The sequence below is a fragment of the Bradyrhizobium sediminis genome, assembly GCF_018736105.1.
Lineage (GTDB): Bacteria > Pseudomonadota > Alphaproteobacteria > Rhizobiales > Xanthobacteraceae > Bradyrhizobium.
This window is the reverse complement of record NZ_CP076135.1, coordinates 843,888-899,606: the sequence shown is the minus strand read 5'-3', so window position 1 is coordinate 899,606 and position 55,719 is coordinate 843,888. Positions and strand designations below refer to the sequence as shown.

Genomic DNA, 55,719 nt, shown 5'->3' with positions numbered 1-55,719 from the left:
TTCTTCCGCCAGTTTCTTGGCCATCTTGGCCGGACCACGTTGAAACAGCCGCGCGGTTCGCGACGTTGCCGGATCGAGATCCTTGGCCGCGAGCACTGCCAGATAAAGCCTGCCGAGCGAATCACTCATCGTTCGAAACTAGTCGAATCCGATGGAAAGCGTGTTAACGGCAGGCCTTTCCGCACCCCCACGCCGAAAGAAATCCGCCGGCATCGTTAAGGCCGGCGAACCGAAGCCGGTTCGGGAAGGTAACGCTTACCAGCCGCCATAATAACTCTTGGCGCCGTCATAACCGTACCCGCCGTAGCCGTATGCGTCACGTCCACCATAGTAATAGGGGCTGCCGCCGTAATAAACCGGGCCTCCGCCGTAATAGACCGGCCCGCCGCCATAGTAATAATCGCGGCGGCTCTGGGCCGCGGCGATCGCAAGACCGGTGCCGACAATACCGGCGAAGGCAGCTGCCGCGGCAGCGCCGCCGCCCCGATAGTAACGGCGGCGGGCGCTGAAGTCGGTGGCGTCGCTGGTGGCGGTCGCGGCCTTCAGGCCCTCGCCTGCAGGCGCGGACCCGGCGCGCGCCATCGACGGCTCGACTGCCGTCAGCGCCACCGCGGCCACCGTCGCCATGACGGCGGTGCGACCAATCGATGAAAACGAACCTTTTCGCGCGAACATTTCAATGTCCTCCGTGGCAGCCTGGCCTGGCAGGCCTCGTCAAGCTAACCACTGGCCCCCATGTTAGGTTCCCCAATCCGAATGCAGGCTGAACGATCGGTGTCGAAATCATGGCACTCATCGACCGTTCAGATATGCTGCGGCAGAATGCCCGCCTCCGGCGCTTCAAAGCGCCATCAAACAAACAGAGCCGGCGCTGCAACTGGCGCCTGGCCCGCCTGAAGTAATCGCAATGCGTGCAGACCAGACCATTGCAGTCCGCTGCTTCCTGACTTCGCTGATCGGTCTGCTGGGTCTTGGCGGGTTCGACGCGGGAGCAAGCCGGGCTGCGGATGAAAAGCCCCCGGTTGCGGTCCAGTTTTCGCTCGATCGTCCGATCGATGCCAGCGCAGCTCCCTTCGTGCTGGCAGCCGCAAAGGGTTTGTTCGGTTCGGAGGGACTTTCGGTCAACACCAACATCGCCAGCGGATCGGCCGACGGCATTGCCCGCGTCGCCGCGGGGACCAGCGATTTCGCGCTGGTCGACATCAACGAACTGATCCGCTTTCGCGACAAGCCGGGCGCCCCGCCGATCAAGGCGGTGTTCGTGCTGTTCAACAAGGCGCCCTACGCCATCATTGCCCGCAAGAGCCGCGGCATTCATGCGCTCTCCGATATCGAGGGCAAGACGCTGGGCGTCGCCCAGGGCGACCTGTCGATCCGGCTGTGGCCGGCCCTGGCGCGGCAGAACGGGATCAAGGTCGCGGGCGTCAAGCAGCACAAGATCAGCGCCGCGGTGCGCGAGCCTATGCTGTCGGCGGGTCAGGTCGATGCCGTCACCGGATTTTCCTATCTGTCGGCCGTCAACTTGCGGGATCGCGGCGTTCCGGCCGACGACCTCGCGGTGCTTCGATTCGCCGACTATGGCTGCGAGGCCTACGGCTTCGCGCTCATCGTCAACCCGGCATTCGCCGCCAGTAAGCCCGAGGCGGTGAAGGGTTTCCTGCGCGCGGCGATTGCCGGCACCCATCTGGCGATCAAGGAGCCGGGGCATGCGGTGGATGAAGTCGTCAGCCGGATGGATGGCGGATCGCACGATCTCGAGCTGGAACGCCTGCGTGCCGTCATTCGCGACAACATCCTCACCGGCGAGGTGAAACGCAACGGCATCGGCAGCATCGATCCCGCCCGCTTCGACCGGTCGGTCGGCCAGATCGCCGAGGACTTCAAATTCCAGAAGCGGTCGGCGGTATCGGATATTTTCGACGATTCCTTCCTGCCGCCGATCGGCGGCCGCCTGATCAACTGAGCAAAACCTCGGCGGACGCCTGTATCTCCCCGGCGATCCCTGATTAGAATGCGGGCCTGACCGCCGTCCGCCCCGTGAGTCCCGCCCGCATGTCCATGCTTCGCCTTTATACCCGCGTCCTCGAACTGCTCGGCAAGGAAGCGCGGCTGGGCTGGATTCTCGCCGGCGCCAACCTGCTGCTGGCCGGCGCGCAATTCGCCGAACCGGTGCTGTTCGGCCGCATCGTCGACGTGCTCTCGGGCAAACCCGTCAGCGGTCCGCTGGCGTCTTCGTCGGCCTGGCCGCTGCTGGCGGCCTGGGCGGCGTTCGGCCTGTTCACCCTTCTGTGCAGTGCGGCGGTGGCGCTGCACGCCGACCGGCTGGCGCATCGCCAGCGCCAGGCGGTGCTGACGAATTATTTCGAGCACATCATGCAGCTGCCGCTGACCTTCCACACCGGCCACCATTCCGGCCGGCTGATGAAGGTGATGCTGAACGGCACCGACTCGCTGTGGCGGCTCTGGCTCGGATTTTTCCGCGAGCATTTCGCCGCGATCATGTCGCTGGTGGTGCTGCTGCCGCTGGCGCTCTACATCAACTGGCGGCTGGCGGTCCTGCTGTTCGTGCTGTGCGTGGTGTTCACGGTGCTGACCACGCTGGTGGTGCGCAAGACCTACGGCATGCAAAGCGAGGTCGAGGAGCACTACAGCGACCTGTCGGCGCGCGCCTCCGACGCGCTCGGCAACGTCGCGCTGGTGCAGAGCTTCGTGCGCGTCAGCGCCGAGGTCGAAGGCCTGCGCTACGTCGCCGACAAGCTGCTGGCGGTGCAGATGCCGGTCTTGTCGTGGTGGGCGCTGGTCACCGTCATCACGCGGGCATCGACCACCATCACCGTGCTCGCGATCTTCACCGTCGGCATCGCGCTGCACGAGCAGGGCCTCACCTCGGTCGGCGAGATCGTGATGTTCGTCAGCTTCGCCACCATGCTGATCCAGAAGCTCGAACAGGTGGTCTCCTTCATCAACAACGTGTTCATGGAGGCGCCGAGGCTGCAGGAATTCTTCAACGTGCTGGACGCCGTGCCCGCGGTGCGCGACCGGCCCGACGCGATCGATCCAGGCCGGCTCTCGGGCCTGGTCGAATTCAAGGACGTCTCGTTTTCGTATGACGGCAAGCGGCCCGCGGTCGAGGATCTTTCCTTCACCGCGCTGCCCGGCCAGACCATCGCGCTGGTCGGCCCCACCGGCGCCGGCAAATCGACGGCGATCGCGCTGTTGCATCGCGCATTCGATCCGCAGTCCGGCTTCATCAGGGTCGACGGCATGGATGTCCGCGGCCTGACGCTGACGGCGCTGCGGCGGAACATCGGCGTGGTGTTTCAGGAAGCGCTGCTGTTCAACCGTTCGATCGCCGACAACCTGCGCGTCGGCAAGCCGGACGCCACCGAGGAGGAAATGCGGATTGCGGCGGGCCGCGCCCAGGCGCTGGAATTCATCGAACGCAGCGAGCAGGGATTCGAGACCAGTGCCGGCGAGCGCGGGCGCATGCTGTCCGGCGGCGAGCGGCAGCGATTATCGATCGCACGCGCGCTGTTGAAGGATCCGCCAATCCTGATCCTCGATGAGGCCACCAGCGCGCTCGATGCCGTCACCGAGGCCAAGGTCAACGCGGCGCTGGACGAGGTGATGAAGGGACGCACCACGTTCGTGATCGCGCACCGGCTTTCGACCATCCGCAACGCCACGCGCATCCTGGTGTTCGACGGCGGCCGCGTGATCGAAAGCGGAACTTTCGACGAACTGGTGGCGCAAGGCGGCCGTTTTGCGGAACTCGCGCGAGCCCAGTTCATGGTGCAGGAAAATGCGCGGGCCAGCATCCAGGCGCCGCAACCGGACAGCGCGCCCGTCAAGAGTTAGACGGTGCCGAAAATTCGGCCTATTTCGTCCACGATTTAATCGCACAGCCTCTGTTCCGGGCCCCCAAGCCGGTATAGGTTTGCAGCCGCCGTAACCGACGGCGCCGGACACGCTTGAAACCCGAACGTCACACGCCAGACCTCCTCTTCGAAGGCGGGTCTCAAAGGACCGGAATCGGATAGTGCAGTTTCTTCGCCCTTCGCTTCGCAAGTCATCGTTGAACTGGATCGTTCTTGGCGCAGCGCTCGCCATTGTTGCGCCGCGCGTCGTGCATGCGGAAGCGTTGCTGGTGGTTGAAGCCGATACCGGCAAGGTGCTGCAGGCCGAGAACGCGACCTATCCCTGGTACCCCGCTTCCGTCACCAAGATGATGACGGCCTACGTCACGCTGAAGGCGGTCAAGGAAGGCCGGCTGTCGCTCGAGAGCACGCTGACGGTGTCGCCGGTCGCAGCCTCGCAGTCGCCTTCCAAGATGGGCTTTCGGCCGGGCACCCAGGTCACCGTCGAAAACGCGCTGCTGATGATGATGGTGAAATCGGCCAACGACATGGCCGTGGTGCTCGCCGAGGGCGTCGCCGGTTCGGTCGACGGTTTCTCCGCGCAGATGAATTCGACCGCGCAGCGGCTCGGCATGACGCAGACTAGCTACGTCAATCCGAACGGCCTGCCCGCCGAGGGCCAGATCACCTCGGCGCGCGATCTCGCGATCCTGGCGCGCGCGATCCTTCGCGACCTGCCGGAATACGAATATTTCATGCACACCCCCTCGATCCGGTTCGGCCGCCGGGTCACGCAGAATTTCAACAAGCTGATCGGGCGCTATCCGGGCGCCGACGGCTTCAAGACCGGCTTCATCTGCGCCTCCGGCTACAATCTGGTGGCATCGGCCACGCGCAACGGCAAGCGGCTGATCGCCGTCGTGCTCGGCGCGTCGTCGGGGCAGGCACGCGCAGTGAAAGCCGCGCAATTGCTCGAGCGCGGCTTTGCCAACAACACGCTGTCGTGGCTGCGGCCCTCGCTCGGCACCGTCGACAATCTGGTGCCGGTCGACGCCTCGCCGCCGAACCTGCGCGACGAGATGTGCAACGGCAAGCGCAAGCGGCCCGCCAGCGACGAGGACGAGGACCTCGTTGCCAGCGCCAGCGGCGGCGAAGCCGCCGTCACCTTCTTCACCGCCGGACTGCAGCCGCCGATGGCGAAGCCGTCCGAACTGCTGGCGGCGGCGCCCGCGGCGTCGCAACCCGTCGTGGTCTACACCGGCCCGAAGAAGACCGGCGACGCCCTGATCGCCGCCGTGGCCGTGGACGAGCAAAAGCAGACGACGCGGCATCGCGGAAAGAAGTCGCGGGTCGCAGCCGGGAAACCGGACGCTGCGGCCGAAGCGAGGACGGCGGGCAAGGATGCCAAATCCGACGCCAAGTCAGAGGCCAAGTCCGAAGCCAAATCCGATACCAAGTCCGGCAGCAAGCCTGCCGCGAAACCCGTCAGGCAGGCGCACGCCAAGCCGTCGGCCGCCCCCAAGGCTTCCGACAAGGCTTCCGACAAGCCGGCCGCCGCGACCGACAAGCCTGCCGCGAAGCCGGCCAAGCCCAAAGCTGCTGCTGAAAAGCCGGCTGCCAAGCCCGCGACCAAGCCCGCACCCAAGAGCAGCGAAGCCAAGCCTTCCGACCCAAAGACCGCCGCCGCGCCGCGCAGCTGAGCCTGATTTCGGCCGGCGGGGTTAACCACCGATGCGTCGATAACGCGCAGCCGCTTGCCATCGGCCGCCGCAATGCTCAATACTGACGGAAATAAGGCTTCCCGGCCTGACAACCGGGAACAAACCGGAGGGGAAATACCATGGAGCGCATCTGGCTCAAGCAATATCCGGCCGGCGTGCCCGCCGATATCGACGTGACCCAGTACTCTTCGCTCGTCGAATTGCTGGAAGAAAGCTTTGCGAAGTTCGCCGACCGCAAGGCCTTCATCTGCATGGACAAGTCGATCAGCTATCGCGATCTCGACGAGATGTCACAGGCGCTCGGGGCCTATCTGCAGAGCAAGGGCCTGCAGAAGGGCGCGCGCGTCGCGCTGATGATGCCGAACGTGCTGCAATATCCGGTATCGACCGCTGCCGTGCTGCGCGCCGGCTACGCGGTGGTCAACGTCAATCCGCTCTACACCCCGCGCGAACTCGAGCATCAGCTCAAGGATTCCGGCGCCGAGGCGATCGTGGTGCTGGAGAATTTCGCCCATACGGTGCAGCAGGTGATCGCGAAGACCGCGGTCAAGCATGTCATCGTCGGCAGCATGGGCGACCTGCTCGGCTTCAAGGGTGTGATCGTCAATCTGGTGGTGCGGCGCGTGAAGAAGATGGTGCCGGCCTGGTCGATTCCGGGCGCGGTCTCCTTCAACGACGCGATCGCGGCCGGCCGCGGCATGAGGCTCAACAAGCCGCAGCTCACGCGCGAGGACGTCGCCTTCCTGCAATATACCGGCGGCACCACCGGCGTCTCCAAGGGCGCGACACTGCTCCATCGCAACATCCTCGCCAACGTGCTGCAGAATGACGCCTGGCTGCAGCCGGCGCTGAAGAAGCCGCCGCATGTCGACGAACTGTTTATCGTCTGCGCGCTGCCGCTCTATCACATCTTCGCCCTGACGGCGTGTTTCCTGCTCGGCGTGCGGGCCGGCGGCGTCAACCTCCTGATCCCCAATCCGCGCGACATGCCCGGCTTCGTCAAGGAATTGATGAAGTACCAGGTCAACAGCTTCCCGGCGGTCAACACGCTCTACAACGGCCTCTTGAATACGCCCGGATTCGAAAAGGTCGACTTCTCCAAGCTGAAGACCTCGTTCGGCGGCGGCATGGCGACGCAGAAGGCGGTTGCCGAGAAATGGCTGAAGACCACCGGTTGCGCGCTGTCGGAGGGCTACGGCCTGTCGGAAACCTCGCCGACGCTGACCTGCAATCCCGCCGACACCGACAAGTTCTCCGGCTCGATCGGGATTCCCGTGCCCTCGACCTACCTCTCGATCCGCGACGACGACGGCAACGAAGTGCCGCTCGGCACCGCCGGCGAGATCTGCGCCAAGGGACCGCAGGTGATGGCCGGTTACTGGAACCGGCCCGATGAGACCGCCAAGGTGATGACCGCGGACGGTTTCTTCCGCACCGGCGACATCGGCGTGATGACGCCCGACGGCTACACCAAGATCGTCGATCGCAAGAAGGACATGATCCTGGTCTCGGGCTTCAACGTCTATCCCAACGAGATCGAGGAAGTGATCGCGAGCCATCCCGGCGTGCTGGAATGCGCCGTGATCGGCGTCGTGGACGCCAAGTCGGGCGAAGCCGTCAAGGCGTTCGTGGTCAAGAAGGATCCCAACCTCACCGCCGAGGACATCATCAAGTTCTGCCACGAGCAGCTGACCAACTACAAAATCCCCAAGCAGATCGAATTCAGGACCGACTTGCCGAAGACCAACGTCGGCAAAATCCTGCGCCGCGAACTGCGCGACGAGAAGAAGGCCGCGGCGGCCTGAGTATCGATCCAACCGCCGTCATTGCGAGCCGACGGGTCGCGCGAATGCGCGCCCGATGACGGGCTCCGCGAATCAATTCAGAGGCTGGCAAGGCCAGACTGGATTGCGTCGTCACTTGCGCTCCTCGCAACGCGGTCGGCCCCTGCCGCGATCAAACGATGGTGATGCGCTTTCCATCCCCCCGGAAAATGCTTTAAGAAGCATCCGCACCTTCAAGGAGAGTAGACGATGACCATCAAAGTTGGCGACAAGCTGCCCGAAGCGAAGTTTCGCGTGATGACGGCGGAGGGGCCGCAGGTCAAGACCACCGACGACATCTTCAAGGGCAAGAAGGTCGCGCTGTTCGCGGTGCCCGGCGCCTACACCGGCACCTGCCACAAGATGCACCTGCCCAGCATTTTCCTCAACGCCTACGCCATCAAGGACAAGGGCGTGAACACCATCGCGATCGTCTCGGTCAATGACGCCTTCGTCATGAACGCCTGGAAGCGCGACACCGACCAGCGCGACGAGGCCACCTTCCTCGCCGACGGCAATGCCGACTTCACCAAGGCGATCGGCATGGAGCTCGATGCTTCCGGCAACGGGCTCGGCATCCGCTCCAAGCGCTACTCGATGCTGGTCGACGACGGCGTGGTCAAGACGCTCAACCTCGAGCCGGCGCCCGGCAAGGTCGAGGTTTCCGGCGGCGATACGCTGCTCGGGCAGCTCTAGACGAGGCCTTTACTCTTCCCTTCTCCCCTTGTGGGAGAAGGCGGCCGTGGCGGCCCCCGGCCGCCTTTCTTCAAATACGGACGCCGATGCTTTGCATCGGCTATGTGAAATCCGCGCCGGATGAGGGGTCTTTCTCCGCGGAGAGAACCCCTCACCCGTCGCCTCACTTCGTGAGGCGCCACCCTCTCCCACAAGGGGAGAGGGAAGAGGCGCCCCAATCACTCCAGCCTCGTCTTCAGCCGCGCCATGGCGACGCCATCGCGGGCAAGTTGATCGGCGCGCTCGTTTTCGTCGTGGCCGGCGTGGCCCTTGACCCAGTGCCAGCGCACCTGGTGCTGGTGCAGCGCCGCGTCGAGCCGCTGCCAGAGGTCGACGTTCTTGACCGGCTTCTTGTCCGCGGTGCGCCAGCCGTTCCGCTTCCAGCCGTGGATCCAGCCGGTGATGCCCTGCCGCACATACTGGCTGTCGGTATAGAGATCGACCGTGCAGGGCTTCTTCAGCGCTTCCAGCGCCGAGATCGCGGCCATCAGCTCCATGCGGTTGTTGGTGGTATGGGCCTCGCCGCCCTTCAATTCCTTTTCGACGTCGCCGAATTTCAGGATCGCGCCCCAGCCGCCGGGGCCGGGATTGCCCGAGCATGCGCCATCGGTGTGAACGATGACCGAGGGGAGCGAACTCACGCCACCAGCCCCGAGGTTTCGACACCGTAATCGCGCATGCTGGCGACGCTTTGCTGGAACCGCAGCTTGCGGACATATTCCAGCGGATCCTTCGGGCGCACCAGCGCGCCCGGCGGCACGTTGAGAAAATCGACCAGCCGCGTCAGCAGGAAACGCAGCGCGGCGCCCCGCGCCAACAGCGGCAGCGCCGCCTGCTCGGCCTCGGACAAGGCGCGCTCGCGGCCATAGGCGTTAAGGAAGGCGCGCGCCTTGGTGACGTTGAACGAGCAATCGCTCTCGAAACACCAGGCGTTGAGGCAGATGGCGACGTCGTAGGCCAGCATGTCGTTGCAGGCGAAGGTGAAATCGATCAGGCCGGAGACCTTTTCACCGAGAAAGAACACGTTGTCCGGAAACAGATCGGCGTGGATCACGCCTTGCGGCAGGTTCTTCGGCCAGACGCCGCCTTCGAGATAATCGAGCTCGGCGCGGAGAAAATCAGCCAGGCCGTGCTGCAGCTCGTCGGCGCGCGAGGCGGCCTGATCGAACAGCGGACGCCAGCCCGATACCGACAGCGCGTTGGGGCGCGTCATCGCAAAATCGCGGCCCGCCAGATGCATCTTCGCCAGCGCCTGACCGACGCCGGCGCAGTGCGCGGCGTTGGGCTTGCGCGGCCAGATGCCTTCGAGAAAATTGATGATGACCGCGGGCCGGCCGGCCAGTTCGCTCAGCGCTTCGCCGCTCTTGTTCTTCAGGGGTTGCGGACAAATGATGCCGCGGCTGGCCAGATGCGCCATCAGGCCGAGAAAGAACGGCAGCTCGTTTCGGGCGACGCGCTTCTCGTACAGCGTCAGGATGAAATAGCCGGAGGAGGTGTGCAGCAGGAAGTTGGAATTCTCGACGCCCTCGGCGATGCCCTTGTAGGACAGGAGCTCACCGAGCTCGAAATGGCTCAAGAAGTCCGCAAGCTCGTCGGCGGCGACGTCGGTGTAGACCGCCATCGCGTTTACTCGGCTGCGTCGGGCCGCAGCGAACGCGGCAGCGGGAAGAACTCGTTCTCTTCCGCGGCCGAGACCGTCTCCACATGCAGTTCGTAACGCTCGGCGAAGGCGCCCATGATCTCCTCGACGATCACTTCCGGGGCCGAAGCGCCCGCGGTGATGCCGAGGCTCTTGATGCCCTCGAAGCGCGACCAGTCGAGATCGCCGGCACGCTGCGCCAGGACGGCAATCGGGCAGCCCTCGCGCTCGGCGACTTCGCGCAGGCGCTGCGAATTCGACGAGTTCGGCGCCCCGACCACGATCAGGGCATCGACGACAGGCGCCACCTTCTTGACCGCGAGCTGACGGTTGGTGGTGGCGTAGCAGATGTCTTCCTTGTGCGGGCCGGAGATGTTCGGGAACCGCTCCTTCAGCATCGCCACGATCTCGGCGGTGTCGTCGATCGACAGCGTCGTCTGGGTGACGAAAGCGAGGTTGTTGGGATCCTTCGGCGTGAAGGTCTTGGCGTCTTCCGCGGTCTCGATCAGGGTCACCGCGCCGGCCGGCAACTGCCCGAGCGTGCCGACCACTTCCGGGTGGTGGGAATGCCCGATCAGGAGGATTTCCCGGCCGCGCTTGAAATGGATCGCCGCCTCCCGGTGCACCTTGGTGACGAGGGGGCAGGTGGCGTCGAGCGAGAAGAAATTGCGGGCGCGGGCGTCGGCGGGAACCGATTTGGGCACCCCGTGGGCCGAAAACACCACCGGCGCATTGGTATTGTCGGGGATTTCGGCCAGTTCCTCGACGAAAATCGCGCCTTTGGTCTTCAGGCTGTCGACCACATAGCGGTTATGGACGATCTCGTGGCGGACATAGACCGGGGCGCCATAGATGGTCAGCGCCCGTTCCACGGTGTCGATGGCCCGCACCACGCCGGCGCAGAAGCCGCGGGGCGAGCAAAGCACGATTCTAAGGGGTGGTTTGGCCTGCATCGGAGCGATCTCGGACCGAATCACCCCTCGCCGCCGGGCAGGGAACGGTCAATTCGGATAAGGACTTGGGACTGCTTTCGGCCCCTGTCAAGGCCGTTCAGCAGGCCATTGCGCGCATACCCCCTGACGGCTTATATAGGGCGTAATTCCCGTCATCGCTGATGACCACTGGCTTCGCCTCCAAAAGAGGTGGGCGAAGCGCAAAGGAGATTTGCCATGAGCAATGCACCGCTGATGCCAAAGGCGACTGCCGTGTGGCTGGTCGACAACACCGCCCTGACCTTCGACCAGGTGGCCGATTTCACCAAAATGCACCCGCTCGAGGTCCGCGCCATCGCCGACGGCGACGCCGCCCAGGGCATCAAGGGCATGGACCCGATTTCCAACGGCCAGCTCACCCGCCAGGAGATCGAAAAGGGTGAAAAGGACCCGAACTACCGGCTCAAGCTCGAGGAGAGCAAGGTGACGCTGCCGCCAGCCGCCAAGAAGAAGGGCCCGCGCTATACCCCGGTTTCGCGCCGCCACGAGCGGCCGAGCGCGATCCTGTGGCTGGTGCGCAATCACCCGGAATTGAAGGACGCCCAGATCATGCGTCTGGTCGGCACCACCAAGACCACCATCGCCAGCGTGCGCGACCGCACCCACTGGAATGCCTCCACCTTGACCCCGATGGATCCGGTGACGCTCGGCCTGTGCTCGCAGATCGAGCTCGATTTCGAGGTGCAGCGCGCGGCCAAGGAAAAGCCGACCGACGTCGCCTATGGCGGCGCCACCCTGCTGCCGGCCTCCGAGACCACCCGCAAGGAAGCGGAATTCGAGCCGAGCGAAAAGCAGCGCGACGATCTCAATGTCGACGCCGTGTTCGCCAAGCTGAAGGGGATCGGCGGCAAGAAGCCGGACGACGAGGAGTAAGGGGCGGCCGCGATAGCGCACTGGACCCGCCCCGCCCACGGCTGTCATCCCCGCCACCGGGTCTCGCCTTCGGCGAGCCCGATGACAGGCTCCTGCGGGGATCCAGTACGCCGCGGCTTATCGGTTCAATCACTGACGTCTCTGGCATACTGGGTCACCCGCTTTCGCGGGTGATGACAGGTGAGGATGTGGCGTGCATTCGCACACAATCGGCTCAGGAAATCAGGCCGGGCGCGCCATTTCGGCACCGTAGAGAATGCGGCTGAATTGCCGGAATCACCCGCTGCCCGCAGCCGGCGGGACCTCGCGAGACCCCACCCTCACGCCTTCTTCAGAAACTCCGTGCGCAGCACCAGGCCCTTGACCTTGTCGGTGCGGCCCTCGATCTCGTCCGGATCGTCGGTGAGATGAATGCCCCTGATCACGGTGCCGCGCTTCAGTACGGTGGAGGAGCCCTTCAGCTTGAGATCCTTGATCAGCGTGACGTTGTCGCCCTCGGCGAGCAGCGCGCCGTTCGAATCCCTGACCTTGATGTCCATGACTTTTCCTCTTGCTTGCATATTGCTGCCACATGGTGAGGAGCGCATCTTTGCGCGTCTCGAACCATGAGGGGGACGAATATCATCCTTCGAGACGCGCGCAAGGGCGCGCTCCTCAGGATGAGGCCGATCGGCGGCTACCCCAGATCGATCTCGCCCGATATCTCGTGGGTGAAGCTGACGCCGCCGAGGGTGAGCACCATTTTGGCCGGCAGCTTTTCGCTGCCCTTGAGGCGGCCGCTGGCGACCGCGTCGCGCACCGCCTTCTCGATCTCGCGCTGCGAGGTGATGCCGACCTTCTTCAAAAATCCGCGCAGGCTGCTGTTGAAAACGTCTTCGTTCATGGTGGTCTCCTGATCTAGGGCCGCGAGGGATTGTTCAGCATGTATTCGCCGAGATTGCGCTGCCGCTTGTCGGCCCGGGCGTTGGCGCTGGCGCGCTGCACGTCGCGATCCTTGCGGCAGGCGACATATTCCGGCGAGCCGACGGCATGGCTGGCGCGGCAGAACGTATCATCATCGGGACCGCTGTCGACCATGGTCGGCTGTCCGCGCTCCAGGCAGCCCGCGAGCAGCGGGGCGAGAAGCAGGAATATTGCAGCAAATTTTATCTTCATGCGTTGCCTATCGAACCTCATGGTGAGGAGCCCGCTTGCGGGCGTCTCGAACCATGAGGCCCCGATCGCGCCACTCATCCTTCGCGACGCGGCTTACGCCGCTCCTCAGGATGAGGTCCAGAGAAATACGGCCTATTCAAGAAGGCCGTCTCACACCCTTCCCTTCAGCGCGCCCTGGATCTCGTCCAGCACCTTGGGGTCCTCGATGGTGGCGGGCATCGCCCACGCCTCGCCGTCGGCGATCTTCTTGATGGTGCCGCGCAGGATCTTTCCAGAGCGCGTCTTCGGCAGCCGCCCGACCGTGATCGCGAGCTTGAAGGCCGCGACGGGGCCGAGCTTGTCGCGCACCAGCGCCACGATCTCCTTTTCGATCTCGGCGGGCTTGCGGGTGACGCCGGCTTTCAGCACCAGGAAGCCGCAGGGCACCTCGCCCTTGATCGCATCCTTGATGCCGAGCACCGCGCATTCGGCGACGTCGGGATGGGCGGCGAGGATCTCCTCCATGCCGCCGGTGGAGAGCCGGTGGCCGGCGACATTGATGATGTCATCGGTGCGGCCCATCACCCAGACATAGCCGTCCTCGTCCTTGTAGCCGGCGTCGGAGGTTTTGTAGTAGCCGGGGAATTCGCTGAGATAGGATTCCTTGAAGCGCTCGTCCTGCTGCCACAGCGTCGGCAGGCAACCCGGCGGCATCGGCAGCCTGATCACGATCGAGCCCATGGTGCCCGCCGGCACCGGCTTCGTCGCCTCATCGACGACGTCGACCTGATAGCCCGGCATCGGCACCGTCGGCGAGCCGTGCTTCACCGGCAGCATGCCGAGGCCGACCGGATTGCCGGCGATGCACCAGCCGGTTTCGGTCTGCCACCAGTGGTCGATGACAGGCACCTTCAATTGCTGTTCCGCCCATTCCACCGTCGGCGGATCGGCGCGCTCGCCGGCGAGAAACAGGGTACGGAATTTCGACAGATCGTATTGCCGGATGAACTTGCCTTCCGGATCCTCTTTCCGGATGGCGCGGAACGCGGTCGGTGCGGTGAACATCGCCACCGCCTTGTGCTCCGCGATCACCCGCCAGAACGCGCCGGCGTCGGGCGTGCCGACCGGCTTGCCCTCATACATCACCGAGGTCGCGCCATGGATCAGCGGCCCGTAGACGATGTAGCTGTGGCCGACCACCCAGCCGATGTCGGAGCCGCACCACCAGACCTCGCCGGGCTTGACGCCGTAGAGGTTGAACATCGACCATTTCAGCGCGACCAGATGCCCGCCATTGTCGCGCACCACGCCCTTCGGGATGCCCGTGGTGCCGGAGGTATAGAGAATATAGAGCGGATCGGTCGCCAGTACCGGCACGCAGCCGGCGGATTTCCCTGCGGCGATCGCGTTGCCGCGCAACGTAGCCCAGTCATGGTCGCGGCCGGCAGTGAGTTCGCAGGCGTGGTGCGGCCGCTGCAGGACGATGCAGGTCTCGGGCTTGACGCTGGACAACCTGATGGCTTCGTCGAGCAGCGGCTTGTATTGCACGATGCGGCCGGGCTCGAGCCCGCAGCTTGCCGAAAAGATCAGCTTCGGCTTGGCGTCCTCGATCCGGGTGGCGAGTTCCTTGGCGGCAAATCCGCCGAACACCACGCTGTGCACCGCGCCGATCCGCGCGCAGGCCAGCATCGCAACCACCGCTTCCGGCACCATCGGCATATAGAGGATGACGCGTTCGCCCCTGGCGACGCCGAAATCCTGCATGATGGCGGCGAGCGTCTTCACCTCATGCAGCATCTCGGCATAGGTCAGTTTGGTGATGCGGCCGCCCGCCAGCGGCGAATCGTGGATCAGCGCCACCTGGTCGGCGCGCCCGCCTGCGACGTGGCGGTCGAGCGCATTGTAGCAGGTGTTGACCATGGCGCCGGCGAACCAGCGGCCATAGATTCCCATCGAAGGATCGAACACTTTTTTCGCCGGCTCGATCCAGTCGATCTCGCGCGCCGCCTCGGCCCAGAATCCTTCCGGGTCCTTGACCGAGCGGGCATGGACCTCGTGATACCGGCTGCTGCTCTGGATGTTCATGGCGTCGCTCCCGCTAGACTTAACCCGTCGTCCATAGAAGACGTGGATGGCCGGGACGAGCCCGGCCATGACCGAGATCAATTCCCGTCATTTTTCTTCGCGGCATTGTCACGCGATAACTCGACAATTCAAGGCTTAAACACTGCGACATTCGGCTAACGGCCGCGCCCGGCGGTTAGTTCGACTCGATCGCCAGCAGGCGGTCCAGCCGCTCCCTCATGGCCTTGCGCAGATCATATCCGGGCTGGCCGAATGCGGCGTTGCGGCGGGCGATGAACTCGTCCTGCTCGCGCTGCAGGGCCTTCCCGGCGCGCCGACTGTCGCTGCCGGCCTCGCGCACCACCTTGGTGTGCACGGCGTTGATCTCGCGGTCGAGATTGGCGAGCTCCGGGTTGGCGCAGATCGCCTTCTCGGCCGCATGCCGGGCGCCCGCGCAATTGAAGCTCGGCTTGTTATGGACCGCCATCAGCGCGCCCAGGCGCTCCAGCTCCTGCGCCAGCGACTTGTAGTTGCCCTTGGCCGTCAGGTGGTCCGGGTTCAGCTTGATGGCGGCGGCGAAATCGGCCAGCGCACGCCGGCGGTCGCCCTTCCGGCGCCAGAGTTCGCCCCTGATATTGAAGATATCCGCAAGCGCCGGGTCGAGCCGCAGCGCCGCGTCGTAATCGGAGATCGCGCTGTCGATCATGTCCTTGCGGTCATGGGCGCCGGCGCGCGCGATCAGCGCCTTGACGCGATCGGTCTTCGCCGTCTTGCTGTTGTCGATCAGCGGGCCGCAAATGGCGACGATCCTGTCGTCATCATTGGCCGCCGCCGCGGCGACGCAGGGCGCGGGGTCGGCCTGCAGATCGGCCGATGACCCGGTGCCGGTCGCGAGCGCGCCATGCAGCGGCGCTACCCACAGGACGAGAGCAACGGCCACATGGCGGATCAGGACTGCAGGACAAAATCGCATCGACCTACCTGGCGAACAACCCTCAATATTGGAGCGACCGCCGCCCGGCAATAGTGGCTGAGAACCGGATTGCGGCGGAATTGAGCGTTGATTGACATCCGGCGGGCTATGCCTGATGCCGCTTTTTTCTTGAACCATATGCCGGTCCCGGAGACTCAATACGCGCAAGGAGAATTCTGACGCATGACAACTTTGATCGACCATAATCCCGCGCGCGCCGCCACATCGTCGCCCGCGCAGTATTTCTACTTCTATATGGCGCTTTCGTGCACGGCCGTGGCGTTCCTCGGCTTCGCGCCAACCTACTTCCTTCCGCTGGCAACGGGATCGTTCCCGTCGATGCCGGTGATCCATTTTCACGGCCTGCTGTTTTTCGCCTGGTCGCTCTATTTTGCGTTCCAGACCTGGCTCGCCGCCTCCGGGCGGATCGCACGGCACCGCATGGTGGGGATGATCGGGGTGTCGCTGGCGACCGCGATGACGATCTTCGGTTTCCTGGCCGCGGTGAACGCGATGAAGCGGTCCGCCGCAATCGGACTCAGCAACGAAGGCATCGCGTTTGCGATCGTCCCGCTCAGCGGCATCCTGTTCTTCGCGGTGATCGTCACCCTCGCCATCGCCGCCACGCGCCGGCCGGAAATCCACAAGCGGCTGATGCTGCTGGCCGGCATCTCGGTGCTGGACGCCGCAGTGGCGCGCTGGTTCCTCACCTTCTTGGCGCCGCCGGGACCGCCCGGCCCGCCGCCGGTCCCGGTCACCATTCCTCCGGCTTTCGTCGCCTATCTGCTGCTGGTGGCCGCGATGATCTTCGACTGGCGCACGCGCGGGCGGCCGCACCCGGTCTACGTCTATGGCGGCATTGCGCTGGTGGCGATCAAGCTCCTGAACTGGCCGATCAGCACGACAGCGGCGTGGCATTCCTTCGCGGGGGGAATTCTGGCGATGGCGCAGTAGGCGAGAGGCGCCAAACTGACAGCGCGGGTGAACTGTCGTCCCTGCGATGCTGACTCTATCCCCCTCATCCTGAGGAGCCGCGCATCTTGCGCGGCGTCTCGAAGGATGAGGCCGGGAGCGGGGCCTCATGGTTCTCCCGGCGATGCGAAGCATCGTCCGGAGACGGCGCACCGGACAGCGCGAGAGCGCTGCCGGGAGTGCGCCTCCTCACCATGAGGAACGACCTCAACTCAGCTTCAGCGTGACGCCGCCATCGACCACCAGTTCGATGCCGGTGACGTATTTCGATTCGTCGGAAGCGAGGAACAGCGCCGCGTTGGCGACGTCCCAGGCTTCGCCCATGTGCCCCATCGGCACCTGGGCGTCGCGGGCGCGCCACATCGCCTCGACGTCGCCCTTGGCGTAACTGGCGGCGAGCCCGGCGGAGTGCTCGACCATCGGCGTCTTCATCAGGCCCGGCAGGATCGCATTGACCCGGACGTGCTGCGGCGCGAACTCGACGGCTGTGGTGCGCGTCATCTGGTTCATTGCGGCCTTGGTGGTGGCATAGGTGACGTAGGACACGCCGGTATGGCGGATCGAGGCGATCGACGAGATGTTGATGATCGAGCCGCCGCCCTGCTTCGCCATCACGGGAATGACGTGCTTCATGGCGAGGTAGGCGCTCTTCAGATTGACTGCGAACACGCGGTCCCAGTCCGCTTCCGAGACGTCGACCACGCTTCCCATCTCGGCGATGCCGACATTGTTGTCGAGCACGTCGATGCGGCCATAGGTCTTGAGACAGGCCGCCACCATCGCCTCGACGTCGGCGGCGCGCGACACGTCGGCGGTAAACGCGCTGGCCTTGCCGCCTTCGGACGTGATGATGTCGACGGTTTCCTGCGCGGCCTTGCCGTTGCGGTCGACGCAAAACACCTGCGCGCCCTCGCGCGCAAAGGTCACCGCAGTCGCCTTGCCGTTGCCCCAGCCCGGTCCGATCGAACCGGCACCGACCACCATCGCTGTCTTGCCCTTGAGCCGATCCATCGACTTCTCCCGTTGTGATGCTGTTGATCTTGTAGCGCGGATGGAGCGCCAGCGAAATCCGGGAACGCGTCCGGGCTACGGATCGCTACATGCGCTCATCGTCGTGACGTTGATCCCGACCGGATGCCCTAGGATCTCCGACAGCGTCCGGCAATTGCCGCCCGCGCACAGCCGCCATTCGCCGGCGGTGCCGGAATTGCCCAGCGCCACTTGCGGGAAGGCGGCGGGTTTCGGCTGCCATTGAAACCAGCCATCGACCAGCCGCGCTTCCGGCGGCGGCTCCATGCCGGCCCCGGAGCCTTTCACCCGCGCCTGCGTCAGCTCGAGGCCCCGCGGGGTGACGCGCCAGTCTTCCTGCCATTCGACCTTTTCGATGGAGTGGGTCCATACGAGCGTGAAAGCCGCTACCGACAGCGCCTTTACGACACCGGCCGAGGCGAGGCAGAGGCTCAAGCCGCCGCCACCGCGCTGCGCGAGCGCTGCCGCCATTGCCAGAGCACGATGGCGAGCGTCACCGCGAAGCCAATGGTATCGCTGAAAGCAAACTCGCCGAGCAGGCAGAGCGCCGCCACCGAGGCGACCACGCGTTCGGCGATCGTCAGGCGGGCGAACAGGAAGCCGATCGCGACGATGCCGAACAGGCCGATCGCGACCAGCGCCTTGAAGGTGGCGAGCGCCACCGCGCCGTAGAAACCGAGCTGGGCTTCCATCGGATCGCCGGCCTGCAGCATCAGCGCCGGCGAATAGACGAAGACGAAGGGAATGACGTAGCCGGCGAGCGCGATGCGCATCGCCTCCCAGCCAATCTTGTCGGGGTTTTCCCGGGCGATCGGCGCTGCCGCCAGCGCGGCCAGCGCCACCGGCGGCGAGAGGTCGGCCATGATGCCGTAATAGAATGCGAACATGTGGCTGACGATCAGGGGCACGCCGAGTTTGGCCAATGCAGGTGCCGCGAGAGCCGCCGTGATGATGTAGGTCGGAATGGTCGGGATGCCGGTGCCGAGCAGGATCGACAGCAACATCGTCATCACCAGCGCGAGGAACAGGCTCTTGGCGCCGAGGCCGATGATCCAGCCGCCGAAGATGGCGCCGACGCCGGTCTGGGTCATCATGCCGATGATGGTGCCGACGATGGCGCAGGCCATGCCGACCGTGAGCGCCGACTTGGCGCTGTCGGCGAGCGAATCCCGGCAGGCCCGCAGCGTCGCCCGGCCGCCGCGTGCAACCGCGGTGACAAGCACCAGTCCGCCGACGACGCCGGCGATCGGAACGATCTCGAGGCCGTTGCGCGACGCCGCGCCGACCACCAGCGCGAGCCCGATCCAGAACACATAGCGCAGCGCGTTGCTGGAGAGACCGAGCGTGATGCTGGCGCCGAGAATCAGCGCCACCGTCAGCGCCAGCCCCATGCTGCCGGCATAAAGCGGCGTGAAACCTTCGAACAGCATGTAGACCAGCGCCGCCAGCGGCAGCACCAGGTACCAGCGCGCCACCAGCGCCTTCCAGGCGCTCGGGATTTCCGATCTGTTCATGCCGACGAGGCCGTGCTTGCCGGCCTCGAGATGCACCATCCAGAACGCGGAAGCGAAATACAGCACGGCCGGAATCACCGCGGCCTTGACGATGACGGAATATTCGACGCCGAGCGTCTCGGCCATGATGAAGGCGACGGCGCCCATCACCGGCGGCATGATCTGTCCGCCCATCGAGGCGGTGGCCTCGACGCCGGCGGCAAAGGCGCGGCGATAGCCGAACCTGATCATCAGCGGGATCGTGAACTGGCCGACGGTGACGACGTTGGCGACGCCGGAGCCGGAGATCGTGCCCATCAAGCCCGAGGCGAACACCGCGACCTTGGCCGGCCCGCCGCGGGTGCCGCCGAACAGGCCGAGCGAGACGTCGGTGAACAGCTGGATCATGCCGGCCCGCTCGAGGAACGAGCCGAACAGGATGAACAGGAAGATGTAGGTCGCCGATACGTAGATCGGGACGCCGTAGAACCCTTCGGTGCCGTAGGACAGGTGCGTAATCACCTGGTCGAAATCATAGCCGCGATGGTTGAACGGCGCGGGCAGATACTGGCCGAAGAACCAGTAGAGCAGAGCGGCGCCGCACATCAAAGGCAGCGCCAGCCCCATCAGCCGCCGCGCGCCCTCGAAAATCAGGAGCGCCAGCAGCGTGCCGACCGCGAGATCGAGCCGCGTCGGATCGCCGTCGCGCGCGATCAGGTCGGCGTAGAAGATCCACTGGTAGAGCCCGCAGAGAAATCCGGCGGCGCCGGTCAGCCAGCCGGCGGCGCGGCCGACATTGCCCCTTGCGGTGAAATTGGCGATCAGGCCGAAGGTCAGGAGCAGCAGGAAGCCGACGTGAACGCCACGCACCACCTGGCTCGGCAGATAATTGAAGGCGGCGACGTAAAGCTGGAACGCGGCAAAGGCGATGCCGATGGCATAGGCCAGGCGCCCCCAGCCGCGCGGACCGAAGCCTTCGGGAAACCCGTGCTCGAAATTGTCGAATGCGACCTTGACCGGCTTCTCGGCGCCCTCAGCCTGCAGCATGTTTGCGTTCCCCACGCCCAAATCGTCATGCGCCATTGCTGGCGCACCGCCTGACACGTCATGGCCGGGCTCGACCCGGCCATCCATCAAAAATGAAATCTCGAGAACTCACTCGAAGAAAGATGGATGGCCGGGTCATCTGTGCGAAGACGCGCTTCGCGCTTTAGCCCGGCCATGACGACCAATTGAAGTAGCCTACTTGATCAGGCCCTTTTCCTTGTAATAGCGGATCGCGCCCGGATGCAGCGGCACCGGGCTGCCGGCTGCCGCGGTCGCGAGCTTGATCTCCTTGCCGGCGGCGTGCGCGTTCGCCAGTTCCGACAACGACTCGAACACCAGTTTGGTCATCTGATAGGCGAGATCGTCGGAGACGGCGGAGCTGGTCACCAGATAGTTGATCACAGCCGCGGTCGGGACATCCTTGTCCTGGCCGTTATAGGTATTGGCGGGAATGTTCACGGCGATGAACGGCGGGCCGATCTTGTCGATCACCGCCTTGGGAACCGACACCACGGTGATCTCGGTCGAGGTCGAGAGATCCTTCAGAGAAGCTACCCCGAGACCAGCCGATTGCAGCGTCGCATTCAACTGCCGGTTCTTCATCAGGTCGACGGATTCCGCGAACGGCAGGTATTCGATCTTGCCCATGTCCTTGTAGCTCATCCCGGCGGCGCCGAGGATGGCGCGCGAATTGAGCTCGGTGCCCGATTTGGGCGCGCCGACCGAGAGGCTCTTGCCCTTGAGGTCGGCCAGCGTCTTGATGCCGCTGTCGGCGGTGGCGACGATCTGGATATAGTTCGGATAGATCGCCCCGATGGTGCGCAGCTTGTCGAGCCTGGACTTGAAGCCGGCCTCCGCGTCGCCATCCCATGCGGCCTTCAGCGAATCGCCGAGCGTGAACGCGATCTCGCCGCGGCCCTGCTGCAGCAGCACCAGGTTCTCGACCGACGCCTTGGTGGCCTGCACCTGGGTCTTCACACCGGGAATCTTGTCGCCGTAGATTTTTCCGATGGCGACGCCGAGCGGATAGTACACGCCCGAGGTGCCGCCGGTCAGCACATTGATGAATTGCTGGGCATGGGCGGCCGGGGCCGACAGGGTTGTGGCGGAGGCAATAGCGGCCGCAATGAGCTTCGCCCTCATGATCGATGTTCCCCCCTGAATTGGCCGGGAAAGTGGACGGACGCGCGCTCCGGGTCAACCCGGCTTGTCGCCAAAATGCGGTTCGCGGCGGCTATTTCGCGCGGGTCCCGATAATTCCAAAGTTGCCTCGCGGAAGCCCTTGCCACGGTTGACGAAAACCGGGATCAATGCGGCGCGATCGAAGGCGCGGCCAGCCAGGCTCGGCCATGATAGAAAGCGTTCCGAGGGAAGCATGGCCGCAGAAAATCCGACACCGGGCAAGCCGTCGCCCAATGACGACGTCATCGCCGTTTCCGAAGAGGCCCTGCACAAGGCCGAGTCGTTCGTCGAGGCCGAAGAGGGCGCGGCCAACCGGCTGATGGGCTGGCCCGGCCGGATCTCGACCGCGATCGCCGTGGTCATGAGCCTGTTCCACCTCTACGCCGCCTATGCGATCGTTCCGACCCAGGAACTGCGCTACACCCACGTCGCCTTCACGCTGGTGCTGAGCTTCCTGCTGTTTCCGCTGGCGACGCGGTTTCGCAACCGGGTGCGCTGGTGGGACGTGGTGCCCGGCATCTTCGCGGTCCTGACCATCGCCTACGCGCTGTGGGGCGGCGAGGACTTTACCGACCGCGCCACCACGCCCGACCGCTGGGACGTCATCATCGGCGTCGTGTTCATCATCCTGCTCTTGGAGGCGACCCGCCGCACCACCGGAGCGATCATGCCCGTGGTGTCGCTACTGTTCATTGCCTATGCGATGCTCGGCCCGCATCTGCCGGCGCCGTGGACCCATCGCGGCTACGACCTGCCGCGGCTGGTCGGTCACCTCTTCATCACCCTGGAAGGCATTTTCGGCGTCGCGGTCGACGTGTCGGCGACGCTGATCATCCTGTTCACGATCTATGGCGCGTTCCTGCAGCAATCCGGCGCCGGCAAGTTCTTCATCGATTTTTCGCTGGCGCTGATGGGCGGCAAGCCGAACAGCGCCGGGCGCACCGTGGTGCTGTCGTCGTTCCTGTTGGGCGGGCCGTCGGGATCGGGCGTTGCCACCACCGTGATGATCGGCACCGTGGCCTATCCGATGCTGGCCAAGGCCGGCTTCGAGAAGAACGCCGCCGGCGGATTGCTGGCGGCCGGCGGGCTCGGCGCCATCCTGTCGCCGCCGGTGCTGGGCGCGGCCGCCTTCCTGATCGCCGAGTTCCTCAAGATCAGCTACCTCGACGTGATCTGGATGGCGACGATTCCGACCTGTCTCTATTACCTGTCGCTGTTGATCATGGTCGAACTGGACGCCCACAAGTTCGGCGCCAAGGATGTCACCTTCGTTCCCGACATGACGCTCGGCCAGATGACGAAGCGTTACGGCTTCCATTTCATCTCGCTGCTTGCGGTGGTGGTGTTCATGGTGATCGGTTACTCGCCGACGCTGTCGGTGTTCTACGCCACCGCGGTCACTTTCGCGCTGAGCTTCCTGCGCAAGGAAACGGCGCTGGTGCCGAAAAGACTGGTGAAGGCGCTGGCGGACGGCTCGATCGGCGCGTTGAACGCCGCGACCACCTGCGCCTGCGCCGGCATCGTCGTCGGGGTCGTGACCCTGACCGGCCTCGGCCTCAAATTCTCGTCGATCGTGATCGCCTATGCCGGCGGCAGCCTGCTGCTGACCGCAATCTATACCGCGCTGATCGTGTGGATCATCGGCCTCGCGGTGCCGGTGACCGCGTCCTACATCATCTGCGCCGTGATCGCCGCACCCGCGCTGATCAAGCTTGGCGTGCCCGATTACGCCGCCCACATGTTCATCTTCTATTACGCCGTGCTGTCGGAGGTGTCGCCGCCGACCGCGCTGTCGCCGTTTGCGGCCGCCGCCATCACCGGCGGCGATCCCTACCGCACCACGCTGCAGTCGTGGAAATACACGCTGCCGGCGTTCCTGGTGCCGTTCGTGTTCGTGCTCGACCCGCAGGGCGTCGGCCTCTTGCTCGCGATCCCCAAGGGCGGATCCTGGGTCGACGTGCTCGAGATCACGATCAAGACAACCTTGGGGCTGGTGGCGCTCGCCGCGGTTGCCCAGAACTGGGGCTTGCGACAAAATACGCCGATCGAACGCGGCCTGCTTCTGCTATCGGGGCTGCTGCTGGTGTTTCCGAGCCTGATCGAGGCGATCATCGAATCGCTCATCGGACGCGACATCAGCTACACCTACGTGCCGGGGCTGATCATCGGCCTCGGCGTGCTGCTGTGGCAGTTTAGAACGCCGGCGCCGAAACGGCCCGCGCTTACGATTTAATCAGGGAGTGAACTTACGATGACAAGAACAAGGAAGACCGCAGCAATACTGGCTGTCACCCTCACCGCGGGGCTGGCACTCGCCGGAATGGTTCATGCCCAGCAGAAGACCATGTCGATCGGCACCGGCGGCACCGGCGGCGTCTATTATCCGCTCGGCGGCGCCGTCGCCAACGTGCTGTCGAAAAACCTGCCGAACGTGCAGGCTACCGCGGAGGTCACCGGCGGCTCGGTCGACAATCTCAAGCTGATCGCGTCGGGTCAGAGCGAGATGGCGTTCACGATGGCCGATGCCGCGCTCGATGCCCTGCAGGGCCAGGACAAGTTCAAGAGCGGCAAGGTGCCGCTGCAGGCGCTGCTCGTGGTCTATCCGAACCGGATGCACGTGGTGACGGTCGAAGGCACCGGCATCGAGAAAATGTCGGATCTGAAGGGCAAGCGCGTCTCCACGGGATCGCCGGGCAGCGCCACCGAAGTGATGGCGTTTCGCGTCATCGAGGCCGCAGGCCTCGACAAGGACAAGGACCTGAAGCGCGAGCGGCTCGGCGTCGCCGAATCCGTCAATGCCGTCAAGGATCGCAAGATCGACGCCTTCTTCTGGGTCGGCGGCATTCCCACCGCGGCGGTGACCGACCTCGCGGCAACGCCCGGCATGAAATTGAAGCTGATCGACCACAGCGACACGGCCGACAAGATGAATGCCAAATACGGCAAGCTCTATACCGCCGGCAAGATCAAGGCGGGCTCATATCCGGGCCTCGACAAGGACAACGCCATCACCGAGGTCTGGAATCTGATCGTGACCGGCAACAAGATGAGCGATGACGACGCCTACGCCATCGTCAAGACGCTGGTGGAGAAGAAGGCCGACATCGTCGCCGTGCACAAGGAAGCCCTGAGCTTCTCGCTCGACAACCAGGTGCAGGAGCGTTCGCCGATCCCGTTTCATCCCGGCGCGCTGAAATACTTCAAGGAAAAGGGCATCGGCGGCTAGCGCCTGGAATCGTAAATCGGTGTTGCAGCCATCCTTCGAGACGGCCGCTTCGCGGCCTCCTCAGGATGAGATCTAACTTGTTGATACACAACAACCTCATGCTGAGGAGCGAGCATCGCGAGCGTCTCGAAGCATGGGCAACAAGCGACTCACTGACCATTAATAGTCAGTACTAGGCACCCGCCCGCCCGCCGGGCGGCGCTTGACGCGGCGCCCGGCTTTTTTTGTGGAGGCATCGCGCGGCTACCGGCCAGGAAAGACGCGGATGGCCGGGACGAAGCCCAGCCATGACGGAAGACGAATCGGAGGAACCGGCCGGCCCCTCACTCGGACGTCATGTCGAGGCATTTCGAAACGTCGGAGCCGAGGCCGGACGCGATGATGATGCAGCCGCGGATCTTCCGCGTGGTATTGTCGCTGGCCCACACCGCGTAGCCGCCCGTGCCGAAGAACGAATTGGTGTTCGGCGGCTCGGTCTCGGCGGCATCGAACGAATAATTGGAGTCGGTGTCGAAGATGCGGGCCTTCTTGGTGCAGCCGCCGTCGGTCTGCACGTTGATCACTTCCTTGTTGTCCCGCGTCAGCGCCAGGCTCATCTGGCAGCGGAAATATTCCGACGTCTTGACGTTGAAGAGATAGCTGTAGGACTTGCAGGTCGCGGTATTGAGCTTGCCGGGGCTGAGGCCCCGGCTGCAGGAAATTCTCTGATTGCTCGAGAGCCTGAATTCATCGGCATGCGCCACGGGAACCAGCGTCACAATTGACAGCGCTGCGCCCAGGCAAATTTTCGTGACGTGGTTCATCCGAATCATCCCTATGACCTATTTTGAGAAAAACTGGTTCTAGACTGAATCCGGAACATAGTCGCGAAGCCGGAAGCGGGAAATCACAAAGTCTGATGGAGGCGTGATGCGGCGAACGGGCGCGTTGACGGGCAAATGGCGTTCGTGGTTTGTTCAAAGACGAGACCGGCCTTTTTCGGACCGGTCGCGGGGAGAATGCAGGATGACGAGATTTTCGACGAAGACCGTTTTGATGGCGGCTGCGTTCGCAGTGGCCGCGGCGCTTGCCGCGCCGTCCACATCCGCATTTGCGCAAGCCGCGGCGCCGACCCCTTGGGAGCTGAAGCCCGACATGGGCTACGGCTATGGCAAGGACGGCAAGACGTTTTCCTACAAGATGGGCACCAACAATGCGGGCATGCTGCTGAAGGGCGCCAAGAAGGTGCCGAAGGGCACGTTGTTCTTCATCGGCCAGAACGGACAGCTCTATATGCGGACCGGTCCCTATCTCGAGGGCGACGGCAAGTTCATGTTCGGAGCGGAGTGAGGGTTGTCTTTTCCCTTCTCCCCTTGTGGGAGAAGGAAAGGAAGCGTTCGCCGGGACGACGGCCAGCTAAAACGACGCCGCCAGTTCCCTGGCGCCCGGCTTGCCGCCGTTGGAATCCATCCGTTCGTCGGTGATCGCCAGCAGTTTCGCTACCGTGTTGTGGCGGATCGCGACCGGGTTGCGCTCATAGCCGCCGCGCTGGAAGAAGTTCGAGGTCGGCACCCGCTCGCGCATGGCCTGCGGCATCGTCACCATGTCGAGCCCGGTACCGTCGCCGGTGAGGTTCATCATCTCCAGCTCGGCGGCGGTGAGCGGCCTGGCATAGCCCTTGGCGCGCGCGAACAGCACGGATGTCAGCAGCTTGTGGGTCTGCAGCAGCGGACCGACGTCGATGTCCAGCACCATGGCATGGATCGCCCAGCCCTGCGGCGTATTGGCGAGCTTCTCGTGCGCCGCCCATTCGTCCGGCACCGTGCGCGTGAACGCCACCATCCGCTTCAGCGCCGCGATCTTGTGATCCATCGCCTTGCGCGCCGGGCCCGACAGCCGCGCGGCCCTTTCCGTCAGCGCCTTGACGAATTCATGCCCCTGCTCGGCGAGCAGCTCGACGCTGTTGGTGGTGAGCAGCTGATTGTAGCCGATCGCGGTCGAGATCGCGCGCGAGCCCGGCCGCGAGGCGCTCAACCCCGACTGCATGTCGTGATTGCCGTTGCCGCCGGTCTCGAACGAATAGACCCGCACCGCCTGCTCGCGCGTCAGCCCCGACGCCAGGGCCGTGCGGGCATAGGCGCGCTTGAACTCGGCCTCGCTCGCGGGCCGCTGCGGCGCGAACTGGAAATGCTCGGCGGCGGCCTTCAGGAAGTCGGCGACGACCGGAATCGGCTTGCGCTCGCGCGGCGGCACTTCCGGCTCGCCCTCCGGGTTCACCGGCCGTTTCGGCCCGGTGTAGAGCGGCGGCTGGGTCAGGACGTAATCGTCGAGCGCGATGGCCTGGCGCTCGCGCCGCTTGGCATTGCGGCCTCTTCGCTTTTCGTAGATCGAACTCCAATAGGCGCCGGCCTCCTGCTCGAACGCGGCGCGCGCCTCCTGATACTCACGGAGTTTGCGGCGATATTCCGCAATCGCCTGCGGCGACGCCGCCTGCGCCATCGCGCCGGCCGTGGCTGCGGTCAGCGCGGGCGCGTCGATCGCGCCGGCCGGCGGCGCCATCAACAGCAGCGCGAGCGCGGGGAACCCGAAGCAGAGACGAATCGCATGAGGTCGCATGTCGCCTGTTTAGCAAGCCGGCCGTTGAAGTCAGCCCCGAAACGGCCCGATCGCCGGCCTCACTCCTGCGCGACACCGCTGGCCTTGACGAGGCCGGCCCACTTCTTTTCGTCCTTGTCGATGAAGGCGGCATAGTCTTCCGGCGTGCCCGGCGTGATCTCGGTGCCGTCCAGCCCCAATTGCTTCTTCACGTCGGCAGAGGCGAGCGCGGCCTGCAAGGCCGCGTTGAGCTTGTCGATCACCGGCCGCGGCGTGCCGGCCGGCGCCACCAGGCCGTAATACAGCGAGGCGTCGAACCCGGGCAGGCCGGATTCGGCAATGGTCGGCACCTCCGGCAGCAGGCTGGAGCGCGTCGCGCTGGTCACCGCCAGCGCCCGCAACTTTCCCGCCGAGATGTTGGGATGCGAGGCCGGGATCGGCGCGAACGCCATCGGGATATGCCCGCCCAGAAGATCGGTCAGCGCCGGACCGGTTCCCTTGTAGGGGATGTGGATCAGCGTGATCCCGGCGGAGGCGGCGAAATATTCGCCGGTGATATGGCTGACCGTGCCGGCGCCGGCGGAGCCGAAATTGACCTTGCCGGGATTGGCCTTGGCATAGGCGATCAGCTCGGCGACCGATTTTGCGGGAAACGAGGGATGCACCACCAGCGAATTGGGCGCGTTGCCGATCAGGCCGATCGGCGCGAAATCCTTGCGCGGATCGTAGCCGGCGTTCTTGTACAGCGACGGTCCGATCGCCAGCGTGCCGGTATAGCCCAGCGCAATCGTGTAGCCATCGGGATCGCTCTTGGCCACCGCCTTGGTGCCGACGGTGCCGCCGGCGCCGGGGCGGTTGTCGACTACGACCTTTTCGCCGAGGATTTCGCTCATCTTGTCGGCTATCACGCGGCCGACGATCGACGTCGAGCCGCCGGGCGCAAACGGGATCACCAGCGTGATGACGCGGTTCGGAAAGGTCTGGGCGTAAGCAGGGTTGAAAGCCGCGGCCAGGCCGAACGCGGCGGCGCAAAGCCATTTGTTCCAGATCGACATGTTGAGCGAACTCCCCCGGGACTATTCTTGTTGTTGGATCACATCGTTGCCGAAACGCCCGACGTTCGCAACACCCGTCATTGCCTGCGACAAACGCGAAGCGTTTGCGCTAGAGAGCGCAAGCGAAGCAATCCACTCTTCGTCATTCCGGGTTCGATGCTTCGCATCGCCCCGGAATGACGAAGTCACTTCCAGGCGAACACCGGCTGCTCCAGCTCGGCGACGCGGGTGTCCCTTCCCGCCAGCACTTCGCGGAACTGGTAGATCAGGGCCGCCGTCGGCGCGTGGATGAAGTCGCCTTGGTGGTGAAACCGGATCACGCGCCGCGTGCTCTCCGGAATCGTGGTGAAGCTGAAGGCGTCCTGGTGCTCGATATCGGCCAGCGCAATGCGGTGCACCGAAGCGACCTCATCGGGGTTCGGCGAGATCGGCGCGCCGGACGCCGCCCACACCACGACCGGCGTGATGAGATAGCCGGACCGGGTCGGATAATCGTCGAGCAGGCCGAGCACGTCGCCGGCGCCGAGTTCAAGGCCGAGTTCCTCGTGCAGCTCGCGTAGCGCAGCCTCGGCCGGCGTCTCGCCCGCGTCGCAGCGTCCGCCCGGCAGCGCCCATTGATTGCTGTGGGCGCGCAGGCCCGAGGCGCGCAGGGTCAACAGAACAGCCGTTCCGCCGGACGCCTCAGTGCCGGTGAGCGCGACGGCGACCGCAGCCCGCTTCAGCGCCGGTGCCGGCTCGGCCTCCGGCAGGCGCACGAACGCCGCGCAGCGCTCTGCGATATTCCGCCTTGTGGCATCGTCGAACGGCCTGCTCATCCGGCTTGACTACAACACGTCCGCGTTTGATGAAATGACCTGCAAGACATGAATGCCCGCAGAGACCGGACGGAACGACATGACTGACAAGACAGCCGCAAGACTCAAATCGGACGGCTGGACCATCGTCGAAACCTCCGGCTTCCTGCATCTGATCGGACCGCTGTGGCAGCGCGTGGTCGATGGCGGGCACGAATACGCGCTGGCCACGCAGGAAAAGCACCATAACCGCCGCGGCCTGGTGCAGGGCGGGGTGATCATGACGTTCGCCGACCGCACCTGCGGCATGACGGCACGCTACGTCTCCGGCAAGCCGACGCTCGCCACCGTGCAGCTCGACACCCATTTCGTCGAGGCCGGCAAGATCGGCGAGATCCTGATCTCGAAGCCGCATGTGGTGCGCTCCACCCGCAGCCTGATTTTCATCACCACCGAGGTGACGGTGGACAAACGCTGTATCGCCATGGCCAGCGGCGTGTTTAAGATATTGAAGAACGAATGAGGATGCGAAGCTGCCTTCTTCACCTCGCCCCGCTTGCGGGGAGAGGTCGGATTGCCTCGGCGATGCGAAGCATCGTCCGGTGCAATCCGGGTGAGGGGGACTATCCGCGAGTCCGAGTGCGTGGAGAGAGCCCCTCACCCCAACCCTCTCCCCGCAAGAGCGGGGCGAGGAGCATCCGGCATCGCGATTGCGAGGACTCCACCCATGCAATACCGCCCCCTCGGCCGTAGCGGCCTGAAGATTTCGCCGATCTGCTTGGGCACCATGATGTTCGGCGGCCCGACCGACGAGGCCACCTCGGTGCGGATCATGGCGAAAGCGCACGAGGCCGGCGTCAACTTCATCGACACCGCGGACGCCTATTCGAAGGGCGGTTCCGAGCAGGTGGTCGGCCGCGCCATTTCCAACAGCCGGCACAGCTGGATCCTCGCGACCAAGCTCGCCAATTCGATGGGCGACGATCCCAACCGCGGCGGGCTGTCGCGGCGCTGGGTGCTGCAGGCGGCGGACGAAAGCCTGCAGCGGCTCGGCACCGACTACATCGACATCTATTATCTGCACAAGGAAGACCATTCGACACCGCTGCAGGAGACCGTGCGCGCGATCGGCGAGCTGATCCGGCAGGGCAAGGTGCGCTATTTCGGCCTCTCGAATTATCGCGCCTGGCGGGTCGCCGAGATCTGCAACATCTGCGACGACCTCGGCATCGACCGTCCGGTAGTCAGCCAGCCCTATTACAACGCGATGAACCGGATGCCCGAGGTCGAGCATTTCCCGGCCTGCCATTATTACGGCCTCGGCATCGTGCCCTACAGCCCGCTGGCGCGCGGCGTGCTGACCGGCAAATACGCGCCCGATGCCGCGCCCGGCAAGGACACCCGTGCCGGGCGCAACGACACGCGCATGATGCAGACCGAGTGGCGGCCGGAATCGCTGAAGCTGGCGCAGGAAATCAAACGGCATGCCGAAGCGAGAGGTATCACCGCCGGGCAGTTCGCGGTGTCGTGGGTGCTGAACTCGTCCTTTGTCAGCGCCGTGATCGCCGGGCCCCGCACCGAGGCGCAATGGGACGATTACATCCGCGCGCTCGACTATCGCTTCACCGCCGAGGACGAGGCGCTGATCGACCGGCTGGTCACCAGCGGCCATCCCTCGACGCCGGGCTTCAACGATCCGGCCTATCCGATCGAGGGACGGCGGGCGCGGATGGGAGCGACGCCGGGCTGAGTGCACCGGATATGCTGAGAAAATGCCCGAAATAGCCCTTGCCTGCACGCGAAGGTTGCGGAATCAATATCTTCCGGATCGGCAGGGGCAGGCGGATGTTTCTCAAGGCTTTCGGCGCCATCGCACTGTTGGTGCTTTCGTCGTCATCGGTCGCGGCGCGCGGACCTTACGGCTCCGTCAAGGTCGGCAACTGGAGCGGCGGCGCTTTCACCAACGACCAGACCGGCGCGTTCAGCGGATGCATCGCATCGGCGCCCTACAAGAGCGGCATCACCGTCATCGTGATGGTGGGCGCCAACGGCACCTGGAACCTCGGTTTTTCGCACAACAACTGGTCGCTCAAACCGGGCTCGACCTTCCCCATCGTTCTCACCTTCGACGGCCGCGCCCCGTTCAACGTCGACGGCCGGGTCATTTCCACCCATGCCGTCAGCGTCGACATGCCCGACACCTCCGATCTGATCAAGCAATTCAGGGCTTCGACGACGATGAGCGCGTTCGCCGAGGGCAACCTGTTCCAGTTCAATCTCGACAAGACCGGCATCCTGCTTCCGGCGCTGGTCAACTGTGTCGTGACCGTGAACCGCGACGGCATCGCCGGCGCCAAGGATTTCGTTTTGCCGCAGCGGGCGCCGGCCACGGCAGCCCGCGCCGCACCACCGCAAACCGGCGGCAGCCTCACGCCCGCCCCGGGTCCGTCCACGCCCGAGCTGCAGCTCGAGGCCATGGAGTTTGCGTCCAACTTCATCCTGAAGGCCTCGCTCAACAACCCGCGCGTGCTCAGCCGGGCGGAAACGCCGGCCACGCTGGTCAACAACGGCGCAGCCTGGCGATCGGACGACGCGATCGGCTTCGTGAGGATCATTCCGGCGCAGGCCGGCGTGAAGGGCCTCGACGTGGCCTCCGGCGTCGTCGCCAACGATGCGCGGGCCTGCAAGGGCAAGTTCGCATCGGCCCGCAACAGCGAACTGGTCGACAGCGACGTGGTATTCAGGGGCATGTCCTCGTGCGAGGATTCCGAGCACGCCAGCATCTCCGAATATTTCGTACTGCCGCGCAAGAAGGGCGGTTTCGTGCTGTTCTCGGTGGTGGCGAATTTGCGGATCGCAGAAGCCAGGAACCCGCTGCGCGAGGAGAAGAACAAGGATTTCAGGAAGGCCGCGCTGGTGGCCGTCGGCCCGTAAGGCAAGGTAAGGCAAGGGCGGCTTCGCCCGGGTTTACCAACCGGCGCAGCAAGCCCGGCGCCCGCCGCGATCAGCCGATGATGTAGGCCGCCGAACCGGTCGCGATCTGCTCTTCAGCGTCGTTGACGAGTTCCATATGAACCACCGCGACGCGGCCGCCGAGCCTGACGACGCGACCGGTGGCGACGAAATACTGGCCGCGTCCCGGCCGCAGGTAATCGATGCGCAGGTCGATGGTGCCGATGTTCGGAAATTGCCGCGCCGTCGCCGCCGCGCCCCTCTCGGCGATCGAGGCCAGCGCAATGGCAAGGCCGCCGACCACGTCGAGGGTGGCCGAAATCACGCCGCCATGCAGGATCTGGCGGACCGGGTTGCCGACCAATTCGGGCCGCATGTCGAACCGCAGCCGCGGCGCCTTGGGGTCGAGCGAGTCGATCTTGAGGCCGATCACGCGGTTGAACGGGATGATATCCTCGAACATGCGGTGGATCACCGCCTCGATGCTCTCGACTTCCCGCCGGCTGCCCATTTCGATCATCCCGATCGAAGGCCCCTCCGCCTCCGACGCCGGAGATAGCGCTGATTCCCCGCCGGCGCACCAGTCGAATGGCGCGACGGCGCCAGGGGGCTGCGGCAGTTGCTGCGACTGCCTCGCAAGATCGCCGCGTGCGGCGCAACAAGTGGCGGCGTCGGACCAGAGGTAATCCGGGGCGCGATTGATTTTTGCCGGCCGGGAACTAAACTGCACAATCGCGGGAATAAATTCAGAGTTGAGTGGTCAACTACTGACCGGTGCCGCGTCGAAGCGTCGCATCGTTTCGAACGTTCTTGCCAAAGCCCCGCGTAGGTCTTTGTCTCGCTGCCAATAAAATAAAGGGCGTACCCTTCCGGGATCGCCGTCAAAACGGGGAGAAAACCATGACGACTTCCAAGAAGGACACCACTTCCAGCCGCCGCCGCTTTCTGAAAACGGCCGCCGCGGGCGCCGCCGCGACGGTCGCGGCGCCGACCATCGTCAGCGCGCAGGGCCCGATCAGCATGCGCTGGCAGAGCACCTGGCCATCGAAGGACATCTTCCACGAATACGCGCTGGACTTCGCCAAGAAGGTCAATGACATGACCGGCGGCGACCTCAAGATCGAGGTGCTGCCCGCCGGCGCCGTCGTTCCCGCCTTCGGCCTGTTGGATGCGGTGTCGAAGGGCACCCTCGACGGCGGCCACGGCGTGCTGGTCTATCACTACGGCAAGCAGACCGCGCTGGCGCTGTGGGGCTCTGGTCCGGGTTACGCGATGGACGCCAACATGCTGCTCGCCTGGCACAAATATGGCGGCGGCAAGGAACTGCTCGCGAAGCTCTACGCCTCGATCGGCGCCAACGTCGTCTCGTTCCCCTATGGACCGATGCCGACCCAGCCGCTCGGCTGGTTCAAGAAGCCGATCACCAAGGCGGAAGACTTCCAGGGCGTCAAGTTCCGCACCGTCGGCATCTCCATTGACGTGTTCACGGGCCTCGGCGCCGCCGTCAATGCGTTGCCGGGCGGCGAAATCGTCTCGGCGATGGACCGCGGCCTGCTCGATGCCGCCGAGTTCAACAACGCCACCTCGGACCGCATTCTCGGCTTCGCGGACGTTTCCAAGGTCTGCATGCTGCAGAGCTACCACCAGAACGCCGAGCAGTTCGAGATCATGTTCAACAAGACCAAATACGACGCCCTGCCTGAAAAGATGAAAGCGATCATCGCCAACGCCACCGAGGCGGCTGGTCAGGACATGGCCTGGAAGGCGATCGATCGCTATTCCAAGGACTACGAGGAACTGCAGACCAAGGATAAGGTCAAATTCTACAAGACGCCGGACGCGATCCTGCAGAAGCAGCTCGATATCTACGATCAGGTCGTGGAGAAGAAGTCGGCGGAAAACCCGCTGTTCAAGGAGATCGTCGCTTCCCAGCTGGCGTTCGCCAAGCGTGCGACGCAGTGGGAACAGGACACGGTGGTCAACCGCCGCATGGCCTACAACCACTACTTCGGGCCGAACGCCAAGAAGAAGACCTGACGGTATAATTCGTACCGACGACGCGTCATCCGGGCTGGCCAAAGCCCGGGTGATGCGTTGTATTGTCATGACGACGTAGCGAAATCACTCGAACCTGCGGCCTGACATCCCATGAACGCGCAGCGCTTCCTGCACACGATAGACGGCATCAGCACCTGGACCGGCAAAGCCGCAGCCTGGCTGATCGTCGGGCTGATGGCCCTGGTCTGCGCCGAGGTCTTCAAGCGCTATATCCTCAACATGCCGACGGCGTGGATCTTCGACGCCTCCAATATGCTGTACGGTACCCTGTTCATGATCGGCGGCGCCTACACGCTGGCGCAGAACGCCCATGTCCGCGGCGATTTTCTCTACTCTTCGATGCGGCCACGCACGCAGGCCGGGCTCGATCTCGTGCTGTACATCGCCTTCTTCCTGCCCGGCATCGCGGCGCTGGCCTATGCCGGCTGGGACTACGCCTCCGACTCCTGGCGCATCAACGAGCATTCCAACGTCACCGCCAACGGGCCGCCGGTCTATCATTTCAAGTTCATGATCCCGCTCGCGGGTGCGCTTCTGCTGCTGCAGGGCGCCGCCGAAATCACACGCTGCGTCGTCTGCCTCAAGACCGGCGCCTGGCCTACCCGGCTCAAGGACGTCAGCGAAATCGACGTGGTCGAGGAGCAACTGGCGCTCTCCGAACATGTCGATGAGGAGTCGCGCAAGGTCGCGATCGAGCATGCGCAGGACATCGAGGAGAGCGCGCGGCAGCGCGGTATGGGCGGAGACCTGTTGAAATGAGCGATCCGGCACTCGGGCTCCTGATGCTCGGCCTCATCGTGGTCGTGATCATGATGGGCTTCCCCACCGCGTTCACGCTGATGGGGCTCGGCATGTTCTTCGGCTTCTTCGCCTATTACCGGGGCGGCGAGGCCTGGGCCGACAATCACATCTTCGACCTGATGGTCCAGCGCACCTACGGCGCGATGACCAACGACGTCCTGATCTCGATTCCGCTGTTCGTGCTGATGGGCTACGTCATGGAGCGCGGCGCGCTGGTCGACAAGATGTTCTATTCGATCCAGCTCGCGTTCCGCCGCGTGCCGGCCTCGCTCGCCGTGGCGACCCTGATCGTCTGCACCTTCTGGGGCATCGCCTCGGGCCTGGTCGGCGCCGTGGTGGTGCTGATGGGCGTGATCGCCTTCAACCCGATGCTGAAGGCCGGCTACGACGTCAAGCTCGCCGCCGGCGTCATCACCGCCGGCGGCACGCTCGGAATCCTGATTCCGCCCTCGGTGATGATCATCGTCTATGCCGCGGTCGCCGGACAGTCGGTGGTCAAGCTCTACGCCGCGGCGATGTTTCCGGGTTTCTTCCTGGCGTTCCTCTATCTCGTCTACGTCATCGGCTGGGCGCTGCTGAACCCGAAGATCGCGCCGAAGCTGCCCGAGAGCGAAACCCGGGTTCCGGTCCGGCCATGGGTTACCGAACTGCAGCAGGCCTATTCGCGCAAGATGCTGCCGGCGCTGTTCGCCGCCGTGCTGTCGCCGGCCAGGGCCATGAGCATCACCGCCGACGGCACCCGCATCGGCTACCCGATGCTGCTGAAGAATCTCGGCTACGCGCTGATCCCGCTGGTGCTGACGCTGGCGACGCTGTGGGCCTCCTGGTGGTATGTCGTAATCCACCAGCAGCCGGACCTCCCGACGCCGGTCGCGGCCGCCACCCAGCAGCGCATGGACTCCGCGCCCCAGCAGCTCGGCGCCGGCGCGAGCACGCAGCCTGCGGAAGAAAAGCTCGAGGAACTCGGCGCCGGCCATAAAGCCGGAGCCGCGACCAAGCAGGAGCCGGAAGCGCTGCAGCAGATGGGCAGCGCCGAACTGCGGAGCAAGATCACGGCCTCGCCTTCGGAGGCCGGGCCGGCGCCGGAGTTCTACATCTACTTCGCGTTCGTCTGCGGCATCTTCGGCCTCCTGCTGCTCTATTACTACTGGATCATGGAGGCCGAGCAGTTCGAGGTGCTCAGGCTCCTGATCTCCTCGGTGATGCCGCTCGGCATTTTGACGGTGGTCGTGCTGGCGGTGATCCTGCTCGGCATCACCACGGCGACGGAATCCGCCGCGGTCGGCGCCGCCGGCGCCTTCCTGCTCGCGTTCCAGGCCCGCACGCTGGACTGGAAGCGCACCAAGGAAGCGGTGTTCCTCACCGCCAAGACCACCTCGATGGTGTGCTGGCTGTTCGTCGGTTCCGCGCTGTTTTCCGCGGTGTTCGCCATCCTCGGCGGCCAGGCGCTGCTGGAGAGCTGGGTGCTGTCGCTCAACATGACGCCGGTCCAGTTCATGATCCTGTCGCAGGCGATCATCTTCGTGCTGGGCTGGCCGCTGGAATGGACCGAGATCATCGTGATCTTCGTGCCGATCTTCCTGCCGATGCTGAAGCACTTCAACATTGACCCGATCCTGTGGGGGGTCCTGGTGTTCGTGAACCTGCAGGCGGCGTTCCTGTCGCCGCCGGTGGCGATGTCGGCGTTCTACCTGAAGGGCGTGGCGCCGAAGCACGTCACCCTCAACCAGATCTTCGCCGGCATGATGCCCTATATGCTGATCGTGATCGTCTGCATGATCTTCATGTACATCTGGCCGGGCATGACGCTGTGGCTGCCGAATTATCTGTACGGGAATTGAGCGGAGGCTTCGGCACTCGCATATCCCGAGAGGCGGCAAAGCGATGCGATCGCCGCATCGCTGCCCCTCGCCGCGGGCGGCCTTCGCATGAACCGGAAACGGATATCATGACGGGAAACGCAGACAGGTGAGGAACAGCCCATGGCAGAGATCGTTTCGCTCGAAGCGCTGACCGAACTCGTCAAACCGGGCCAGTCGATCGCGATCCCCGTCGAGGGCGTGTCGATGGCGGCGACCGCGGCGCTGATCGAGGCCGGCGTCACCGACCTCCGTGTCGTCTGCGTGCCGATCAGCGGCATGCAGGCCGATCTGCTGATCGGCGCTAAGATGGTGGGCGCGCTGGAGACCAGCGCGGTATCGCTGGGCGAGGCCGGCGGCGCGCCGCGGTTCGACCTGCCCCGCGATCTTTGCCGGGCTGCTGGCCGCCCAGAAAGGCGTGCCCTTCATGCCGATCGCCGGCATCGTCGGCAGCGATCTGCTGCGGGTGCGGCCGGACTGGAAGGTGATCGACAGCCCCGTCGGCGAGGCGGGCAAGGTCGTGGTGGTGCCGGCCATTACGCCCGACATCGCGCTGTTTCACGCTCCCGAGGCCGACCGCGCCGGCAATATCCGGATCGGCCGCCACCGCGAACTTGCGGCGATGGCCTATGCCGCCAAACGGACCTTGGTCACGGTGGAGCGCATCGTCGACCGCAATCTCCTGGCGACGGAAGACTCGGCCGCGGGAGTGCTGCCCTCGCTTTATGTCGACCGGATCGCGGTCGCCGAGCGCGGCGCCTGGCCGCTGCCGCTGTGGGACGAATATCCCGGCGATGACGCGGAAATCGCGCGTTATGCCGCGATGGCGCGGACCGAGGAAGGCTTTCGCGCCTATCTCTCCGGTTTCCTCGGCCGCCGCAGGCAGGTGGCGTGAACGCCATGGCAAGCGGGCGCGAGCGCCGGGAAATCCTGATTGCCACCATCGCCGACCTGCTCGACGGCATCCGCCACGTCGCGGTCGGCGCCTCGTCGCCGATTCCGGCCGCCGGCGCCATGCTGCTGCGCGCGCGCAACGAGCGCGACGGCAAACCGCCGATCCGGATTTCGATCCTGGGATCGCAACAGCATAATTTCTTCACCAACGGCGGCGTGGAACTGTTCGACTGCGCGGCGCAAGGCCGCGTCGATGCCTTCTTCCTCGGCGGCGGACAGATCGACGGCCACGGCAACATCAACCTGGTCGGCACCGGCGCGTACCCGAAAACCGGCGTGCGGTGGCCTGGATCGTTCGGCTCGGCCTATCTCTATCACCTGGTCCCACGCGTCATCCTGTTCCGCGAGGACCACTCGCGGCGCGTCTTCGTCCCCGCGGTCGACTTCGTCAGCGCAGCGGCCTCGACGCCCGAAGTGGCGCGCCGCGGCGGACCGCACGCGCTCCTCACCAACATGGCGTTGTTCGATTTCGACCGCCGCGCCGGCTTTTCCCTGCGCTCGGTGCATCCGGGTTATTCGCCCGCCGACATCCGCGCCAATACCGGCTTCGACTACCGCGAGCCGCAGACGGTTCCCACCACCGCCGCTCCCGATGCCGAAACGCTGGCGCTGCTGCGGGGAAGGATCATGGGCGAGCTGTCCGAGACCTATCCCGCCTTCGCGCGCGCGATGATGGAAGCGGCGTAGTTTGGACGCGGCGATCGCGGGATGCGAGATGTTCGGCGGAAGAATCGGACGGAAGGCGAATGATGGATTTTCTACTACGCCGCATCCAGACCTTTTCGGGCCGGTCCACTTCCGAACTTGCAAGGCAGTCGAACCGCTCTCTCAGTGTGAGTTACCGAGCCGGAACGGATTCGAGACCAAGCTCTCCTCCGCAAAGCAGACACCGGGGGCGTTCCTGACGTCCTGAGCTTGTAAGCATCCGCCTCAAAGCGCAGCGGTAAAGAACTACACATGGGCCAATCCCGTATTTATACGGGCCGGGAAACTCGCGACTCATTCCAGCGCAAGGCCATGCGAAAGCTCACTCGATGGCGGGCCTTTTGTCACTGCCTGCGAATTCGGGCTCCGTCACTTTCCCTCGGGCGCACCTGGCAGGCATCGCCGCAAACCTCCCCTTAACCGTTTTCCTTACCCGGCATTTAAGTGCAGGACATTAGGTTCGCCCCGACTTAAACGGGTGGGACAAAGATGTTGGGGCGAAAAATACTCTCATACTGGCGAAACAGCGTTCGTCTCGAGCTTGTTATCGCTGCCTCTGTCGCGGCCGTGCTGTGTTCCGGCCTGGCGGCCATGTGCTTTTTTCTTCCCCAGGCGATGAAGTCGGCAGCAATCGAGTCGGCCTATCGCGGAAACATCGAGATTGCCGATCAGATCAAGATCACGCGAGGCTACTACACCCGCCAGGTGGTGGCGAAGGCGCTGGCCTCCCACGCGCTGGCGCCGAGTCACGACCACGCTTCCGATCCAAACGCCATACCGCTGCCGGCAACCTTCGTTCAGGACATTTCGGAACTGCTGCGTGAGAAGGATACCACGCTCTCGCTGGTGAGTCCTTATCCCTGGCCCCATCGCGCCGGACGCGTCATGGACGATTTTCAGCGAAACGCCTGGCAGGCGTTTCAGGCGGATCCCTCGGCGGTCTTCTCGAGGGAGGAAGTGCGTAACGGAAGGCGCGTGTTGCGCGTCGCCGTGTCGGATCGCATGACAAGCGATACATGCGTGTCGTGTCACAATGCGCAGGCAGACTCCCCGAAGAAGAACTGGAAATTAGGGGATGTCCGCGCCGTGATGGAAGTGACCAAGGTCATTGAGCCATATCTTGCCTCGGCGGAGGAAAAAGGCAGGATGATCACGCTGGCGATAGCCTTTCCGACCCTGATCGTCATCGCCATTTTGTTTGCGGGTACGGCGCTGTTCAGACGCTACAACCAGGAAAAGTTGCAAGCGGTGCGGCGCCTTCAATACCTGGCCCACCACGACACCATGACCGGGACGCTGAATCGCAACGCGTTCCTTTCGGAACTTGGCAAGGCCTTCGCCACCAAAGACGGGCAGCGCCTCGTTGCACTCCACTACATCGATCTCGACCGCTTCAAGGAAATCAATGACAGGCTTGGGCACAAGGTCGGCGATGAATTGATCTGTGCGGCGGCCAAGCGGTTGCGGACTTTGCTGAGCGGCGAGGACATTCTGTGCCGGCTCGGGGGCGATGAATTCGCTCTGGCCCAGATGCAGGTTCGCAAGCCGGCGGACGTCAATTCGATGGCGGCGCGAATTGTTGCGTCAATGGCCATACCATTCCAGCTTCAGCGCAATCTACTGACGATTTCCGCGAGCGTCGGAACGGCTCATGTCGCTATCGACAGTTCGTCGCCGAGCCAGCTACTTGAAAATGCCGACATTGCGCTCTACCGGGCAAAGGACGACGGACGCCGGCGCTATGTGCTGTTTTCGCCGTCCATGCGCCATGAACTGAACCAGAAACGGCAAATCGAACTTCGAATCCGACAGGCGATCGATGCCTGTGAATTCGAGATGTTCTTCCAGCCGCTGGTCGACAACAACTCGAGACTCGCCGGCTTTGAAGCGCTCTTGCGACTGCCGGACGGAAGAGGCGGATTCATTTCGCCCACTGACTTCGTTCCCTTGGCGGAAGAAATCGGCGTCATCAACCAGATCGGCGCCTGGGTTGTTCACCACGCATGCCACGTCGCCGCGACCTGGCCCGCGCATCTAACGATTGCAGTCAACCTGTCGCCCGCGCAGTTCTTTGGCGCCGTCCCGATCGGGGTGATCGTCCGTGACGCTATTGTCGAGAGCGGTCTGGAGGCCGGCAGGCTGGAGCTCGAGATAACGGAGGGCTTGTTGCTGGAGGCAAACGAATCGGTCGTGGAACAGCTTGCCGAACTCAAACGGGTCGGGGCGACGATCGTGATGGATGATTTCGGCACCGGTCATTCCAGCCTCGGGAATCTTTCGAAGCTTCCGTTCGACAAATTCAAGATCGACAAATCATTTGTCGCCGGCGTCCTCGGTACTGAAAATGCCAACGTCCCCGTTCTCAACACGATCGTGAAATTGGGACGAAATCTGAACATGAAAGTCACGGTCGAAGGCATCGAAACGCCGGAGCAGGCGAATTTCTTCCGCAATTTGAACTGCGACTATTATCAGGGCTATCTGTTCGGTCGACCCATGCCGCGGGTCGATGCCGCGGCCCTTATCCTGTCGGATATCCTGATCGACATGGCGGCTGACTACCCCGCCTCGAGCGTACGCCGGGAAGAATTGACGACTTCCGCCGCGTGACCGCCTTGAGGGGGACATTCGTCCCGGGATGGCCGCATGCATGCAATAGAACCCCGCTGGCGAGCTACCTGGGCACTGCCGCGAGCCACGGCGCGGCAGCGCCGGTTTGATGGACTGTCCGGGTCGCGGAAGGGCTCGCATCTGCTGCGGGAAAAACTTCTGAACGCGAAACTCGACACCGAAGCGCAAGATCACAACATTCCGCGTGTGACCGTGTGCACGTCCACAACAGACCCGGCCACGCCTGAGACGCTTCGCCGGCGTCGCATGCTTTGCCGGTCGGGCTGCCTGGGCATTTCCGGCCCGGGTGAGGCCATGGGCAGGAGGCGTTTCCGAAATCCCAACAATTTGAATTATCTGCGAGGGAACTGAAACCAGTTATTTTCATGCTCGGACGATAGCCTGTGATTGTGATCCTCCTGTCCTCCCCCCTCAACCGCGAAGAAGTCTGACGAGACGATAGCCATGACAATGTTCTCCTCTCTGATAAATGAAATTCAGGACACAACGGTGTCCGGGCTTACGAAAAGGCAGTTGAGGGCACTCACGCGCATCGCCAATCTGTTTGTCGCCGGGTCCGGTCGTCATTCGAAGAAGCAGATCGAGCTGTTTGACGAGGTATTCAAAGCCCTCGTTGCCGTCATCGAGCTGGAGACCCGGGTCAGGCTCGCACGTTACATCGCAACCATGCCGGATGCGCCGGCGACGCTGGTTCGGGCATTTGCCTTCGATGAAGCTGTCGCTGTGGCGGCTCCGGTGCTCAGCCAGTCGACGGCACTCAGCGACTCCGACCTTGTCGCCAACGCCCGCACCCAGGGCCAGGGTCATCTTCAGGCCATCGCGCGTCGCCGCACCATCAGCGAAGTGATCACCGAAATACTGATCGAGCGCGGCGAACCCATCGTGGTCCATACGGTCGCGAACAACGCCGGCGCCCGCTTTTCGGATGGCAGCTTTCGCGAGCTCGTCGCGCGGGCCGGCGACGATGCCCAGCTCGCGCTGCAGGTTGGAATGCGACAAGACATTCCCCGGCATCATTTCCTGAAGCTTCTTGAAACGGCCTCTGCTTCAGTCCGCGCCAAGATGCTGGCGGCCAACCCGCAATTTGCCGATGCCGTGCAGAGCGCGGTAACGGAAGTGATCGACGATATCAATCTGGAGATTCGCAACAAGTCGCCGGATCACGCCAAAGCCAAGTCGAGGGTGAAACGGCTGCAGAACTGGCATGAACTCGGCGAAGGCAACGTTCATGCGGCCGCGCGCCTGCAAAACTTCGAACAAGCGGCAATGGCGCTGTCGGTTCTCGCCTGCTGTCCCATCGAGATGGCCGAACGGGCGATCCTCAATGAAAACCCCGGCGTGGTGCAGGTCATCGCAAAAGCCGCCGGCTGCTCCTGGGCTACGGTCAAGGCTCTGTTGCTGATGACGGCGGCGGACCGCAGGATGTCCGAAAAGGATCTCGCCCGGGCGCGCGAAGACTTCGAGCGGCTCGAAACCCGGACGGCAAAACGCGTGCTTGAATTCTATTACAATGAGCGCCGCAACGTGCGCACCATCGCGAGCCCGCCTGTCGTCCCGAGCGCGTCCGCGAACTCGGCAGCTCTCGCGGGATAGATTCGGCGATGCGGCCGGCGCAGCGGCGATCCTGGACCGCCAGCCGGCGGGAGGAGCGTGCGGGAAATGGTGCCCGGGGGCGGGATCGAACCACCGACACTGCGATTTTCAGTCGCATGCTCTACCAACTGAGCTACCCGGGCACTGCCCGGCACGGGGCCAGGGAGCGCCGGTTTATAGTCAGGCCGGACGGTCATGTCCACCCGGCTTCGCCTGCGGCTTCGCCGGGCGCGGCCCGGCTTCGCATCTGCCGTCAAACTGCTGGGAAATCAGGCCTATTTACCTCTGGCGACCTGGATGGAGGCCAGGCGGGGCAACGCTACTGCCAGACCTTCCGGCAAGCCTTCCGCCTGCCCTACCAGCCCGTTGTCGGGCAGGGCCATCGGCCGTTTTACAAACTGCCTGAGGATGGAATCGTGCCGGTGATTTGCCCGACATGTCAAAATGTTTTCGCGCTCGAAGCATCCATGCCGGCGCCACCCTTACTTTGCATGGGGTTGTTTTCGATATTTTGCTAGTCGGCGTCCTCGTCGGCTTCCGGCTTGCCCGGAACGACGTAGGAGCCGGACAGCCAGCGGTTCAGGTCGACGTCCCGGCAGCGCTCGGAACAGAACGGCTTGGAGGCGTCCGTGGCCGGCTTGCCGCAGATCGGGCACTTCCTGGCGCCCGCCTTGCCGGGGGCGGCCCCTTTGGGCGGCTCAGACGGCATTCAGCCAGCCGAATCGGATCGGGAAACCCTCGCCGCCGAGCAGCGTCACGGTCTCGTACAGCGGCAGGCCGACGACGTTGGTGTAGGAGCCGACCATCTTGACCACGAACGATCCGGCGATGCCCTGCACCGCATAGCCGCCGGCCTTGCCGCGCCATTCGCCGGAGCCGATATAGGCCTGGATATCATCCTCGGACAGACGCTTGAAGCGCACGCGGGTTTCGATCAGGCGCTGGCGAAAGCTCTCCTTCGGCGTCACCAGGCAGATCGCGGTGTAGACGCGGTGGTTGCGCCCCGACAACAGCCGCAGGCATTGCGAGGCCTCGTCGACCAGGTTGGCCTTGGGCAGGATGCGGCGGCCGACCGCGACCACGGTGTCGGCGGCGATGATGAAGGCGCCGCGCAATTCGTCGTCGAGCTGCACCGATTTGAGCGCGGCGTCGGCCTTGGCGCGGGCCAGCCGATTGGCGCAGGCGCGCGGCAGCTCGCCGCGTTTCGGGGTCTCGTCGATGTCGGCCGGGCGCAGCGCATCGGGCTCGATGCCGGCCTGGTTGAGCAGAGCGAGCCGTCGCGGCGAACCGGAAGCAAGAACGAGTTTGGGGCGGCCTAGCATGCGGATTTTCGTCGGCGGGAGGGCGGGCAGGATGCGCGCGGAACCTATCGGAAGGTGTCCGGTGAGACAACCGGCTTACACATTATCGTCGCCCCTACGAACGCAGGGGCCCATAACCACCGGCTTTTGCGATTGAAATCGGGTTTGCCACAGCCACCGCTCAACCCGCTCCGCCGCGGCGTATAGGTCCCTGCTTTGGCAGGGACGACATCTGGAACAATCCACCAAACCGTGAGCTACTCGTTCGCCGCCCCGGCCCTGGAAAACCGCTTGCGGATGCGCGACAGCAGGGTGTCGCAGACCTCGCGGTAGGCCTGCAGTTTCTGCTCGCGATTGCCCTCGGCGCCAGTCGGATCCGAGGTCGGCCAATACTCGACGTCGGCCGCCATCGTGCGGGTCAGCTCCAGCGCCTTGTGATGGGCTTCCGGCGACAGCGTGACGATGAGGTCGAAATTGAGCCCTTCCCAGTCATCGAGTTCCTCGAACGTCATCGGCTTGTGGCCGGAGATATCCTGGCCGAGTTCGGCCATCACGGCGACCGCGAACGGATCGAGTTCGCCCTTCCGAACCCCGGCGGATCTGACGTAGAGCGCCTGCGGGAACATCTGCTGCAACAGGCTGGCGGCCATCGGCGAACGCACGCTGTTGAGGCCGCATGCGAACAGCACGGCCTGCGGAGTGCGTACGCGCGAAGGCGCCTCCACGCGCTTAAGCTTCTTTTATTTTGGGCATGACCTCTTCGAAAAACCGGTACCCACTTTTCGGGATCATGCCCTATCCCTTCCAGTGCAAAACGGTGATCAGCGTAAACAGCCGGCGGGCGGTTTCGAAATCGATCCGCACCTTGCCATTCAAGCGCTCCTGCAGGGTGCGCGAGCCTTCGTCGTGAATGCCGCGGCGGCCCATGTCGATGGCCTCGATCTTGTCCGGCGTGGCGGTGCGGATCGCCTGGTAATAGCTGTCGCAGATCATGAAGTAGTCCTTCACGATCCGCCGGAACGGCGTCAGCGACAACAGATGCGCCACCACGGGCGAGCCGTCCTCGCGGCGGATGTCGAACATCAGCCGGTTGCCGGTGATGCCGATATGCAGCGTGAACGGCCCGTCGCCCGCGCCTTCCGGCGCGAACAGGTTCTTTTCGATCAGGTCGTAGATCGCGATCGCGCGCTCGTGCTCGACATCGGGACCGGAACGCCCGATCGATTCCTCATCGAGCGTCACCGCGACGATGCGATTGTTTGAATCCTCGTCTGGCGACGGTCTGGTCATGACAGATTGAGGCGCAGTCCCACGGAGCGCGCATGGGCATCGAGGCCTTCGGCCTTGCCCAGCGTCATCGCGGCCGGTCCCAGCGCCCGCAGCTGGTCCGGCCCGCATTTCAGGATCGACGTTCGCTTCATGAAGTCAAGTACGCCGAGGCCGGACGAGAACCGCGCCGAACGCGCGGTCGGCAGCACATGGTTGGAGCCGCCGACATAATCGCCGATCGCCTCGGGGGTGTGGGACCCGAGAAAGATCGCGCCGGCATTGCGGATTTGCGCCGACAGCGTCTCCGGATCCGACGTCATGATCTCGAGGTGCTCGGCGGCGATGGCGTTCGCCAGCGGCACCGCTTCCTCCAGGCTTTTCACCAGGATAATGGCGCCGAACTGGTTCCAGGAGGCCCGCGCAATGTCGGCCCGCGGCAGGGTTGCGAGTTGCGATTCGACCGCGCGCGCGACGTCATCGGCCAGCGCCTTCGAATCGGTGATCAGGATCGACTGCGCGTTGACGTCGTGCTCGGCCTGCGCCAGCAGATCGGCCGCGATCCAGCCGGCATTGCCTGACTCATCGGCGATGATGAGGACTTCGGAAGGGCCGGCGATCATGTCGATGCCGACCTTGCCGAACACCAGCCGCTTGGCGGCGGCGACATAGGCATTGCCGGGGCCGACGATCTTCGCCACCGGCGCGATAGTCGCGGTGCCGTAGGCCAGCGCCGCCACCGCCTGCGCGCCGCCGACCCGGTAGATTTCGGATACGCCGCCGAGATGGGCCGCCGCCAGCACCAGCGGGTTGAGCTTGCCGTCCGGCGACGGCACCACCATCACCACGCGGGCGACGCCGGCGACCCTGGCCGGCACCGCATTCATCAGCACCGAGGACGGATAGGCCGCGGTGCCGCCCGGCACGTAGAGCCCGACCGCGTCGATGGCGCTCCAGCGCCAGCCGAGTTCGACGCCGAGCGCATCGGTGAAACGCTCGTCCTTCGGCAATTGCCGCCGGTGAAACAGCTCGATGCGGTCGCGGGCGAAGGCGAGCGCCTCCAGCGTCCCGGCGTCGCAGGCCTTGATCGCCGCGTCGATTTCACCTGGTGTCACTTGCAGGCCGGAAGCGTCCAGCTCAAGCCGGTCGAACTTGCGCGTCGCCTCGATCAGCGCCGTGTCGCCGCGCGCGGCCACGTCGTCGACGATGGCGCGGGTCGCGGCCTCGATATCGGCCGAGACCTCGCGCTTGGCGCCAAGGAAGCCGGCGAACTGCCTGGCAAAATCGGCGCTGTTTCGGTCGAGACGAACGGGCATGGGACGGCTTTCCGGAGGGGGCGTTGTTGACAGGCCCGTTGCTCAATGGCGCGGCGGCCAATCGCCGTCAACCCTTTGCTTGGTAGCAAGATCTTCATCGTCCCGGCCAAGCGAAGCGCGAGCCGGGACCCATAGCCACCCGCGTCTGTCCGTGGGGCACCGGGGCGGCAATCCCATTAACGGCTGGCATCAGTGTTTGTGGGTCCCGGCGTTCGCCGGGACGACGATGGATGGGTGTCGCCGGCTCACGCCCCCTGTCCCGACGGCGCGGCCCCTTGGCCGGTGCCGGCGGTCCCGAGGTCTTCGGCGCCGAGGTCGGTGAGTTCGCATTCGAGGCATTCGACGTCGAGCCGCAGCGCCCCGCCCTGGCTGAACAAAAGGACCGCGCTGCCGCCGGGGGCTTCGCCGGGATGAAACTCGATGCCGAGCAGCTCGAGGGGCGCCTGCGGCGCCTGCAGATCGATATTGCGCGACCTGCAGGCCAATACCCGGTCGAAGCGCAGCGCCGCGATCAGGCGGCGCGGCGAGGTCTCGCCCGCCAGCGTCTGCTCCCAGTCGAGCCGGTTCATGCCGACCACCAGGCGCTTTTCGCCCTGCCGCCAGATGATGTCGGCGGCCTGCACCCGGGCATCCTGCACATGCGCGGAAATGACGGCGAGGTCGTCGGCATCGAGCGCGATCATTTTGAGCTGGGCCGTCACCGATGACACCTTATCGCTTGCGCCTGAAGTTCATCCGCTGATTCGTTCGATGGTCGCGCCGCAGGCCGACAATTTGTCTTCGAGCCGCTCGAAGCCGCGGTCGAGATGATAGACGCGGTTGACCATGGTTTCGCCTTCGGCGGCCAGTCCTGCGATGACCAGCGACACCGACGCGCGCAGGTCGGTCGCCATGACCGGCGCGCCGCGCAGCCTGGCGATGCCGTCGATGGTGGCGGTTTCGCCGTCCAACGAAATCCGCGCACCGAACCGCGCCAGTTCCTGCACATGCATAAAACGGTTTTCGAAAATCGTCTCGGTGATCTGCGAGGCGCCTCCGGCGCAGGCCATCAGCGCCATCAGCTGCGCCTGCAGGTCGGTGGGAAAGCCGGGGAACGGCGCGGTCGACACCGTCACCGGCTGGAGGCCGGCGCCGCTTCTGACCACGCGGATGCCTTCATTGTTGGGGGTGACGACGGCACCGGCCTGGGTCAGCACGTCGAGCGCCGACTGCAACAGCTCCGGCCGCGCGCCGGCCAGCTGCACGTCGCCGCCGGTCATCGCCACCGCGATCGCATAGGTGCCGGTCTCGATCCGGTCGGGCAGCACGGTGTGCCGCGCGCCGTGCAGTCTCGCCACGCCTTCGATCACGATGCGCGGCGTGCCGGCACCGGAGACGCGCGCGCCCATCGCGTTGAGGCAATCGGCGACATCGAGGATTTCCGGCTCGCAGGCGGCATTGGTGATGACCGTGGTGCCTTTTGCCAACGTCGCCGCCATCACGGCGACATGGGTGCCGCTCACCGTCACCTTGGGAAAGTCGATTGTTGCGCCGGTCAGGCCGCCCGGCGCCTTCGCTATCACATAGCCGCCGTCGATGGCGATCTCGGCGCCGAGCTTCTCCAGCGCCATGATCAACAGATCGACCGGCCGGGTGCCGATGGCGCAGCCGCCGGGCAGCGACACCTTGGCCTCGTGCATCCGCGCCAGGAGCGGCGCGATCACCCAGAAGCTGGCGCGCATCTTCGACACCAGCTCGTAAGGCGCGGTCGTGTCGATGATGTTGGCCGCCGAAATATGCAGGGTCTGACCCTGGTATGCATGGTCGCCGGGCCGCTTGCCCACCGAGGTGATGTCGACGCCGTGATTGCCGAGAACACGCTGCAGTTGGGCGACGTCGGCCAACCGCGGCACATTATCGAGGATCAGCGTCTCCTCGGTCAAAAGCCCCGCGATCATCAACGGCAATGCGGCATTCTTCGCACCCGAAATCGGAATCGTGCCATTGAGCTTGCTGCCGCCAACGATGCGAATCCGATCCATACCCAGCCCCGATTTTTGCTATGCATAAAGTATAGGGCGAACGAGGCCCCGATGGCAAAAGGGCTGGAATTTGCGGCTATTTGATGGGTTTGCGCAGAGTTTGCCCGTCATTCCCAATGGGCGTCCCCACATCCGTGAATGCCGACCGGACTGACAATCCCTGGAAAGTCACCGGCGCGCTGCCGTCAGCAGCAGCTCATTTGGACCCTCCCATCCGGTCGACGTCTGATACCGGCCGAGAGCCTCTTCCATATCGGCCCAGGCCGCTGCGGCGTTGGTCGGCTCCAAGCGCTGCACAATCTGTACGACCGGCCCAGCCGATGTCCGGATGAAGTCCATATAGTCCTTCACTGTCGGCAGCCTGAACGGCGCCGCGAGCCTGGTTGTCGCGATCTCGCGGAAACCCGCCTCCCTGAACAGTTCGTCGATCAAACCGGATTTGCCGAGGCTTAGCAGGCCGCCTGGCTGAAAGGGATCACGCGGTGGCAAGCCGGCGTGCCTGAGCGCAACCGACATCAACGTCGTCACGCAGGGATTGGCCTGCGGCGCCCCGAACACAATGGTGCATACGCCGCCACCGGGCTTGAGCACCCGCGCCATTTCACGCAATCCCTGCAACGGATCGCCGAACAACATCAGGCCGAGCCGACAGACCACCGCGTCAAATTGGACGTCTTCAATCTGAAGGTCTTCGCCGTCCGAAACGCGTGTCTCGACGTTGCGATAGCCCGCCGCGGCAGCCTGCTGCGCCGCGAACTGCAGAATGTCCGGCGACAGATCCGTCGCCAGCACATGGCCTTGCGGACCGACCCGCGCGGCGACGTCGAGAGTCTGGTCGCCGGCGCCGGCGGCTACATCGAGCACACGGCAACCGGGTTTAACGCCGGCCATGCCGAGCATCGCCTGCGTCGCTTCTAGCAGCCACGGCCGTATGACGGCGCCAGCGTCGCTCCAGCCCTTGGCCATCTGATTCCATTGCGCGCGCACCGCCGCTGTGGCGGTCTCGCCATCGATGGCAGACTTGGCAGTCATGAGACGCTCCTTGTCGCGCAGCCTTAGTGATGAAGGGGATCGAGAAACGGCGTATCGGGCGCGCTGACGTAAAAGATGACCACCTTCGTCAACTCGGTGGCGCTCGGATTGTAGCCGGTCATCGCCACGTTCGGCGGCTCCACCATCGCCTCGCCGGCCTTCACCGTGAGCGAAGGGCGGTCCTTGAGTTCAAGCGTGAAGGCGCCTTCCAGCACATAGACGGTCACCGGAAAGCGATGGCTGTGGTAGACGGTCTTGTCACCCGGCTTGAACGTCGCGGTCAGGACGCGGACCACCTGCTTGTCGCCCGTCGGCAATCCCTCGACGATCTGTTGCAGGACCAGATTGGGTTTGGCGAAGCCAGGGGCCTGCGCGTAGGCGGGAATGCTGAGGATCGCCATGAACGCGCAGCCGACGCCGGGTGCGAAACGCATCTGATGTTCTCCATCGTCACCCATACGGGGGCAGCGCCCCCGATTTTCGAGGTCCGTCAAACCTAGGCGCAGGCCACGACTTGCGGGAGCAGCAACATTGCGAGACCGGGCAGCAGAAGTGCATAATCAACAAATGTTCGATTGGAACGATTTGAAGTATTTTCTTGCCGTCGCGCGACATCACAGCACGATCGCGGCGGGCAAGTCGCTAGGACTCAGCCAGTCGACGGTGCATCGGCGGTTGAGCGAACTGGAGCGGCGGATCGGGCGGCAGCTGGTGACGCGGCACCCGACCGGCTATCGGCTGACTGAATTCGGCGAGGAGTTGCGGCCTTTTGCCGAGCGTGTCGAGGATGCCGTCACCGACGTCGAGCGGCGGGTGACCGATACTGCCCGCGACCTGACAGGCGTGATCCGGGTGACCTGTCCCGAACCGATCGTCTTCCGCATGACGAAATCGTCGCTGCTCGACCGCTTTCACGCCCGCCATCCGAAGCTTCGCGTCGAATTCGTGACCAGCGATCGCTATCTCGACCTGTCGAAGGGCGAAGCGGACGTCGCCTTTCGCTCGGGTGATACCGATGATGAACTGGTCGGCCGCAAGATCGCGGACTCGATCTGGGCGGTTTATGCCAGCCGAACCTATATTGATCGTCATGGCCAGCCGGAGCGGGTGGAGGATCTATCGCGCCATCTCTTGGTGGGCTTCGACGAATCGCTGAACCAGCATCGCGCCGCGAAGTGGCTGCGCGAGGTTGCGCCAGATGCAAAGATGTCGGCGCGGAACAACAGCGTGCTTGGCCTTGTTTATGCAGTGAAATCGGGTATCGGCCTGGGCGCGCTCCCGACCGCCCTGGGGGACGCGGAATCGGATCTGGTGCGCGTGCTCGGACCAATTCCCGAACTGGCTCGAAGCTGGCGCCTGTTGACTCATCCCGACCTCAGGCGCGTTCCCCGCATTGCGGCTTTCTTCGACTTCATCATCGAAGAGCGCGAGTCGCTGAAATCCATCCTGACCGGATAAATTCCCGGAAGCGGGGTCCCGCTCTCCTGTCGCACTCAAGCGATGAGCGGACATTGAGCAAGCCGGCCGCGAGCTGCGCCTGAAATCCGTCGACAGACGCGGCGTGGAAGGCAGGTTCCGGGCCACACCGCGCGCGGTCGAAAAAATATCAGGGCAAGAGCAGCAGCTATTCGCCCGGCTTTTTTCCGAGCCCGTCATGTAGGGAGGCGCCGGCGTCATCGCGAGGGGCGGCCGTCACCTCGCCGCGCCCCCTCGCCTGCGACTTGCGTCGCCTGAGATTTTCACGCAGCGCCAGCTTCAGCCGGTTCTGCCGCGCGTTTTTCGCCGGCTGGCCCTCGCCTTTGTCCTTGTCATTCTTCATCGTGGACCTGTTCGAATGCTTCTCGCAAAGCGTAAGCGCCGGAGAATGGACCGGCCCCACGGGGCCATCCTGGAATTTTCCGCCAATATCGGCAAATGGCAGCTCAGGGGCGTCGATCTCGTCAAATTCAACGAGGCGGGCGAAATGGTCGAATTCGAGGTCATGGTCCGCCCGCTCAAGGCGCTGCAGGCGCTGGCGGAGGAAATCGGGAACCGGATCGGCCCGCAACTGGCCCAGTTGAAGGCCGCCGCGGACGCTCCACACTGATTTCGGCCGTTTTTGAGGGTCTGATAGCCCCCTCCCGCGCTTGCGCAGACGGGGGCCTTGTGGCAAGGATCGGCCCGCTCTGTAGGGGCCTTTTGGCCGATTCTCCCAATCCGGGGCATGCTGCCGTAGCTCAGTGGTAGAGCACTCCATTGGTAATGGAGAGGTCGACAGTTCAATCCTGTCTGGCAGCACCAGTTTTCCCTGAAAAATCAACCGCCTGTTGATCAACCGAAGCAAACTCGCGTCCAACGCCACACCCATGCACCGCGCATGCTATGAGGCGCTGAAGGACCGTGGGAAGGTTGAAATATGATCCGGGTGGCGCTTCGCAAAATCGTGCCTTGGGTTGCCGGACCATTCTTGATCGTCGCTGCGCACGCACAACCGGATAATGCGCCTTACGAGTTGCAAGAGCGTTGCGCCAGGCAAGCGGCACAAACGTTTCAAAAGGAATGGGGCGGAAACGCAGTGAGCACGAACAAAGCTCATGTAGTTGCAAATTACGAGAGCCATTACAGCCCTCGCTTCGACAAGTGTTTCTATCTGGAAATCAGCACAACCGTTCCGCGCGCGGCGCTCGACAAGACGAACTTCAACACCCTGCGTCTCTACGATCTGAACGAAAACAAGCAATACGGTACGTTCATCGAAGCTGCGCCGTTGCACGTCTGCAAGGTGCAAGACACGCCTTGCAGCTCGGAAGCCGAGTGGAGAGTGTTGGTTAAATCATTTATGGAGGAGTAGGACGCAGCACAGTGACAGCCGCCGTGCCGTCGCTCTCTGACCCCGCCGCCATGAATTGCGATACCTGCAAAAACTCAAGCCGATCGCATGGCTTTCTTACCCGGCGCAAAGCGGCGGTCGCAGCTCCTGCCAGAATGCCGTTCGACAATGGCCAAGGGCTACCCATGACGAGACCTGTTCCCGGCAAGGCTGAGATCGCACTCGAATATCCGGATAAATTCTATGTCGGGACCTTCGAACACTCGTCGCGATTCGAGGCGCATCTCGACCCGACCGGCTTTGCGCTGGTGCTGGAGCGGCCCGGCGCCGAAGACGTCCGTAAATCGATCCACATGCACATCTCCTTCGGCCTGCTCGCCGGCATTCTCGGCGAACTCGCCGCGACCGTCGGAAAGATTCCGAAAGACGACATCCTGCATCGCGACCAGCTCACCGACGCGGTCGCGCAATTGCATCGGGCGCTGAAAGAAGCCTGAGCGCGGCGCGCTATCCAGTTTTCGGATACGGCCCGCAATTATGGCTTCTTTTGGCTTTCATTGAGGCGCCATAAATCACGGAAAATTGTTGTTCCCCAATAGGTTAGTAAGTCGCTCGGTGTGACCGATGGGTGACAGCATTTTAATCAAAATCAGTCTAACTGCGCTGCCCATGGAAGACGCCGACTCTCGCGGCTCATCTGAAAATCGAAAACGACTCTCTGGAGACTAGAACGAATGAAGAAGTTTCTGCTCGCTACTGTGGCCCTCGTCGCTCTCGGCGCGACCGTGCCAGCACTTGCAGCCGATCTCGGCCCCCGCACCGCCTACACCAAGGCTCCGCCGGCCTATGCGCCGATCTACAACTGGACCGGATTCTACATCGGCGGTCACATCGGCGGCGCGTTCAGCGGCGACAACGGCTTCGCCGGCACCACCAACAGCGGCAATGACGGCCGTTTCCTCGGCGGTTTGCAGGCCGGCGCCGACTACCAGTTCGCTCCGAACTGGGTGGTTGGTATCGAAGGTCAGTACAGCTGGCTCGGCGGCAACAACAATGGCGTTAGCTTTACCGGCGCCGGCGCCGGTTACGTCTACACCCATGACCAGCGCGGCCTCGGCTCGGTGACCGGCCGCATCGGCTACACCTGGGGTCCGGGCCTGCTCTACGTCAAGGGCGGCTATGCCTACTCCGACTACACGGAGTCTCTGACGTTCGGCGGCGTGCCGCAGGTATTCGCGATGAACAGCGGCCATCACGACGGCTACACCGTCGGCGCCGGCCTGGAATACATGTTCGCGCAGAACTGGTCGGGCAAGATCGAGTATCAGTACTACGACTTCGGCAAGACCAACTTCGTGACGCCGGCCGTGCTGACCGGCTTCGGCAGCACCCGCAACGACGAGCATACCTTCAAGGCCGGCATCAACTATCGCTTCAACCTGGGCGGCCCGGTGGTCGCGAAGTACTGAGTAGCTTCGCGCACGCAACCTGAGACGAAAGGCCGGCTTCACGCCGGCCTTTTTTCGTTAGGACTCCATTAAGCACGGCAAGCGGTTGCTTCCCCGGCACGGTTCGCCTCGACCGGCAAGTCACCGCATTTTATTCAAATGCGGTCTAACTCCGCGGCATCGACGGCGCCGGCATGCGGCCCGCCAGAATCCGTTGGAGACCCATCCATGAAGCGTGTTCCCGCTCTCGTCGCCCTCATCGTCATCGGCGCGAGCGTGCCGGCCGTTGCCGCCGATCTCGGCGCCCGCCCTTACGGCAAGGCGCCGGCCTATGCGGCGCCGATCTACAACTGGACCGGCATTTATGTCGGCGGTCACGCCGGCGGCGCCTTCATCGGCGATAACAGTTTCAACGGACTGGTTCTGAGCAACTACGACGCCCGATTCCTCGGCGGCGTACAGGCCGGCGCCGACCTTCAGTTCGCCGGCAGCTTTGTCGCCGGCATCGAAGGCCAGTACAGCTGGCTCGGCAGCAACCAGATCGGCACGATTTTTCCCGCAGGCTTCGTCTACAGCAACAACCAGCGCGGACTAGGATCCATCACCGGCCGCATCGGCTACTCCTGGGGACCGGCGCTGTTCTACGCCAAGGGCGGCTACGCCTATTCCGACAGTCGCGAAACCCTGACATTCGGAGGCGCGCCAGTCACCTTCACGCTCGATCGCAATCACCGCAACGGCTACACCGTCGGCGCCGGCGTCGAATATCTGTTCACGCCGAACTGGTCGGCCAGGGCCGAGTATCAATATTACGATTTCGGCCGCAGCCGGTTCATCACCCCGGCCGCGCTGGTGCCGTTCGGCACTTTCAACAACGACGAACACACCCTGAAGGCCGGCCTGAACTATCGCTTCAACTGGGCGAGCCCGGTGGCTGCGCGATACTGATCTTCACCGACCGGCAACCAAGCGCAGCGGAAATGCCGGATCGCGGAATATTCGCGAGCCGGCTGTTGTTTGCCTGTGCGCAAAAATCCCGCCGCCCCCCAAATCATCGCGAGTTATTAACCTGGTATCGCGATACTGCCGGCCGACGATTCATCCCAAGGTAGCGGGCGAGCACGGCATGGCGATACGATTCACGATTCCTAGATTCGGCAGATTGTTCGGCTTGCTGCGTCCGCGATGGGGAGTCAGGGGCAGCCTGTTTGCCGCCTTCGCGGTGATCGCCGCCATGGCCATCGTCATCAGCGCCGGTGCCGGCATGGTGCTGGACCATCTCGGCAAGGCGATGGTCGATTTGAGCAGCAAGGACATTCCCCGTCTTGCGGCCAGCCTGCAGCTTTCCGCCCAGAGCGCCACCTTGGCCAGCCAGGGACCGGCGCTGCTGGCCTCCTCGAACGAGGAGATGCTGAAAGAGCGCTCCAACAAGATGAAGGAAACTCAGGCGGTCACGCTGGCCAAGCTCAGCGAGATCACCCAGCTCGGCGCCGACAAGGCGGTGGTCGAAGCCCTCGCCGAGACCATCAAGAACATCGACGAGACGATCCAGAGCCTCGGCAATGCGGCGCGCGAGCGCCTGGAGGCCGGCGCCCAGCACGAAAAACTCTACGGCGCCGTGCGCACGGCCCAGGCCGCTTTCGTCAAAGCCGCCGCTCCCGCGATGATCGGCGCCCAAACCCAGCTCTCCGGCATCTTCGGCGCCGCCGATTTCAACCAGGATGAAGCCACCAAAGCGGAGCAGGTCGTCGACCAGATCGGCGACGTCGTCGCCAGCGGCAACCTCATGG

The 55,719-nt window shown here is 64.2% G+C and carries 55 protein-coding genes, 2 tRNA genes and 1 pseudogene (2 of these 58 running past the window's edge); 28 read left to right on the top strand and 30 right to left on the bottom strand.

From position 1 onward, the window contains the following. A protein-coding gene (hisE, locus tag KMZ68_RS04340; protein ID WP_215614658.1) for a phosphoribosyl-ATP diphosphatase crosses the window boundary here: on the bottom strand, window positions 1-129 show its beginning. 285 nt of this gene lie to the left of the window's left edge; the window shows 129 of its 414 coding nt (coding positions 1-129); it begins with the start codon at window positions 127-129; its stop codon lies off the left edge, out of view. A gap of 126 nt (window positions 130-255) precedes the next feature. Further along, window positions 256-675 carry a hypothetical protein gene (locus tag KMZ68_RS04335; RefSeq protein WP_215614657.1) on the bottom strand — a complete coding sequence of 140 codons (420 nt, stop codon included), beginning with the start codon at window positions 673-675 and terminating at the stop codon, window positions 256-258. Between the two features lie 232 nt (window positions 676-907). Between KMZ68_RS04335 and KMZ68_RS04330 the strand changes: the two genes are divergently transcribed. From KMZ68_RS04330 to KMZ68_RS04310, 5 genes are all read left to right on the top strand, one after another. Continuing rightward, a complete protein-coding gene (locus KMZ68_RS04330; protein WP_215614656.1) occupies window positions 908-1,963 on the top strand; it encodes an ABC transporter substrate-binding protein in 1,056 nt (351 codons plus the stop codon). 89 nt (window positions 1,964-2,052) lie between these two features. Next, window positions 2,053-3,858, top strand: coding sequence for a glucan ABC transporter ATP-binding protein/ permease (locus tag KMZ68_RS04325; protein WP_215614655.1), 1,806 nt, complete (start codon window positions 2,053-2,055; stop codon window positions 3,856-3,858). 181 nt (window positions 3,859-4,039) lie between these two features. Continuing rightward, a complete protein-coding gene (locus KMZ68_RS04320; RefSeq protein ID WP_215614654.1) occupies window positions 4,040-5,557 on the top strand; it encodes a serine hydrolase in 1,518 nt (505 codons plus the stop codon). Window positions 5,558-5,697: 140 nt separating this feature from the next. Further along, window positions 5,698-7,383, top strand: a complete 1,686-nt coding sequence (locus KMZ68_RS04315) for a long-chain fatty acid--CoA ligase (protein WP_215614653.1) — start codon at window positions 5,698-5,700, stop codon at window positions 7,381-7,383. Between the two features lie 228 nt (window positions 7,384-7,611). Continuing rightward, window positions 7,612-8,097 (top strand): peroxiredoxin, encoded by a 486-nt coding sequence (locus KMZ68_RS04310; RefSeq protein WP_215614652.1) that lies wholly within the window; start codon window positions 7,612-7,614, stop codon window positions 8,095-8,097. Between the two features lie 218 nt (window positions 8,098-8,315). Here the strand turns inward: KMZ68_RS04310 and rnhA are convergent, their stop codons facing one another. The 3 genes from rnhA to ispH are packed head-to-tail and all read right to left on the bottom strand — an operon-like array spanning window position 8,316 to window position 10,728. Then, window positions 8,316-8,777: a ribonuclease HI gene (rnhA, locus tag KMZ68_RS04305; RefSeq protein ID WP_215614651.1), complete on the bottom strand. Its 462-nt coding sequence runs from the start codon at window positions 8,775-8,777 to the stop codon at window positions 8,316-8,318. Further along, a complete protein-coding gene (locus KMZ68_RS04300; RefSeq protein ID WP_215604847.1) occupies window positions 8,774-9,757 on the bottom strand; it encodes a homoserine kinase in 984 nt (327 codons plus the stop codon). The genes rnhA and KMZ68_RS04300 overlap by 4 nt, the downstream gene beginning before the upstream one ends. A gap of 5 nt (window positions 9,758-9,762) precedes the next feature. Continuing rightward, complete coding sequence (ispH, locus tag KMZ68_RS04295) at window positions 9,763-10,728, bottom strand: 4-hydroxy-3-methylbut-2-enyl diphosphate reductase (protein WP_215614650.1); 966 nt, start codon at window positions 10,726-10,728, stop codon at window positions 9,763-9,765. 216 nt (window positions 10,729-10,944) lie between these two features. On the opposite strand from ispH, the gene KMZ68_RS04290 reads away from it, so the two are divergent. After that, window positions 10,945-11,640: a DUF1013 domain-containing protein gene (locus KMZ68_RS04290; RefSeq protein WP_215614649.1), complete on the top strand. Its 696-nt coding sequence runs from the start codon at window positions 10,945-10,947 to the stop codon at window positions 11,638-11,640. 320 nt (window positions 11,641-11,960) lie between these two features. Here KMZ68_RS04290 and KMZ68_RS04285 read toward each other — a convergent pair whose 3' ends face one another. From KMZ68_RS04285 to KMZ68_RS04265, 5 genes are all read right to left on the bottom strand, one after another. Further along, on the bottom strand, window positions 11,961-12,179 hold the full coding sequence (locus tag KMZ68_RS04285) for an alkylphosphonate utilization protein (protein WP_215604844.1): 219 nt from the start codon (window positions 12,177-12,179) through the stop codon (window positions 11,961-11,963). A 137-nt stretch (window positions 12,180-12,316) separates the two neighbouring features. Then, window positions 12,317-12,523, bottom strand: coding sequence for a DUF6494 family protein (locus KMZ68_RS04280; protein WP_215604843.1), 207 nt, complete (start codon window positions 12,521-12,523; stop codon window positions 12,317-12,319). Window positions 12,524-12,537: 14 nt separating this feature from the next. Further along, complete coding sequence (locus KMZ68_RS04275; protein WP_215614648.1) at window positions 12,538-12,795, bottom strand: hypothetical protein; 258 nt, start codon at window positions 12,793-12,795, stop codon at window positions 12,538-12,540. A gap of 150 nt (window positions 12,796-12,945) precedes the next feature. Next, on the bottom strand, window positions 12,946-14,859 hold the full coding sequence (locus KMZ68_RS04270; RefSeq protein ID WP_215614647.1) for a propionyl-CoA synthetase: 1,914 nt from the start codon (window positions 14,857-14,859) through the stop codon (window positions 12,946-12,948). Window positions 14,860-15,034: 175 nt separating this feature from the next. Next, complete coding sequence (locus tag KMZ68_RS04265) at window positions 15,035-15,811, bottom strand: hypothetical protein (RefSeq protein ID WP_371741460.1); 777 nt, start codon at window positions 15,809-15,811, stop codon at window positions 15,035-15,037. A gap of 183 nt (window positions 15,812-15,994) precedes the next feature. Here KMZ68_RS04265 and KMZ68_RS04260 point away from each other — a divergent pair, with 183 nt between their 5' ends. After that, window positions 15,995-16,765: a hypothetical protein gene (locus KMZ68_RS04260; RefSeq protein ID WP_215614646.1), complete on the top strand. Its 771-nt coding sequence runs from the start codon at window positions 15,995-15,997 to the stop codon at window positions 16,763-16,765. Window positions 16,766-16,990: 225 nt separating this feature from the next. Here KMZ68_RS04260 and KMZ68_RS04255 read toward each other — a convergent pair whose 3' ends face one another. From KMZ68_RS04255 to KMZ68_RS04240, 4 genes are all read right to left on the bottom strand, one after another. After that, window positions 16,991-17,794 (bottom strand): SDR family NAD(P)-dependent oxidoreductase, encoded by an 804-nt coding sequence (locus tag KMZ68_RS04255; RefSeq protein ID WP_215614645.1) that lies wholly within the window; start codon window positions 17,792-17,794, stop codon window positions 16,991-16,993. Window positions 17,795-17,869: 75 nt separating this feature from the next. Next, window positions 17,870-18,283: a DUF1850 domain-containing protein gene (locus KMZ68_RS04250; protein WP_215614644.1), complete on the bottom strand. Its 414-nt coding sequence runs from the start codon at window positions 18,281-18,283 to the stop codon at window positions 17,870-17,872. Further along, window positions 18,244-20,352 (bottom strand): TRAP transporter permease, encoded by a 2,109-nt coding sequence (locus KMZ68_RS04245; protein ID WP_215614643.1) that lies wholly within the window; start codon window positions 20,350-20,352, stop codon window positions 18,244-18,246. The genes KMZ68_RS04250 and KMZ68_RS04245 overlap by 40 nt, the downstream gene beginning before the upstream one ends. A gap of 195 nt (window positions 20,353-20,547) precedes the next feature. After that, window positions 20,548-21,495, bottom strand: coding sequence for a TAXI family TRAP transporter solute-binding subunit (locus tag KMZ68_RS04240; RefSeq protein ID WP_215614642.1), 948 nt, complete (start codon window positions 21,493-21,495; stop codon window positions 20,548-20,550). Between the two features lie 232 nt (window positions 21,496-21,727). Between KMZ68_RS04240 and KMZ68_RS04235 the strand changes: the two genes are divergently transcribed. Both KMZ68_RS04235 and KMZ68_RS04230 read left to right on the top strand, forming a co-directional pair. Next, complete coding sequence (locus KMZ68_RS04235; RefSeq protein WP_215614641.1) at window positions 21,728-23,767, top strand: TRAP transporter permease; 2,040 nt, start codon at window positions 21,728-21,730, stop codon at window positions 23,765-23,767. Between the two features lie 18 nt (window positions 23,768-23,785). Next, the gene (locus KMZ68_RS04230) at window positions 23,786-24,760 is read left to right on the top strand and encodes a TAXI family TRAP transporter solute-binding subunit (protein WP_215614640.1); all 975 of its coding nucleotides are present in this window, start codon (window positions 23,786-23,788) and stop codon (window positions 24,758-24,760) included. Window positions 24,761-25,083: 323 nt separating this feature from the next. Here the strand turns inward: KMZ68_RS04230 and KMZ68_RS04225 are convergent, their stop codons facing one another. Then, a complete protein-coding gene (locus KMZ68_RS04225) occupies window positions 25,084-25,563 on the bottom strand; it encodes a hypothetical protein (protein ID WP_215614639.1) in 480 nt (159 codons plus the stop codon). 202 nt (window positions 25,564-25,765) lie between these two features. On the opposite strand from KMZ68_RS04225, the gene KMZ68_RS04220 reads away from it, so the two are divergent. Then, window positions 25,766-26,089 carry a hypothetical protein gene (locus tag KMZ68_RS04220; RefSeq protein WP_215614638.1) on the top strand — a complete coding sequence of 108 codons (324 nt, stop codon included), beginning with the start codon at window positions 25,766-25,768 and terminating at the stop codon, window positions 26,087-26,089. A 66-nt stretch (window positions 26,090-26,155) separates the two neighbouring features. Here the strand turns inward: KMZ68_RS04220 and KMZ68_RS04215 are convergent, their stop codons facing one another. The 3 genes from KMZ68_RS04215 to KMZ68_RS04205 form a co-directional block, all read right to left on the bottom strand. Next, window positions 26,156-27,355: a hypothetical protein gene (locus tag KMZ68_RS04215; RefSeq protein ID WP_215614637.1), complete on the bottom strand. Its 1,200-nt coding sequence runs from the start codon at window positions 27,353-27,355 to the stop codon at window positions 26,156-26,158. 59 nt (window positions 27,356-27,414) lie between these two features. Next, window positions 27,415-28,389 carry a Bug family tripartite tricarboxylate transporter substrate binding protein gene (locus KMZ68_RS04210; RefSeq protein ID WP_215614636.1) on the bottom strand — a complete coding sequence of 325 codons (975 nt, stop codon included), beginning with the start codon at window positions 28,387-28,389 and terminating at the stop codon, window positions 27,415-27,417. Window positions 28,390-28,574: 185 nt separating this feature from the next. Then, a complete protein-coding gene (locus KMZ68_RS04205) occupies window positions 28,575-29,204 on the bottom strand; it encodes an NUDIX hydrolase (protein ID WP_215614635.1) in 630 nt (209 codons plus the stop codon). Between the two features lie 79 nt (window positions 29,205-29,283). Between KMZ68_RS04205 and KMZ68_RS04200 the strand changes: the two genes are divergently transcribed. The 3 genes from KMZ68_RS04200 to KMZ68_RS04190 all read left to right on the top strand — a co-directional run bounded on the left by KMZ68_RS04200 (window position 29,284) and on the right by KMZ68_RS04190 (window position 32,117). After that, window positions 29,284-29,706 carry a PaaI family thioesterase gene (locus tag KMZ68_RS04200; protein WP_215614634.1) on the top strand — a complete coding sequence of 141 codons (423 nt, stop codon included), beginning with the start codon at window positions 29,284-29,286 and terminating at the stop codon, window positions 29,704-29,706. 204 nt (window positions 29,707-29,910) lie between these two features. After that, window positions 29,911-30,933, top strand: coding sequence for an aldo/keto reductase (locus KMZ68_RS04195; RefSeq protein ID WP_215614633.1), 1,023 nt, complete (start codon window positions 29,911-29,913; stop codon window positions 30,931-30,933). A 95-nt stretch (window positions 30,934-31,028) separates the two neighbouring features. Then, entirely contained in the window at window positions 31,029-32,117 is a 1,089-nt protein-coding gene (locus KMZ68_RS04190; protein WP_215614632.1) for a hypothetical protein, read from the top strand. Window positions 32,118-32,187: 70 nt separating this feature from the next. On the opposite strand, the gene KMZ68_RS04185 is transcribed toward KMZ68_RS04190, so the two are convergent. Next, window positions 32,188-32,646 carry a thioesterase family protein gene (locus KMZ68_RS04185; protein ID WP_215614631.1) on the bottom strand — a complete coding sequence of 153 codons (459 nt, stop codon included), beginning with the start codon at window positions 32,644-32,646 and terminating at the stop codon, window positions 32,188-32,190. 389 nt (window positions 32,647-33,035) lie between these two features. Between KMZ68_RS04185 and KMZ68_RS04180 the strand changes: the two genes are divergently transcribed. The 7 genes and pseudogenes from KMZ68_RS04180 to KMZ68_RS04150 all read left to right on the top strand — a co-directional run bounded on the left by KMZ68_RS04180 (window position 33,036) and on the right by KMZ68_RS04150 (window position 42,736). Continuing rightward, window positions 33,036-34,172, top strand: coding sequence for a TRAP transporter substrate-binding protein (locus KMZ68_RS04180; protein WP_215614630.1), 1,137 nt, complete (start codon window positions 33,036-33,038; stop codon window positions 34,170-34,172). A 111-nt stretch (window positions 34,173-34,283) separates the two neighbouring features. Continuing rightward, on the top strand, window positions 34,284-34,952 hold the full coding sequence (locus tag KMZ68_RS04175) for a TRAP transporter small permease subunit (RefSeq protein WP_215614629.1): 669 nt from the start codon (window positions 34,284-34,286) through the stop codon (window positions 34,950-34,952). Then, on the top strand, window positions 34,949-36,835 hold the full coding sequence (locus KMZ68_RS04170) for a TRAP transporter large permease (protein WP_215614628.1): 1,887 nt from the start codon (window positions 34,949-34,951) through the stop codon (window positions 36,833-36,835). The genes KMZ68_RS04175 and KMZ68_RS04170 overlap by 4 nt, the downstream gene beginning before the upstream one ends. 141 nt (window positions 36,836-36,976) lie before the next feature. Beyond that, window positions 36,977-37,748: pseudogene (locus tag KMZ68_RS04165) on the top strand (CoA transferase subunit A). A gap of 5 nt (window positions 37,749-37,753) precedes the next feature. After that, entirely contained in the window at window positions 37,754-38,494 is a 741-nt protein-coding gene (locus KMZ68_RS04160) for a CoA-transferase (protein WP_215616186.1), read from the top strand. 507 nt (window positions 38,495-39,001) lie between these two features. Then, window positions 39,002-41,122 (top strand): putative bifunctional diguanylate cyclase/phosphodiesterase, encoded by a 2,121-nt coding sequence (locus KMZ68_RS04155; protein WP_215614627.1) that lies wholly within the window; start codon window positions 39,002-39,004, stop codon window positions 41,120-41,122. A gap of 534 nt (window positions 41,123-41,656) precedes the next feature. Next, window positions 41,657-42,736, top strand: coding sequence for a DUF2336 domain-containing protein (locus KMZ68_RS04150; protein WP_215614626.1), 1,080 nt, complete (start codon window positions 41,657-41,659; stop codon window positions 42,734-42,736). 67 nt (window positions 42,737-42,803) lie between these two features. Here KMZ68_RS04150 and KMZ68_RS04145 read toward each other — a convergent pair. From KMZ68_RS04145 to KMZ68_RS04100, 10 genes are all read right to left on the bottom strand, one after another. Further along, a tRNA-Phe gene (locus KMZ68_RS04145) sits at window positions 42,804-42,879 on the bottom strand. A 371-nt stretch (window positions 42,880-43,250) separates the two neighbouring features. Then, window positions 43,251-43,445: a DNA gyrase inhibitor YacG gene (gene yacG / locus KMZ68_RS04140; protein WP_215614625.1), complete on the bottom strand. Its 195-nt coding sequence runs from the start codon at window positions 43,443-43,445 to the stop codon at window positions 43,251-43,253. After that, window positions 43,435-44,058, bottom strand: a complete 624-nt coding sequence (locus KMZ68_RS04135; RefSeq protein WP_215614624.1) for a Maf-like protein — start codon at window positions 44,056-44,058, stop codon at window positions 43,435-43,437. Before KMZ68_RS04135 ends, yacG begins: the two co-directional genes overlap by 11 nt. 236 nt (window positions 44,059-44,294) lie before the next feature. Beyond that, a complete protein-coding gene (locus KMZ68_RS04130; RefSeq protein WP_215614623.1) occupies window positions 44,295-44,762 on the bottom strand; it encodes an arsenate-mycothiol transferase ArsC in 468 nt (155 codons plus the stop codon). A gap of 70 nt (window positions 44,763-44,832) precedes the next feature. Next, window positions 44,833-45,327: a UPF0262 family protein gene (locus tag KMZ68_RS04125; protein WP_215614622.1), complete on the bottom strand. Its 495-nt coding sequence runs from the start codon at window positions 45,325-45,327 to the stop codon at window positions 44,833-44,835. Then, complete coding sequence (hisD, locus tag KMZ68_RS04120) at window positions 45,324-46,619, bottom strand: histidinol dehydrogenase (protein ID WP_215614621.1); 1,296 nt, start codon at window positions 46,617-46,619, stop codon at window positions 45,324-45,326. The genes KMZ68_RS04125 and hisD overlap by 4 nt, the downstream gene beginning before the upstream one ends. A gap of 245 nt (window positions 46,620-46,864) precedes the next feature. After that, on the bottom strand, window positions 46,865-47,320 hold the full coding sequence (locus tag KMZ68_RS04115) for a DUF2948 family protein (RefSeq protein ID WP_215614620.1): 456 nt from the start codon (window positions 47,318-47,320) through the stop codon (window positions 46,865-46,867). Window positions 47,321-47,350: 30 nt separating this feature from the next. Beyond that, the gene (murA, locus tag KMZ68_RS04110; protein ID WP_215614619.1) at window positions 47,351-48,640 is read right to left on the bottom strand and encodes a UDP-N-acetylglucosamine 1-carboxyvinyltransferase; all 1,290 of its coding nucleotides are present in this window, start codon (window positions 48,638-48,640) and stop codon (window positions 47,351-47,353) included. Window positions 48,641-48,808: 168 nt separating this feature from the next. Further along, window positions 48,809-49,672, bottom strand: coding sequence for a class I SAM-dependent methyltransferase (locus tag KMZ68_RS04105; RefSeq protein ID WP_215614618.1), 864 nt, complete (start codon window positions 49,670-49,672; stop codon window positions 48,809-48,811). Between the two features lie 23 nt (window positions 49,673-49,695). Further along, window positions 49,696-50,106 carry a cupin domain-containing protein gene (locus tag KMZ68_RS04100; protein ID WP_215614617.1) on the bottom strand — a complete coding sequence of 137 codons (411 nt, stop codon included), beginning with the start codon at window positions 50,104-50,106 and terminating at the stop codon, window positions 49,696-49,698. Between the two features lie 97 nt (window positions 50,107-50,203). On the opposite strand from KMZ68_RS04100, the gene KMZ68_RS04095 reads away from it, so the two are divergent. Beyond that, complete coding sequence (locus KMZ68_RS04095; protein ID WP_215614616.1) at window positions 50,204-51,130, top strand: LysR family transcriptional regulator; 927 nt, start codon at window positions 50,204-50,206, stop codon at window positions 51,128-51,130. 166 nt (window positions 51,131-51,296) lie between these two features. Here KMZ68_RS04095 and KMZ68_RS04090 read toward each other — a convergent pair whose 3' ends face one another. Continuing rightward, window positions 51,297-51,491: a hypothetical protein gene (locus KMZ68_RS04090; protein WP_215614615.1), complete on the bottom strand. Its 195-nt coding sequence runs from the start codon at window positions 51,489-51,491 to the stop codon at window positions 51,297-51,299. A 45-nt stretch (window positions 51,492-51,536) separates the two neighbouring features. Here KMZ68_RS04090 and KMZ68_RS04085 point away from each other — a divergent pair, with 45 nt between their 5' ends. The 7 genes from KMZ68_RS04085 to KMZ68_RS04055 form a co-directional block, all read left to right on the top strand. After that, window positions 51,537-51,758 (top strand): hypothetical protein, encoded by a 222-nt coding sequence (locus KMZ68_RS04085; protein WP_215614614.1) that lies wholly within the window; start codon window positions 51,537-51,539, stop codon window positions 51,756-51,758. Window positions 51,759-51,877: 119 nt separating this feature from the next. Then, window positions 51,878-51,952 (top strand) — tRNA-Thr (locus KMZ68_RS04080). A 115-nt stretch (window positions 51,953-52,067) separates the two neighbouring features. Beyond that, on the top strand, window positions 52,068-52,502 hold the full coding sequence (locus KMZ68_RS04075) for a hypothetical protein (protein WP_215614613.1): 435 nt from the start codon (window positions 52,068-52,070) through the stop codon (window positions 52,500-52,502). Window positions 52,503-52,666: 164 nt separating this feature from the next. Beyond that, complete coding sequence (locus KMZ68_RS04070; protein ID WP_215614612.1) at window positions 52,667-52,978, top strand: hypothetical protein; 312 nt, start codon at window positions 52,667-52,669, stop codon at window positions 52,976-52,978. 237 nt (window positions 52,979-53,215) lie between these two features. Next, entirely contained in the window at window positions 53,216-53,950 is a 735-nt protein-coding gene (locus KMZ68_RS04065; protein WP_215614611.1) for an outer membrane protein, read from the top strand. Window positions 53,951-54,157: 207 nt separating this feature from the next. Then, entirely contained in the window at window positions 54,158-54,877 is a 720-nt protein-coding gene (locus KMZ68_RS04060) for an outer membrane protein (RefSeq protein ID WP_215614610.1), read from the top strand. Window positions 54,878-55,055: 178 nt separating this feature from the next. Further along, window positions 55,056-55,719, top strand: partial view of a methyl-accepting chemotaxis protein gene (locus KMZ68_RS04055; RefSeq protein ID WP_215614609.1) — the beginning only. The gene runs 1,484 nt beyond the window's last position; only the first 664 of its 2,148 coding nucleotides appear in the window; the start codon lies at window positions 55,056-55,058; its stop codon lies beyond the right edge, outside the window.

Bases quoted from the DNA above. Each gene is read 5' to 3' on its own strand.
- KMZ68_RS04125 (WP_215614622.1), bottom strand. From the start codon at position 45,327: ATGACCAGACCGTCGCCAGACGAGGATTCAAACAATCGCATCGTCGCG.
- KMZ68_RS04195 (WP_215614633.1), top strand. From the start codon at position 29,911: ATGCAATACCGCCCCCTCGGCCGTAGCGGCCTGAAGATTTCGCCGATC.
- KMZ68_RS04085 (WP_215614614.1), top strand. From the start codon at position 51,537: ATGGACCGGCCCCACGGGGCCATCCTGGAATTTTCCGCCAATATCGGC.
- KMZ68_RS04230 (WP_215614640.1), top strand. From the start codon at position 23,786: ATGACAAGAACAAGGAAGACCGCAGCAATACTGGCTGTCACCCTCACC.
- KMZ68_RS04105 (WP_215614618.1), bottom strand. From the start codon at position 49,672: ATGACTGCCAAGTCTGCCATCGATGGCGAGACCGCCACAGCGGCGGTG.
- KMZ68_RS04200 (WP_215614634.1), top strand. From the start codon at position 29,284: ATGACTGACAAGACAGCCGCAAGACTCAAATCGGACGGCTGGACCATC.
- KMZ68_RS04330 (WP_215614656.1), top strand. From the start codon at position 908: ATGCGTGCAGACCAGACCATTGCAGTCCGCTGCTTCCTGACTTCGCTG.
- KMZ68_RS04245 (WP_215614643.1), bottom strand. From the start codon at position 20,352: ATGCTGCAGGCTGAGGGCGCCGAGAAGCCGGTCAAGGTCGCATTCGAC.
- KMZ68_RS04300 (WP_215604847.1), bottom strand. From the start codon at position 9,757: ATGGCGGTCTACACCGACGTCGCCGCCGACGAGCTTGCGGACTTCTTG.
- KMZ68_RS04205 (WP_215614635.1), bottom strand. From the start codon at position 29,204: ATGAGCAGGCCGTTCGACGATGCCACAAGGCGGAATATCGCAGAGCGC.
- KMZ68_RS04240 (WP_215614642.1), bottom strand. From the start codon at position 21,495: ATGAGGGCGAAGCTCATTGCGGCCGCTATTGCCTCCGCCACAACCCTG.
- KMZ68_RS04170 (WP_215614628.1), top strand. From the start codon at position 34,949: ATGAGCGATCCGGCACTCGGGCTCCTGATGCTCGGCCTCATCGTGGTC.
- KMZ68_RS04250 (WP_215614644.1), bottom strand. From the start codon at position 18,283: ATGGCGGCAGCGCTCGCGCAGCGCGGTGGCGGCGGCTTGAGCCTCTGC.
- KMZ68_RS04310 (WP_215614652.1), top strand. From the start codon at position 7,612: ATGACCATCAAAGTTGGCGACAAGCTGCCCGAAGCGAAGTTTCGCGTG.
- KMZ68_RS04075 (WP_215614613.1), top strand. From the start codon at position 52,068: ATGATCCGGGTGGCGCTTCGCAAAATCGTGCCTTGGGTTGCCGGACCA.
- KMZ68_RS04090 (WP_215614615.1), bottom strand. From the start codon at position 51,491: ATGAAGAATGACAAGGACAAAGGCGAGGGCCAGCCGGCGAAAAACGCG.
- KMZ68_RS04215 (WP_215614637.1), bottom strand. From the start codon at position 27,355: ATGCGACCTCATGCGATTCGTCTCTGCTTCGGGTTCCCCGCGCTCGCG.
- KMZ68_RS04235 (WP_215614641.1), top strand. From the start codon at position 21,728: ATGGCCGCAGAAAATCCGACACCGGGCAAGCCGTCGCCCAATGACGAC.
- KMZ68_RS04315 (WP_215614653.1), top strand. From the start codon at position 5,698: ATGGAGCGCATCTGGCTCAAGCAATATCCGGCCGGCGTGCCCGCCGAT.
- KMZ68_RS04135 (WP_215614624.1), bottom strand. From the start codon at position 44,058: ATGCTAGGCCGCCCCAAACTCGTTCTTGCTTCCGGTTCGCCGCGACGG.
- KMZ68_RS04210 (WP_215614636.1), bottom strand. From the start codon at position 28,389: ATGTCGATCTGGAACAAATGGCTTTGCGCCGCCGCGTTCGGCCTGGCC.
- KMZ68_RS04270 (WP_215614647.1), bottom strand. From the start codon at position 14,859: ATGAACATCCAGAGCAGCAGCCGGTATCACGAGGTCCATGCCCGCTCG.
- KMZ68_RS04280 (WP_215604843.1), bottom strand. From the start codon at position 12,523: ATGAACGAAGACGTTTTCAACAGCAGCCTGCGCGGATTTTTGAAGAAG.
- KMZ68_RS04175 (WP_215614629.1), top strand. From the start codon at position 34,284: ATGAACGCGCAGCGCTTCCTGCACACGATAGACGGCATCAGCACCTGG.
- KMZ68_RS04070 (WP_215614612.1), top strand. From the start codon at position 52,667: ATGACGAGACCTGTTCCCGGCAAGGCTGAGATCGCACTCGAATATCCG.
- KMZ68_RS04180 (WP_215614630.1), top strand. From the start codon at position 33,036: ATGACGACTTCCAAGAAGGACACCACTTCCAGCCGCCGCCGCTTTCTG.
- KMZ68_RS04335 (WP_215614657.1), bottom strand. From the start codon at position 675: ATGTTCGCGCGAAAAGGTTCGTTTTCATCGATTGGTCGCACCGCCGTC.
- KMZ68_RS04275 (WP_215614648.1), bottom strand. From the start codon at position 12,795: ATGAAGATAAAATTTGCTGCAATATTCCTGCTTCTCGCCCCGCTGCTC.
- KMZ68_RS04265 (WP_371741460.1), bottom strand. From the start codon at position 15,811: ATGCGATTTTGTCCTGCAGTCCTGATCCGCCATGTGGCCGTTGCTCTC.
- yacG (WP_215614625.1), bottom strand. From the start codon at position 43,445: ATGCCGTCTGAGCCGCCCAAAGGGGCCGCCCCCGGCAAGGCGGGCGCC.
- KMZ68_RS04260 (WP_215614646.1), top strand. From the start codon at position 15,995: ATGACAACTTTGATCGACCATAATCCCGCGCGCGCCGCCACATCGTCG.
- KMZ68_RS04255 (WP_215614645.1), bottom strand. From the start codon at position 17,794: ATGGATCGGCTCAAGGGCAAGACAGCGATGGTGGTCGGTGCCGGTTCG.
- KMZ68_RS04190 (WP_215614632.1), top strand. From the start codon at position 31,029: ATGTTTCTCAAGGCTTTCGGCGCCATCGCACTGTTGGTGCTTTCGTCG.
- hisD (WP_215614621.1), bottom strand. From the start codon at position 46,619: ATGCCCGTTCGTCTCGACCGAAACAGCGCCGATTTTGCCAGGCAGTTC.
- KMZ68_RS04325 (WP_215614655.1), top strand. From the start codon at position 2,053: ATGTCCATGCTTCGCCTTTATACCCGCGTCCTCGAACTGCTCGGCAAG.
- KMZ68_RS04220 (WP_215614638.1), top strand. From the start codon at position 25,766: ATGACGAGATTTTCGACGAAGACCGTTTTGATGGCGGCTGCGTTCGCA.
- murA (WP_215614619.1), bottom strand. From the start codon at position 48,640: ATGGATCGGATTCGCATCGTTGGCGGCAGCAAGCTCAATGGCACGATT.
- KMZ68_RS04225 (WP_215614639.1), bottom strand. From the start codon at position 25,563: ATGAACCACGTCACGAAAATTTGCCTGGGCGCAGCGCTGTCAATTGTG.
- KMZ68_RS04060 (WP_215614610.1), top strand. From the start codon at position 54,158: ATGAAGCGTGTTCCCGCTCTCGTCGCCCTCATCGTCATCGGCGCGAGC.
- KMZ68_RS04185 (WP_215614631.1), bottom strand. From the start codon at position 32,646: ATGGGCAGCCGGCGGGAAGTCGAGAGCATCGAGGCGGTGATCCACCGC.
- KMZ68_RS04285 (WP_215604844.1), bottom strand. From the start codon at position 12,179: ATGGACATCAAGGTCAGGGATTCGAACGGCGCGCTGCTCGCCGAGGGC.
- KMZ68_RS04155 (WP_215614627.1), top strand. From the start codon at position 39,002: ATGTTGGGGCGAAAAATACTCTCATACTGGCGAAACAGCGTTCGTCTC.
- KMZ68_RS04290 (WP_215614649.1), top strand. From the start codon at position 10,945: ATGAGCAATGCACCGCTGATGCCAAAGGCGACTGCCGTGTGGCTGGTC.
- KMZ68_RS04100 (WP_215614617.1), bottom strand. From the start codon at position 50,106: ATGCGTTTCGCACCCGGCGTCGGCTGCGCGTTCATGGCGATCCTCAGC.
- ispH (WP_215614650.1), bottom strand. From the start codon at position 10,728: ATGCAGGCCAAACCACCCCTTAGAATCGTGCTTTGCTCGCCCCGCGGC.
- KMZ68_RS04160 (WP_215616186.1), top strand. From the start codon at position 37,754: ATGGCAAGCGGGCGCGAGCGCCGGGAAATCCTGATTGCCACCATCGCC.
- KMZ68_RS04065 (WP_215614611.1), top strand. From the start codon at position 53,216: ATGAAGAAGTTTCTGCTCGCTACTGTGGCCCTCGTCGCTCTCGGCGCG.